47 protein-coding genes, 2 tRNA genes and 1 pseudogene are annotated in these 51,648 nt (G+C 64.6%); 23 read left to right on the forward strand and 27 right to left on the reverse strand.

Annotation, left to right across the window (positions count from 1 at the left end; genetic code table 11):
• Positions 1–37: 37 nt before the first annotated feature.
• Entirely contained in the window at positions 38–316 is a 279-nt protein-coding gene (locus IEX78_RS18090) for an FmdB family zinc ribbon protein (RefSeq protein WP_188830143.1), read from the forward strand.
• Between the two features lie 19 nt (positions 317–335).
• Positions 336–1,589, forward strand: a complete 1,254-nt coding sequence (gene fmdA, locus IEX78_RS18095) for a formamidase (protein ID WP_188830144.1) — start codon at positions 336–338, stop codon at positions 1,587–1,589.
• 45 nt (positions 1,590–1,634) lie between these two features.
• Here fmdA and IEX78_RS18100 read toward each other — a convergent pair.
• From IEX78_RS18100 to IEX78_RS18115, 4 genes are all read right to left on the reverse strand, one after another.
• Positions 1,635–1,707: transfer RNA gene (locus IEX78_RS18100), tRNA-Thr, on the reverse strand.
• A 59-nt stretch (positions 1,708–1,766) separates the two neighbouring features.
• Positions 1,767–2,960, reverse strand: a complete 1,194-nt coding sequence (locus IEX78_RS18105) for a DNA polymerase III subunit delta' (RefSeq protein ID WP_188830145.1) — start codon at positions 2,958–2,960, stop codon at positions 1,767–1,769.
• A 483-nt stretch (positions 2,961–3,443) separates the two neighbouring features.
• Positions 3,444–6,371: a type I DNA topoisomerase gene (topA, locus tag IEX78_RS18110; protein WP_444543791.1), complete on the reverse strand. Its 2,928-nt coding sequence runs from the start codon at positions 6,369–6,371 to the stop codon at positions 3,444–3,446.
• A gap of 189 nt (positions 6,372–6,560) precedes the next feature.
• Entirely contained in the window at positions 6,561–6,767 is a 207-nt protein-coding gene (locus tag IEX78_RS18115; protein WP_011206895.1) for a cold-shock protein, read from the reverse strand.
• Positions 6,768–7,205: 438 nt separating this feature from the next.
• Between IEX78_RS18115 and sftH the strand changes: the two genes are divergently transcribed.
• The gene (gene sftH / locus IEX78_RS18120) at positions 7,206–9,578 is read left to right on the forward strand and encodes a DEAD/DEAH box helicase (RefSeq protein WP_188830146.1); all 2,373 of its coding nucleotides are present in this window, start codon (positions 7,206–7,208) and stop codon (positions 9,576–9,578) included.
• A gap of 281 nt (positions 9,579–9,859) precedes the next feature.
• On the opposite strand, the gene IEX78_RS18125 is transcribed toward sftH, so the two are convergent.
• From IEX78_RS18125 to ssd, 7 genes are all read right to left on the reverse strand, one after another.
• Positions 9,860–10,222, reverse strand: a complete 363-nt coding sequence (locus IEX78_RS18125; RefSeq protein WP_229684075.1) for an Rv3654c family TadE-like protein — start codon at positions 10,220–10,222, stop codon at positions 9,860–9,862.
• Positions 10,219–10,497: a TadE family type IV pilus minor pilin gene (locus tag IEX78_RS18130; RefSeq protein WP_229684076.1), complete on the reverse strand. Its 279-nt coding sequence runs from the start codon at positions 10,495–10,497 to the stop codon at positions 10,219–10,221. The genes IEX78_RS18125 and IEX78_RS18130 overlap by 4 nt, the downstream gene beginning before the upstream one ends.
• Positions 10,498–10,550: 53 nt before the next feature.
• Complete coding sequence (locus IEX78_RS18135; RefSeq protein WP_188830147.1) at positions 10,551–10,736, reverse strand: DUF4244 domain-containing protein; 186 nt, start codon at positions 10,734–10,736, stop codon at positions 10,551–10,553.
• 51 nt (positions 10,737–10,787) lie between these two features.
• Positions 10,788–11,414 carry a type II secretion system F family protein gene (locus IEX78_RS18140; protein WP_188830148.1) on the reverse strand — a complete coding sequence of 209 codons (627 nt, stop codon included), beginning with the start codon at positions 11,412–11,414 and terminating at the stop codon, positions 10,788–10,790.
• A complete protein-coding gene (locus tag IEX78_RS24345; protein ID WP_229684077.1) occupies positions 11,411–12,229 on the reverse strand; it encodes a type II secretion system F family protein in 819 nt (272 codons plus the stop codon). The genes IEX78_RS18140 and IEX78_RS24345 overlap by 4 nt, the downstream gene beginning before the upstream one ends.
• 91 nt (positions 12,230–12,320) lie before the next feature.
• Positions 12,321–13,502, reverse strand: a complete 1,182-nt coding sequence (locus IEX78_RS18150) for a TadA family conjugal transfer-associated ATPase (protein WP_188830149.1) — start codon at positions 13,500–13,502, stop codon at positions 12,321–12,323.
• The gene (ssd, locus tag IEX78_RS18155; protein WP_188830150.1) at positions 13,499–14,605 is read right to left on the reverse strand and encodes a septum site-determining protein Ssd; all 1,107 of its coding nucleotides are present in this window, start codon (positions 14,603–14,605) and stop codon (positions 13,499–13,501) included. Before ssd ends, IEX78_RS18150 begins: the two co-directional genes overlap by 4 nt.
• Positions 14,606–14,990: 385 nt before the next feature.
• Here ssd and IEX78_RS18160 point away from each other — a divergent pair, with 385 nt between their 5' ends.
• Positions 14,991–15,824, forward strand: coding sequence for an HAD family hydrolase (locus tag IEX78_RS18160; protein ID WP_188830290.1), 834 nt, complete (start codon positions 14,991–14,993; stop codon positions 15,822–15,824).
• Positions 15,825–16,255: 431 nt separating this feature from the next.
• Here the strand turns inward: IEX78_RS18160 and IEX78_RS18165 are convergent, their stop codons facing one another.
• Entirely contained in the window at positions 16,256–17,002 is a 747-nt protein-coding gene (locus IEX78_RS18165; RefSeq protein ID WP_188830151.1) for a Fic family protein, read from the reverse strand.
• Between the two features lie 369 nt (positions 17,003–17,371).
• Here IEX78_RS18165 and acs point away from each other — a divergent pair, with 369 nt between their 5' ends.
• The 4 genes from acs to IEX78_RS18185 all read left to right on the forward strand — a co-directional run bounded on the left by acs (position 17,372) and on the right by IEX78_RS18185 (position 22,215).
• The gene (gene acs / locus IEX78_RS18170; RefSeq protein WP_188830152.1) at positions 17,372–19,315 is read left to right on the forward strand and encodes an acetate--CoA ligase; all 1,944 of its coding nucleotides are present in this window, start codon (positions 17,372–17,374) and stop codon (positions 19,313–19,315) included.
• A gap of 113 nt (positions 19,316–19,428) precedes the next feature.
• Positions 19,429–20,664, forward strand: a complete 1,236-nt coding sequence (gene nhaA / locus IEX78_RS18175; protein WP_188830153.1) for a Na+/H+ antiporter NhaA — start codon at positions 19,429–19,431, stop codon at positions 20,662–20,664.
• Positions 20,661–21,170 carry a phage holin family protein gene (locus IEX78_RS18180; protein ID WP_188830154.1) on the forward strand — a complete coding sequence of 170 codons (510 nt, stop codon included), beginning with the start codon at positions 20,661–20,663 and terminating at the stop codon, positions 21,168–21,170. The genes nhaA and IEX78_RS18180 overlap by 4 nt, the downstream gene beginning before the upstream one ends.
• A 55-nt stretch (positions 21,171–21,225) precedes the next feature.
• Positions 21,226–22,215 carry an alpha/beta fold hydrolase gene (locus tag IEX78_RS18185; RefSeq protein ID WP_188830155.1) on the forward strand — a complete coding sequence of 330 codons (990 nt, stop codon included), beginning with the start codon at positions 21,226–21,228 and terminating at the stop codon, positions 22,213–22,215.
• Positions 22,216–22,228: 13 nt separating this feature from the next.
• Here the strand turns inward: IEX78_RS18185 and IEX78_RS18190 are convergent, their stop codons facing one another.
• From IEX78_RS18190 to nth, 4 genes are read right to left on the reverse strand one after another with little or no spacing between them, the layout of a single operon-like run.
• Entirely contained in the window at positions 22,229–23,422 is a 1,194-nt protein-coding gene (locus IEX78_RS18190; RefSeq protein WP_188830156.1) for a MarP family serine protease, read from the reverse strand.
• A 40-nt stretch (positions 23,423–23,462) separates the two neighbouring features.
• Positions 23,463–24,179, reverse strand: coding sequence for an NUDIX hydrolase (locus IEX78_RS18195; protein ID WP_229684078.1), 717 nt, complete (start codon positions 24,177–24,179; stop codon positions 23,463–23,465).
• Complete coding sequence (locus tag IEX78_RS18200) at positions 24,176–24,811, reverse strand: TlpA family protein disulfide reductase (protein WP_188830157.1); 636 nt, start codon at positions 24,809–24,811, stop codon at positions 24,176–24,178. Before IEX78_RS18200 ends, IEX78_RS18195 begins: the two co-directional genes overlap by 4 nt.
• A complete protein-coding gene (nth, locus tag IEX78_RS18205; protein ID WP_373291617.1) occupies positions 24,808–25,488 on the reverse strand; it encodes an endonuclease III in 681 nt (226 codons plus the stop codon). Before nth ends, IEX78_RS18200 begins: the two co-directional genes overlap by 4 nt.
• Before the next feature lie 248 nt (positions 25,489–25,736).
• On the opposite strand from nth, the gene IEX78_RS18210 reads away from it, so the two are divergent.
• Both IEX78_RS18210 and IEX78_RS18215 read left to right on the forward strand, forming a co-directional pair.
• Positions 25,737–25,970 (forward strand): hypothetical protein, encoded by a 234-nt coding sequence (locus IEX78_RS18210; RefSeq protein ID WP_188830159.1) that lies wholly within the window; start codon positions 25,737–25,739, stop codon positions 25,968–25,970.
• Between the two features lie 133 nt (positions 25,971–26,103).
• Positions 26,104–26,778, forward strand: a complete 675-nt coding sequence (locus tag IEX78_RS18215) for a Crp/Fnr family transcriptional regulator (RefSeq protein WP_019044571.1) — start codon at positions 26,104–26,106, stop codon at positions 26,776–26,778.
• An 87-nt stretch (positions 26,779–26,865) separates the two neighbouring features.
• Here IEX78_RS18215 and IEX78_RS18220 read toward each other — a convergent pair whose 3' ends face one another.
• From IEX78_RS18220 to sp36, 3 genes are read right to left on the reverse strand one after another with little or no spacing between them, the layout of a single operon-like run.
• Complete coding sequence (locus IEX78_RS18220) at positions 26,866–27,657, reverse strand: MBL fold metallo-hydrolase (RefSeq protein WP_188830160.1); 792 nt, start codon at positions 27,655–27,657, stop codon at positions 26,866–26,868.
• An 8-nt stretch (positions 27,658–27,665) separates the two neighbouring features.
• Positions 27,666–28,133, reverse strand: a complete 468-nt coding sequence (locus IEX78_RS18225) for a RidA family protein (protein WP_188830161.1) — start codon at positions 28,131–28,133, stop codon at positions 27,666–27,668.
• A complete protein-coding gene (gene sp36 / locus IEX78_RS18230) occupies positions 28,130–28,291 on the reverse strand; it encodes a Sp36 family protein (RefSeq protein WP_188830162.1) in 162 nt (53 codons plus the stop codon). The genes IEX78_RS18225 and sp36 overlap by 4 nt, the downstream gene beginning before the upstream one ends.
• Positions 28,292–28,350: 59 nt before the next feature.
• Between sp36 and bagA the strand changes: the two genes are divergently transcribed.
• Both bagA and bagB read left to right on the forward strand, forming a co-directional pair.
• Entirely contained in the window at positions 28,351–29,352 is a 1,002-nt protein-coding gene (gene bagA, locus IEX78_RS18235; RefSeq protein WP_188830163.1) for an ATPase BagA, read from the forward strand.
• On the forward strand, positions 29,349–30,467 hold the full coding sequence (gene bagB, locus IEX78_RS18240; protein ID WP_188830164.1) for an ATPase BagB: 1,119 nt from the start codon (positions 29,349–29,351) through the stop codon (positions 30,465–30,467). The genes bagA and bagB overlap by 4 nt, the downstream gene beginning before the upstream one ends.
• An 89-nt stretch (positions 30,468–30,556) precedes the next feature.
• Here the strand turns inward: bagB and IEX78_RS18245 are convergent, their stop codons facing one another.
• Positions 30,557–30,880, reverse strand: coding sequence for a WhiB family transcriptional regulator (locus IEX78_RS18245; protein WP_188830165.1), 324 nt, complete (start codon positions 30,878–30,880; stop codon positions 30,557–30,559).
• Positions 30,881–31,277: 397 nt separating this feature from the next.
• Between IEX78_RS18245 and IEX78_RS18250 the strand changes: the two genes are divergently transcribed.
• Positions 31,278–33,647 (forward strand): penicillin-binding protein, encoded by a 2,370-nt coding sequence (locus tag IEX78_RS18250; RefSeq protein ID WP_188830166.1) that lies wholly within the window; start codon positions 31,278–31,280, stop codon positions 33,645–33,647.
• A gap of 177 nt (positions 33,648–33,824) precedes the next feature.
• Here IEX78_RS18250 and IEX78_RS18255 read toward each other — a convergent pair whose 3' ends face one another.
• The gene (locus IEX78_RS18255; protein ID WP_188830167.1) at positions 33,825–34,289 is read right to left on the reverse strand and encodes a GatB/YqeY domain-containing protein; all 465 of its coding nucleotides are present in this window, start codon (positions 34,287–34,289) and stop codon (positions 33,825–33,827) included.
• A 124-nt stretch (positions 34,290–34,413) separates the two neighbouring features.
• On the opposite strand from IEX78_RS18255, the gene IEX78_RS18260 reads away from it, so the two are divergent.
• The 7 genes and pseudogenes from IEX78_RS18260 (at position 34,414) to IEX78_RS18290 (ending at position 41,682) form a co-directional block, all read left to right on the forward strand.
• A complete protein-coding gene (locus IEX78_RS18260; RefSeq protein ID WP_188830168.1) occupies positions 34,414–35,376 on the forward strand; it encodes a metallophosphoesterase in 963 nt (320 codons plus the stop codon).
• A gap of 65 nt (positions 35,377–35,441) precedes the next feature.
• Positions 35,442–35,515: transfer RNA gene (locus IEX78_RS18265), tRNA-Pro, on the forward strand.
• 155 nt (positions 35,516–35,670) lie between these two features.
• On the forward strand, positions 35,671–36,351 hold the full coding sequence (locus tag IEX78_RS18270) for a GntR family transcriptional regulator (RefSeq protein WP_188830169.1): 681 nt from the start codon (positions 35,671–35,673) through the stop codon (positions 36,349–36,351).
• A 17-nt stretch (positions 36,352–36,368) separates the two neighbouring features.
• Positions 36,369–38,056 (forward strand): annotated as a pseudogene (atzF, locus tag IEX78_RS18275) (allophanate hydrolase).
• 418 nt (positions 38,057–38,474) lie between these two features.
• Positions 38,475–38,825 carry a hypothetical protein gene (locus tag IEX78_RS18280; RefSeq protein WP_188830170.1) on the forward strand — a complete coding sequence of 117 codons (351 nt, stop codon included), beginning with the start codon at positions 38,475–38,477 and terminating at the stop codon, positions 38,823–38,825.
• Between the two features lie 291 nt (positions 38,826–39,116).
• On the forward strand, positions 39,117–40,286 hold the full coding sequence (locus IEX78_RS18285) for an APC family permease (protein WP_229684096.1): 1,170 nt from the start codon (positions 39,117–39,119) through the stop codon (positions 40,284–40,286).
• 52 nt (positions 40,287–40,338) lie between these two features.
• On the forward strand, positions 40,339–41,682 hold the full coding sequence (locus tag IEX78_RS18290) for a serine hydrolase domain-containing protein (protein ID WP_188830171.1): 1,344 nt from the start codon (positions 40,339–40,341) through the stop codon (positions 41,680–41,682).
• 44 nt (positions 41,683–41,726) lie between these two features.
• On the opposite strand, the gene IEX78_RS18295 is transcribed toward IEX78_RS18290, so the two are convergent.
• The 3 genes from IEX78_RS18295 to IEX78_RS18305 form a co-directional block, all read right to left on the reverse strand.
• The gene (locus IEX78_RS18295) at positions 41,727–42,761 is read right to left on the reverse strand and encodes an aspartate-semialdehyde dehydrogenase (RefSeq protein WP_188830172.1); all 1,035 of its coding nucleotides are present in this window, start codon (positions 42,759–42,761) and stop codon (positions 41,727–41,729) included.
• Between the two features lie 3 nt (positions 42,762–42,764).
• The gene (locus IEX78_RS18300; RefSeq protein ID WP_188830173.1) at positions 42,765–44,030 is read right to left on the reverse strand and encodes an aspartate kinase; all 1,266 of its coding nucleotides are present in this window, start codon (positions 44,028–44,030) and stop codon (positions 42,765–42,767) included.
• A 136-nt stretch (positions 44,031–44,166) separates the two neighbouring features.
• Positions 44,167–44,532 (reverse strand): dihydrofolate reductase family protein, encoded by a 366-nt coding sequence (locus IEX78_RS18305; RefSeq protein WP_188830174.1) that lies wholly within the window; start codon positions 44,530–44,532, stop codon positions 44,167–44,169.
• A gap of 67 nt (positions 44,533–44,599) precedes the next feature.
• Between IEX78_RS18305 and IEX78_RS18310 the strand changes: the two genes are divergently transcribed.
• Together IEX78_RS18310 and IEX78_RS18315 are read left to right on the forward strand one after the other, a co-directional pair.
• Entirely contained in the window at positions 44,600–45,061 is a 462-nt protein-coding gene (locus IEX78_RS18310; RefSeq protein WP_188830175.1) for an SRPBCC family protein, read from the forward strand.
• A 19-nt stretch (positions 45,062–45,080) separates the two neighbouring features.
• On the forward strand, positions 45,081–46,286 hold the full coding sequence (locus IEX78_RS18315; RefSeq protein ID WP_188830176.1) for a low temperature requirement protein A: 1,206 nt from the start codon (positions 45,081–45,083) through the stop codon (positions 46,284–46,286).
• Here the strand turns inward: IEX78_RS18315 and IEX78_RS18320 are convergent, their stop codons facing one another.
• Genes IEX78_RS18320 through IEX78_RS18330 form a run of 3 tightly spaced genes read right to left on the reverse strand, consistent with a single transcriptional unit; the run spans position 46,287 to position 49,586 of the window.
• Positions 46,287–47,126, reverse strand: coding sequence for an ion transporter (locus tag IEX78_RS18320; protein ID WP_188830177.1), 840 nt, complete (start codon positions 47,124–47,126; stop codon positions 46,287–46,289). It abuts the gene before it with no gap.
• A 25-nt stretch (positions 47,127–47,151) separates the two neighbouring features.
• Positions 47,152–48,762 carry a GMC oxidoreductase gene (locus IEX78_RS18325; RefSeq protein WP_188830178.1) on the reverse strand — a complete coding sequence of 537 codons (1,611 nt, stop codon included), beginning with the start codon at positions 48,760–48,762 and terminating at the stop codon, positions 47,152–47,154.
• Positions 48,763–48,818: 56 nt separating this feature from the next.
• Positions 48,819–49,586: a sulfite exporter TauE/SafE family protein gene (locus IEX78_RS18330; protein ID WP_188830179.1), complete on the reverse strand. Its 768-nt coding sequence runs from the start codon at positions 49,584–49,586 to the stop codon at positions 48,819–48,821.
• Positions 49,587–49,859: 273 nt separating this feature from the next.
• Between IEX78_RS18330 and leuA the strand changes: the two genes are divergently transcribed.
• Positions 49,860–51,648 (forward strand): 2-isopropylmalate synthase (gene leuA / locus IEX78_RS18335; protein WP_188830180.1); only part of this gene is annotated, 1,789 nt, incomplete at its 3' end.

A 51,648-nucleotide genomic window follows, 5' to 3' on the forward strand; every position in this document is an offset into this window, starting at 1 on the left:
CAGACGGAATATGTTCAACTGAAAGCAATTGGTGCCCATGCCTCTCTACCGATTCAGCTGCGTCGACTGCGGTGGCTTCGACCAGAGCTTCTCGATGAGCACGGTCCCCGCCGCAGTGGAATGCCCCGCGTGCGAAGCACCGAGTAGGCGCGGATTCGCCGTCGCCGGACTGCTCAACACCGGTTCGCAAGCAGCTCGCCTGATCGAAGCGACAACGCGCACCGCGAGCGAACCCGCCGTCGTCGGCGCACCAATCGGGCGAGGTGGCGCACCCGTCACGCGAAACCCGTTGCACCGCAAGCTTCCCCGCCCCTGACCACGAAGGAATCGCGACGATGCCAGAACTGCTCTTCCCCCTCGACTCGACGAAGAAATTCACCGAGCAAACCCATGTCGGCCACAATCGCTGGCACCCCGACATCCCCGCCCCGGTCACCGTGCGGCCTGGCGACGAATTCCGCGTCCACGTGCGCGAGTGGTTCGACGGCGCGATCGTGAACGACGACTCAGCCGAAGACGTCCTCAACGCCCCGCTCAGCACCGTGCACTGTCTGTCGGGCCCCTTCGCCGTTGCAGGCGCGCAACCCGGCGACCTGCTGATCGTCGACATCCTCGACATCGGTCCGATCCCGCAGGAAGACTCGGGCCCGCTCGCAGGCCAGGGCTGGGGTTACACCGGCATCTTCGCCACCGACAACGGCGGCGGCTTCCTCACCGAGCACTTCCCTGACGCGTACAAGGCCATCTGGGATTTCTCCGGCCACACCACCACGTCGCGCCATATCCCCGGTGTGAAGTTCACCGGCATCATGCACCCTGGCTTGATGGGCACCGCCCCGTCTGCCGCGCTGCTGTCGAAGTGGAACGCTCGTGAAGGCGCGCTCATCGCGACCGATCCGCACCGCGTCCCCCCGCTTGCGCTTCCCCCTGAACCGACCGATGCGATCCTCGGTTCGCTCACCGGTGCCGCGTTCGACAAGGCAGCAGCCGAGGCCGCCCGCACCGCCCCACCACGCGAAAACGGCGGCAACCAGGACATTAAGAACCTCACGCGAGGAAGTCGCGTCTTCTACCCGGTTTTCGTTGACGGTGCCAAACTGTCGGTCGGCGACCTGCACTTCTCCCAGGGCGACGGCGAGATCACCTTCTGCGGCGCCATCGAGATGGGCGGCTTCATCGACCTGCGCGTTGACCTGATCAAGAACGGCATGGAACTCTACGGCGTCTCCGAAAACGCGATCTTCATGCCAGGCAACGAGGGCCCGAATTACACGGAGTACCTTGCCTTTTCGGGCACGTCGGTCACGTTGTCGGGCGAGCAGCGCTACCTGGATTCACAGCTGTCATTCGAACGCGCGTGCTTGCACGCCATCGACTACCTGACGAAGTTCGGCTACAGCCCGGAACAGGCGTACCTGCTGCTTGGCGCGGCCCCAATAGAAGGCCGCTTCTCGGGTGTTGTCGACATCCCGAACTCGTGCGCGACGGTGTACTTACCGACGGCGATTTTCGACTTCCCGATAGTGCCGACGGGCGCGGGCCCCGTCCAAATCGACCCGGGCCCGGGCGCCCCACGCGCTAGCCGTTAGGTCGTTAAGCCCGTCACCTGGCATCCCAGGTGACGGGCTTTTCTGAGCCGCCTGCGAGAATCGAACTCGCGACCTTTTCATTACGAGTGAAGCGCTCTACCGACTGAGCTAAGGCGGCGTGCCTTTTCAGGCGACGCGAGTCTATCGCGTGTATGGGGGATTTGTGAAAACGGGTGGTCAGAGGGTGCGGGCGGCGATCATTTCGGCGACCATCGCGGCCACCGCGAAGCGGGGTTTGACGTTGCGATCGAGGGCGTCGCGGCACGCGAGGACGGCATCGATGCTGCGGAGTAGGCCCTCGGGGCGCACCTCCTTGGCCAGCGTTGCGATCTCGGTCGCCATGTCGGGGTGCGTCAAGGCGACTTGCCTACCTGCGAAGCGGACGGCGAGCGCGTCGCGGTACATCCCGGCAACGTCGATGAGGGCACGGTCGAGCGAGTCGCGGCCGGTGCGTGTCGCGCGGGACTTTTGGCGCTTTTCCAAGTCCTTCAACACGCCAGCCGAACCGCGCGTCGCCGACGCGGCGCCCTTGCCCGTGCCGCCCGCGCCGAGGGCGGTGGCCAGCTCGTCGCGTTCGCGGTCGTCGCGTTCGGCGCTCATCGACTTGGCTTCGTCGTCGGCCGACTTCACCAACTCGTCAGCGGCGGCGTACGCAGCGCCGGGATTGGCGGTCGCCGCGACAAGCGCGAGTGCCCGCTTTCGGCGCGTGCGCGCGTCCTCGTCGGTGGCCAACCGCCGCGCCCGACCCACGTGGCCGCCACTGATCGACGCCGCCCAGTCGGCGGTTTTTGCGTCGAGATGATCGTGCTCGCGCAACACCTGCGCGATCGCGGGCACCGACGGCGTGACGAGGTGGACGTGGCGACAGCGCGAACGCAGCGTGACGGAGATGTCCTCGGGGTCAACCGACGGCGCGCAGAGCAGAAAAACCGTGCGATCCGGCGGCTCTTCGACGACCTTGAGTAGTACGTTGCCCGCTGCTTCGGTGAGTCGGTCGGCGTCTTCGACAACGACAACCTGCCAACGCCCGGTGCTCGGCCGACGCGAAGCGACCTGGACGATCGCGCGCATTTCCTTGGTGCTGATACTTAGCCCCTCGGGCACAACGCGTCGCACGTCGCCATGCGTACCCGCCAAAGTTGTTGTGCAAGCATGACATTCGCCGCACCCGACAATGTCAGGGTGCGTGCACTGCAATGCTGCGGCAAACGCGAGCGCGGCGGTGGAACGCCCCGATCCGGGCGGCCCGGTGAAGAGCCACGAATGCGTCATCGCCCCGGTGACGTCGCCCGCGCGCGCCGCGGTGGCGGCAGCGGTGAGCTCGGTCTCGACCACTTCCTGGCCGACGAGTTGGTCAAAGACACCTGGCACGGGATACACCCTAGTCGCGGGCACCGACACGGTCGGCGAGCCGCTGATCATCAGGCTCTCGCGACCGCCTGATGGGTGCTCGTCCAGCGCGACAACGGCGAGTCACACCCGGCGTGTGGAAATCCATTGTGCGACTTGACGTTTCGTCATAGGGCTCAGCTATGCTGACCATACCTCCAGCTCAGGGGCAGTGCGGGACCTGGTCGCCGTACTGCGCCGAGAAGGGAGGTGATGGACATGGCGAAACACCGCCGGAGCAAAAGAAATGCCCCGGTCGATTTCGGAATGCTGTTAGGAGCAGCAACCATGATCGCCGGGGCGTTGTTCCTGGTCAGCCGAGTTCGACGGGCTAGCTAGGTGTCCATCAGGGTTGGGCGTCGTGTCCGCGGCGTCCAACCCGCTCAGCAAGGCCCATCGTACCGGAAGAACAACCGGCTCGGGAAGGATTTGATACGGAATCCGCATCAGGCCCGAGTGATGCGATCACTCAGCGTCCGGCGCGGCTTTCTTCGCAGGAGCCTTCTTGGCAGGCGCTTTCTTCGCGGCCGTCTTCTTCGCCGCAGCCTTCTTCGCGGGCGCCTTCTTCGCAGCAGCGGTCTTGGTCGCCGCAGCCTTAGCCGTCTTCTTCGCAGGCGCCTTCTTCGCCGCCGACTTCTTGGCCGCCTTCTTCACCGGACCGCGCGCGCGACGGTCCGCGAGCAACTCCGAAGCTCGCTCGTCGGTGATCGTTTCGACCTCGTCGCCCTTGCGGAGGCTCGCGTTGGTCTCGCCATCGGTGACGTACGGCCCAAATCGACCGTCCTTGATCACCATTGGCTTATCCGTCGCACTGTCGTTGCCGAGCTCGCGCAGCGGAGCGGTGGCCGCGGCCTGACGTCCACGCCGCTTCGGTTCGGCGTAAATCTTGAGCGCTTCCTCAAGCGTGACCGTGAACAGTTGGTCTTCGTTGAGCAGCGACCGCGAGTCGGTGCCCTTCTTCAAATACGGCCCGTACCTGCCATTTTGGGCGGTGATCTCGTCGCCCGACGTGGGGTCGGTACCGACAACGCGCGGCAGCGAAAGCAGCAACAACGCGTCGTCGAGCGTGATCGAAGCCAGGTCCATCGACTTGAAAAGCGAACCCGTTCGCGGCTTCGGCTCGTCGGCCTTCTTCACCTTCTTCGCAGGCGCGGCGCCAGCCTCAGGCTCGGGCGGCGCGGGCAGAATCTCGGTGACGTACGGGCCGAAACGTCCTTCCTTAGCGACGATTTCGTGGCCGCTGACCGGATCGATACCAAGCACGCGACCCTCTTGCGGCGTGGAGAACAGCTTCTCCGCGACCTCGGGGGTGAGCTCATCGGGCGGTAGATCGTCAGGCAAGTTCGCGCGCTGCGAAACCAGATCGCCTTCTGGATCATCAGGATTGACGACCATGCGCTCCAAATAAGGACCGAAGCGGCCAACGCGAACCACGACGTCGCGACCTTCGTCGTCGACGAACATCTTGATCGAGTTCACTTCGCGCGCGTCGATGTCGTCGAGTTGCAGCGACACCATCTTCTTGAGTCCGCCCGACCGCGCGACCGACCCCTCTGCGCCGTGATCGCCACCAAAGTAGAAGGAGGACAGCCAGTTTCCGCGTTGTTCGCGACCACCAGCGATCGCGTCGAGGTCGTCTTCCATCGCGGCGGTGAAGTCGAAATCGACGAGTCGACCGAAGTACGCCTCAAGCAACCCTACGACCGCGAACGCGACCCACGCGGGCGCGAGCGCACTGCCGCGCTTGTAGACGTAGCCGCGATCGAGGATGGTCTTGATGATCGACGCGTACGTCGACGGGCGACCAATTCCCAAGTCTTCCAACGTCTTAATCAGCGACGCTTCGGTGTATCGGGCGGGCGGATTGGTGCTGTGGCCGTCGGGATTGAGCTCGACAGCGGTGACGCGCTGACCCTCTTCCAACGCGGGCAGACGCGATTCGGCGTCGTCGGACTGACCGCCCGCCTCCTCGTCGACACTCTCGACATACGCCTTGAGGAAGCCGGGGAAGGTGAGCGTGCGACCTGACGACGAGAAAACGCACTCCTCACCCGAGGTGGCCGTGCCGGTGATGCGCAGCGTGAGGGTGGTTCCGCGCGCGTCGACCATCTGCGACGCGACCGTGCGCTGCCAGATCATCTCGTATAGGCGGAACTCGTCCTGGTCGACCTTGGACGCGAGCTGGCCGGGAGTCATGAACGTGTCACCCGACGGGCGGATAGCCTCGTGTGCCTCCTGCGCGTTCTTGACCTTGCGGTTGTACTGACGCGGCGTCGGCGAAACGTATTCCGCTCCGTAAAGCTGCGTTGCCTGCGCACGCGCGGCGGCGATGGCCGACTCCGACAACGTGGTCGAGTCGGTTCGCATGTAGGTGATGTGGCCGTTTTCGTAGAGCCGCTGCGCGACGCGCATCGTGCGCTCGGAGCTAAACCGCAGCTTGCGGCCCGCTTCCTGCTGCAACGACGACGTCATAAACGGCGGATACGGCTTGCGCGTGTAGGGCTTAGCTTCGGCCGAGGTGACCTCAAGCGCGGCGTTTTCGAGCGCCATCGCGAGCGAACGCGCGTAGGTCTCGTCGAGCACGACAACGCCGGTTGCCGTCTTGAGCTGGCCGTCGGAACCGAAATCACGACCAGATGCCACCCGATTGCCCGCGACCTGCACCAATCGCGCGCCGAACGTGCGCGGGTTGCCCGTGTCGTCGCCTTCGGCAATGCCCGCGTCGAGCTTGGCGGCAATGTCCCAGTACTCGGCCGACCGGAACGCCATGCGCTCGCGTTCGCGCTGGACGATGACGCGCGTCGCGACTGACTGCACGCGACCAGCCGACAGCCGCGGCATGACTTTCTTCCACAGCACCGGGCTGACCTCGTAGCCGTAAAGGCGATCGAGGATGCGACGAGTTTCCTGCGCGTCGACTAGATCGGTGTCGAGTTCACGAGTGTCGATCGCGGCGGCGCGAATCGCGGCCTCGGTGATTTCGTGAAAAACCATGCGCCGCACCGGAACCTTGGGCTTGAGCGTCTCAAGCAGGTGCCATGCGATGGCCTCGCCCTCGCGGTCGGGGTCGGTGGCGAGCAGAAGTTCGTCGGCGTCGGCCAACAAGCTCTTGAGCTCGGAAACCTTGGCCTTCTTATCGGGGCTGATGACATAGATCGGCTCGAAGTCATGATCGACATCGACGCCGAGCCGCGCCCACGGCTGACCCTTGTACTTGGCTGGCACGTCGGCAGCGCCGCGCGGAAGGTCGCGGATATGACCAACGGATGCCTCAACGGTGTAATCGCGACCGAGCATTGGGCCGATCTTGCGGGCCTTTGTCGGAGATTCGACGATCACGAGACGACGCAGGGGTCGGCCCTGGTCGGCTGAACTGCGGTCTCGTGTTGCCACTGGCGAACACCTTCCTTCTTGCGGGACTTCGCCACCAGTGACGTTTATACCCTGACGACCTGGGTAGGTGTCTGCGCGGCAGTTGGCGTCGCGGTTTTATCCCCCAGCCAGACCGCGCATTCTACCCACAAACGGCTCGTCCCCCACCTCCAGCGGAGGTGAGGGACGGGCGTTGATTCGTTTCGCAGCTCAGGAGAGCGCGCGAACGCCGGTGGCCTGCGGGCCCTTGGTGCCCTGGCCGACCTCGAACTCGACCTTCTGGTTCTCTTCGAGAGTACGGAAGCCCGAACCCTGGATCTCGGAGTAGTGGACGAAGACGTCAGCGGAGCCATCTTCGGGAGCAATGAACCCAAAGCCCTTTTCCGCGTTGAACCACTTCACAGTTCCCTGTGCCATTCTCGTTCCTTCTCTTTCTACCGGAACGGCGGACAACTGGGTTCGTCCACCGGGTCCGTTCCGAGCGCTGTAGTGTTGGTTCCTCCCCCTGCGAGGAAAGCACCGGCACAGCGTTCGCAACATCGATCCTGCTGATGGTTTGGACTTTGAATCCGTCCCTCGAACACAGAAGCTTGCGACCGAGACCAAGTGAACCATGTCCACGAGCAATTCAACAGTCGAGTTACCGAGTATTTGCAAAATTCGTGATCTTGCGAATGCGCAGGTAAGGGACACAATGGGCAAATCCAGACTTTCAGTCTGTTTGCTTCAAAATAACCTGGTGAGCATCCAGCAAACCTGCTGTGACCCAGATCGCCATGGGGGAACGAAAACCCAGGTAGCGCCTGGGACACACACACATTTCACACTTTTCGTGTCGCGAGAGGGCACCGACGGATGAATCCGACAGACCGGACGACTGCGGCAGCGGCTGTGGGCGGCCTCAGCTACGGGCGATCGTTGCTGAATCGTGTCCTCGCTGATACGGCCGCTGGCGGCAGGTCACTGACGCATGTCGTCGACCTGCCAGCGCAGGCCGCGCAGTCGACTCAGTGGCCGTCGTGGGTGCCATTTGAGCTGGTCAGCGCGTTGCAAGCCGAGGGGATCGCGCAACCGTGGAGCCATCAGACCGAGACGGCTGAGCGCGCGGCAAGCGGCGAACACGTGGTCGTGAGCACCGGAACCGCGTCCGGCAAGTCACTTGGCTACCTCATGCCTGCCCTTGCCGCGCTGCACGACGACCCACGCGCGACCGCGCTTTACCTCTCGCCGACCAAAGCGCTCGGCGCCGACCAATTACGTACCGTGAGCAGGCTGATTCACGACACCACGCTGCGCGACGCCCACCCAGCGAGCTACGACGGCGACACTCCTGCCGAGGTCAGGCAGTGGGTGCGTGCGAACGCGCGATGGGTTTTCACCAACCCCGACATGCTGCATTTGGGCATCCTTGGCTCCCACGCGCGCTGGGCACGCGTGCTGCGTGGGCTTCGGTACGTGATCGTCGACGAATGCCACTCCTACCGGGGCGTCTTCGGTTCGCACGTCGCGCTCGTTTTGCGAAGATTGCGGCGATTAGCGGCGTTTTACGGGGCTGATCCGGTGTTCATCTTCTGCTCGGCGACCAACGCCGACCCGGGCGCGGCGGCGAGTCGACTGATCGGGGCGCCGGTGTACGCGGTCACGCACGACGGCGCGCCACGCGGGGCACGCACCGTCGCGCTGTGGGAACCGCCCCTAACTACGGCGGCGTCTGGCATCCCGGTTCGACGTACCGCGACAAGCGAGGCGAGCAAGATCATGGCGTCGCTTGTCGACGAGGGCGCGCGCACGCTCACGTTCGTGCGGTCACGCCGTGGTGCCGAGCTGATCGCGCTCGAATCCCGTCGTTTGCTCGCCGAAACAAGCCCTGACCAGGTCGAAAAGGTCGCCGCCTATCGCGCGGGGTACCTCGCCGAAGACCGTCGCGAGCTGGAATCGGCGCTGTCGGACGGCAGCCTGCTCGGCGTCGCGAGCACGAACGCGCTCGAACTCGGCGTCGACATCGCCGGGCTCGACGCGGTAGTGATCGCCGGTTTCCCGGGCACGGTCGCTTCGTTTTGGCAGCAGGCGGGCCGGGCCGGACGACGCCGTCAAGGCTCGCTTGTTGTCCTCGTCGCCACCGACGATCCACTCGACTCCTACCTGGTCAACCACCCCGAAGCTCTGCTCGACCGACCCGTCGAAGCCACGATCACCGACCCGCACAACCCGTACGTCCTCGGTCCTCAACTGCTGTGCGCAGCGGCCGAACTACCGCTCACTGAGGCCGAGGTAGCCGCGCTACGAGCCGAGGAAGTGCTCGCTGACCTGGCCAAAGAAGGTTTGGTGCGGCGTAGAGGCGGCGCGAACGGACGGACGGCTCGCTGGTACTACACCGACCACACCCACCCGCACGGCGGCGTCGACGTTCGAGGCGGCATCGGTGCGCCCGTCGCGATTGTCGACGCCCAAACTGGCCGTCTGCTCGGCACCGCCGACGCTGGCCGGGCACCGGCAACCCTGCACGACGGTGCCGTTCACCTGCACCGAGGCGAGACGTACCTAGTTGAGGAACTCGACATCGAAGGCGGGGTCGCATTCGTGACCGCGGTCGATCCTGGGTTCACCACTTCCGCTCGAAGCATCACCTCCATTCAAGTCACCGCGCCCATCGAAGAGCGCGATCACGGGCACGTTTCCGTCGCATTCGCCCAGGTCGCAGTCACGAACCAGGTGATCGGGTACCTGCGCACGCTGGTGACGGGCGAGGTGCTCGACCAGGTCGAACTCGACCTGCCCGCCCACACGCTGCATACAAAGGCCGTCCTTTATACGGTGACGCCCACGCTGCTGGACGCCGCCAACATCACCGAAGAGCAGCTGCCGGGCGCGCTACACGCCGCTGAACACGCGGCAATCGGCATTTTGCCGCTGGTCGCGGGCTGCGACCGATGGGATATCGGCGGCGTCTCCATCGCCGAGCACCCCGACACCGGGCTGCCGACCGTGTTCGTCTACGACGGTCAACCGGGCGGCGCTGGCTTCGCCGAGCGCGGATACGCCCAGCTCACCACCTGGTTATCGGCAACGTTGAGCGTGATCGACTCGTGCGCGTGTGTCGATGGGTGCCCGTCGTGCGTGCAGTCGCCCAAGTGCGGCAACGGCAACAACCCGCTAGACAAGCTCGCTGCCGTCCGACTGCTGACGGCCGTGCTTGCTGAGCTATCGCGTGCAAGTGATCGCGGGTAGGTTGCCTGAAGGGTTGCGCGAGCGAATTCCTGGTCACTTGTCCGAATTAACTCTGAGCAGGACTAACTCCATCGGGCGCACCGTCTCGATTGAATAAAAAGGACAGAACCTTCTGTTAACTATTGCGTTTCAGTTGGCTATTACCACCCGCTTTCTATTGACGTTTGCTATTTCGTCGGCATTGCTAAATACGCGCATTAATTAGTCAATAAACACCGCCTATTGAATTCGGAATACTGTTCGGTTTGAAACTAACCCGCTCCAGTGTTAGTTCTTCCGTGTCACGCTGTCTCATCAACTGGTCCAGCCCGTGCGGCCGCCGCTATTAGCCGCGCGCCAAATACCCCCAGAGTTACGTTGGCAGTCACGTTGATTCGCACATCCCAGTCAGCGACAACGCATTCCACGACACGGGCACCAGCTTCCCGCGCGATGGCCTCGGCCTTGGCGCACGCGGCGTCGGCCCCGTCGACGAGCACGGCCGCCGCGCTGAGTGCGGCGAGGTCGGCGGCACTTTGGGCGCGATGCCGAGCGACTACGCCTGCCCCAACCTGCGAGACAAGCAAGGTCAGCGCGATGAGCGCCGCGAGAGCAAGGCAGGCGAAGACGGTCGCGGACCCGGTGTCGTTGTCCCAGCGCGTCACGATCCAACCCCCGGCTCAAGCACCGCCGACGCCGTCGCGCGGAGACGCAGGCCCGGGAGCAGCGCGGTGGTGGCCGTGACCGTTGCCCGAGCGCTGTCGCCAACCACGCCGACCTCGATCATCGCTCCCGGCGGCGCGACTCCCTTCGCCGCTGACACCGCGCGAGCGTTGTCGCCACGTGCGGTGAGACGCGCGGCTTCGCGGGCCGCGTCGACGCAGCGCACCTGAGTCGACGCGGCGAGCAACGCCCCAATACACAGCGCGATCGCGATCACGAGCGCGGTGAGTGCGATGGCTGCCTCGACCGTGACCGCGCCAACGTCGCTGGTCAGACGCTGGTATTGAGCGCCTTGTCGATGATCTGCGTGAGCGCGTTGACGATGCTGTCGCCAGTAACGACGCCATAGAGCACCGCGCCAAAGGCAGCCGCGGCGATCGTGCCGATCGCGTACTCGGCTGTCGACATCCCGTCGTCGTCGGCCAGAAATCGCTGAATCTTGAATGCGCTGAACATGATTGGTTTCCCCTCTTCTCTGGTTCGACGCGGTGGTCCCACGTCGCGTTTTCACAGCAGACCTCCGTCGCCAAGGACGTGGTCGGCCAAGCCGATGACAACTGGGACGATGCCCAGACACACGAACGCGGGTAGAAAGCAGAGGCCGAGTGGGCCGCCGATCAGCACGCCCGCGCGCTCCGCACGCGCGACGGCGGCGTCTTCGACCGCATCACGCCTGGTCGCGGCAAGCTCGGCGACCGCTTCGGCGAGCGAAGCGCCCGACCGCGCCGACCTACGTGCCATCCGCGCGAGCGCCTCGATCTCATCGGCACCGGCCCCACCGACCGCGCCCGCCGCCGCGCTGTCCCACGCATCGACGCCATCCGCGCCGAGCGCAAGCAGGTCGGCTGCTCTGGTTAGCGCGACACTCAACGGCCCAGGCGCCGAAGCCGCACACGCGTTCGCGGCCGATGCCATCGGGAGGCCCGCCCGTAGACAGGCGGCGAGCAGGTCGAACGTTGACGCGGCGGCAAGCGGGTCGACACGCTCATCCGCGTCGGTTCGCGCGGCAGTGTCGGTTCGCGCGAACAGTCGCATCCGTCTGCGCAGCTCAACCCGAGCAGGGAACAGCAGGAGCGCTGCGACAAGCAACGCCACGGTGAGCGGGGTGAGACTGTCGAGCGACGGCGGCTTCATGCGGTGACCCGACGGGTGATGACATCCGTCCACAGCAGTCCACAGCACGCCAGCGTCGCACCGATTGGTAGCAACAGCTGGCCTGCACCAGACGCGAACAGCACCGCGAGCGGCGCCGCGCCCATCAGCTGACCGAGTCCGATGCCGATGAGCGGCAAGATCGCGAGCACGGTCGCCGAGGCGCGCGGGCCAGCGAGCGCGGCCTCAGTGCGGTCGCGGAATCGAATGCGGCCCAGGAGATCAATGCGCGCCGCCGAGAGTAGTTCGGCAAGGGCGAGGCCGTGCCGCTCCGCAACTCGCCATGCTGCCGCGATGCGCGAAAGTTCTTCGCTCACAACGGAATCCGGTAGCTCGATACCGTCAGCGCCCGATCCACCAAGTCGACTACGCGCCGCGCTTACCGCGAGCGCGTGCGCGGCATCGCCATCGGCCTCCCGCGCGGCGACTTCGGCGGCGGCGCTCGGGTGCGCGCCAACCCGCAACTCCCCGACGACCACGTCGAGCCCGGTCATGAGCTGCCCGCACGCGCGCTTCCGCTCCCGGTCAGCGCGACCGCGCCGATGCCGGACCAGGACGGTCGCACCGAGCACAACTGCGGCGATGCCCGTGCCTATCCCCAACACTAGGGCGGTGACCAGCACCGCGAGCCCGCCGCCGACGGCGAGCGGCCGCACCCCGACAGCCGCACTCTGACCGCTGGGTCGAAAGATCTTGATGAAGCGACGTCGCGCGACCGAAACCGGCAAAAGCAACGCGGCAACAGCAGCGCAGATAAGTCCGAAAACCACAATCCCACCCCATTTTCGTTGTCGCACTTATGAATTCGATCGAAAAGCAATGTGCGCGAACGCACCGGCCCAATCGCCGTCCTGGTTACCGCGCAACGGTTCACAATCGGTGACCGAATCAACCAGAACGATTTCGCAGCACCCGCGCCAATTCCATTGCGGCAGGAGCGACTTCGCCATCCGCGCGCCAGGCAGCCACGATTTGGATACCAGTCTCCGATCGCTGCAACACCCCGATCTCACACAGCCCTCGCGAGCCGTCTGCCCGACGATGCACGTGCAGCACCACTTGCACCGCCGCCGCCAGCTGACTGTGCAGTGCGGCCCGGTCCATGCCGCCGAGCGCGGCAAGCGCTTCGAGACGAGCGGGTACTTCCTGAGGTGAATTGGCGTGCACGGTGCCCGCACCACCGTCGTGTCCGGTGTTGAGAGCGGTGAGCAGGTCAACGACTTCTGCCCCGCGAACCTCGCCGACGACGATGCGGTCGGGGCGCATGCGCAGTGACTGTCGCACCAGGTCGCGCACGGTGACCTCACCAACGCCCTCAACATTGGCGGGCCGAGCGACCAACCGAACGACGTGCGGATGTACCGGAGCGAGCTCGGCCGCGTCTTCGACGCACACGATGCGTTCGGCTGGGTCGACCGCCGCGAGTAGCGCGGAAAGCAGGGTGGTTTTTCCGGTGCCCGTGCCGCCGACCACAAGAAAGGCGAGACGCGCGCGAACGATGTCCGCGAGCAGCCGCCGCGCGCTCGGCGTTAATGACCCGACAGCGGTGAGCGCGTCCAATCCCTGTGTGGCTGGGCGCAATACGCGAAGCGACAGGCACGTCCCGTCGTGCGCGACAGGTGCGAGAACCGCGTGCAGTCGAACCCCAAACGACGCGCCCAACGCGGCTTCGGTGCCGGTGAGCTTGCCGTCGACCCACGGCTGCGCGTCGTCGAGGCGGCGGCCAGCCGCTAATGCGAGCCGCTGAGCCAACCGTCGCACTGCGGCCTCGTCGGCAAATTCGACGTCGGTGCGTTCCAACCCGTGACCTCGATCGACCCACACGGAATCCGGCGCGGTGACCAGCACATCCGCGACATTCGGATCGTGCAGAAGCGGTTCCAAAATCCCCGCCCCGGTCATCTCAGTTTGCAGCGTGCGCAGGGCTCGCAGCAGGTCGGTGTCGGCGAGGACACCTCCCGCTTCCGCCCGAATCGCGTCGGCCAGTTGCGCTGGGTCGGGCTCGCCCGCCTGGTTCGCGAGTCGTTCGCGTACCCGGTCGAGCAAGTCGGGAGTAAGGAGCAAAGTCATGCTGATTCCCCTCCGATCATCGTGAGAACGGCGTCGGCGGCATCACGCAACGGGCCACCGCGCCGGACACTGACACCGCCGCGTTCAAGGCGCGCGGCCAACCCGGCCTGACCACGCACCGCGGCGAGCAACGGCAGCCCTAAGACAGCGGCGACCTCGGTACCTTTCAACCCACCCGGCGCAGGCCCGCGAACTATCAAGCCACGGTTAGGGTTTCGCGCACCCAAGTGCGCCGCGCAAAGTTCGGCAGCCGCGATGGAACGTAGGCGGGCGGGCACAACGAGCACGACGAGGTCTGCCAAGTCGAGCATGACGTCGGCCGCTGGCGTTCGTTCCGCTGACACGTCGCAGACGACGAGATCGCCTGCGGTTCTTCCTGATTCGATAACGGCACGAACGGCGGCAGGCGACAGCTCCCCCACCTTCGAACTTGGCGCATCCCGACCAGGCGCTTCGCTGGAACTCAACCTCCCACAGGACAGCACCGACAACCCCTCCCCTACCGCAGGCAATGCCTTATGTAGCGAAGCTGCCGAAACCCGCCCGTCTTGAATCACCAAGTCCGGCCATCGCAACCCCGCAACACCTTCCGCACCGAGCACCAGGTCGATCCCGCCGCTCATCGGTGCCCCATCAACAAGCAACGTCTCCGGCCGACACCGCAACGCCGCGCCGCGCAACGCGGTAGCCGCAGCCAACGTGGACGCGCCGGCCCCGCCGCCCGCACTCGCGATCGCGATAACCGCACCATCGCCACGCCGCGCTTCCGCGTGCACCGCGAACTGCTCGATGAGCGCGACAGCGTGGGCTGGCAACGCGACAACCCGCTCAGCGCCAACGGCCGTTGCCGCCTGCCAAGCGTCGACCGTCGGTTCGCCTTCGGTAACCAACACGACCCCGGCCCTGCGCGGTAGCCCGCCAGCGGCGACGGCGAGCGCGGCCGATTGGTCGAGCACAACCAACCCGGCCGAGGCCCACGCGTGCCGACCAACCGGCGCGACACGTTCATCGGGGATGCGCTCGGCAGCGGCTGCGACGCGACGCACTTCGGCGCGCAGCCGTTCGTCGCTGATGAGCACTAGCACCACCGCAGATGGGTTCATGCCAACTAGCGTGACCGAGATTCGCGCTGGTCAACGGACCAACTTCGCGAATGTGGATAACTTTCGCAACTGTGGATATCTCGTGTTCCAGAACCAGACCTGGCTGGAAATAGAGGACGGCCCCAGCCGGGGGGGAGGAGGCTGGGGCCGTCGGGCTCAGCCCCGGGGGGTCGGGCTGAGCGCGCCTGGAACAAGTCCAGGTGCCAGCAATACTACACCCATTGCCTATTACTGGCGCAAGGCCCGAATCACTAGATTTCGACTGAAATCGAGCTTGCGGAGCGCTGCGGCAAACTCATTGCAACGTGTGCAACACGTGACTACTGCGCGCGGTGGTTCGCATGCCTATTCTGTTGTCGTGACCGCTGATCGTGACCAGACTCCCTTGCCGGACACAAGTCTCGCGGCCGGTGGTGCGCGACGGCCTCGCGGCGGACGCGTGGCCGCCTTCTTCGATCTGGACAAGACCGTGATCGCGAAGTCGAGCGCGTTCGTGTTCAGCAAACCCTTCTACGCCCAGGGTCTGCTCAATCGCCGCGCCGTGCTCGAAAGCAGTTACGCGCACTTCCTTTTCCTGCTGCAAGGTGCCGACCACGACCAGATGGAACGCATGCGCGCCAACCTCGCGAACATGTGCGCGGGCTGGGATGTGGAGCAGATCAGGGCGATTGTGGCTGAGACCTTGCACGAACTGGTCGACCCGCTCATCTACGCCGAAGCGGCGGATCTGATCGCCGACCACAAGATTCGCGGCCACGACGTGGTGATCGTTTCCGCTTCCGGCGAAGAGGTTGTCGGCCCGATCGCCGCCGCGCTTGGCGCGTCGCACACCGCGGCGACCCGGATGGTGGTCGCCGATGGCAAGTACACCGGCGAGATCGAGTTCTATTGCTACGGCGAGGGGAAAGTAGCCGCGATCGAGAAGCTCGCGGCCGAGCATGGCTACGACCTGGCTTCCTGTTACGCCTACTCCGATTCGGTCACCGACCTGCCAATGCTTGAGGCCGTCGGGCACCCAACGGCGGTGAATCCCGATCGCGGGCTTCGCAAAGAAGCGGCTAGCCACGGGTGGCCGGTGCTCACGTTCTCCAATCCGGTTTCGCTGTGGTCGCGGTTCCAGACGCCGTCGACGACGACTGTCGCGGCAACCGCCGCCGTCGGCCTCAGTGCGATCGCGGCGGGCGCACTCACCTACCGACTGCTGCGTAAACACCGCTGACCACAGTAAATAGCAAATTAGCCCTTGCTGTGAGCGCAGTCACAATGTAAGAATGTAGGCACGGAAGGCAGGAAGGCAAAGACGGCGCCGGAAGAGAAGACGTCGCCCCCCATCCACCCTTCCTAGTACGGAAGCCGGGCACCCACGCGGAGCGCGCCGCGACAAGGGCAGCAGAGTTGTGGGCCTGCGAAATCACTATCTCCGTCAGCGATAGCCCCGCACAGGTTGAGGGGATGAACTGGCGAGATTGCGATCAGCGCCGAGGCCACCCAACACAACCCACTTCAGCACGCTTGGTAACCCGGCGTTCCGTGCTCGTGCGCGGTGCGGCAGTCACTATGCCGATGTTGGCATGCCGCCCGCGCCGCTTCACCCGCGCAATTTGTAACTGCTCTGCCTCAGTCAACCAACCCAACTATCCCGTATGTGTCCTATCCGCCTGCGGTGTCCGCGATTGAATTAGCCTCGCGGGCACCGTCTTCCAGTGCCGCGGCCGTGAACAGCACCCAACCGCCGACGCCCTCGGCGGTTCCTTTGCTGAACCCTTCGGCCGCATCCGCATACATCTGCTTGCGTCGCAGCCAAAACACTTCTGGCACACCAAGACTGTGCGGGTCGAGTCCGCTCGCCACCGCGACCAGTCGCGATGCCCCGCGCGCAACCACCCCGTCCGCGGTGCCGAACGGACGCAACGCGAGCAGTTCGCCATGCACGATGGCCGCGATCACCGGCGCAGGCGCCTTGCTTGTCTGCACGGTCTGCACAAGCAGGTCGAGCCGCCGCGCGATGCCGGGCGCGTTGCGGGGCCTGCCAAGTTCGAGCTCGTCGGTCACCAGGTCGGCCGCAGCGAGCAGGTGCAGGCGAGCCAGCGCCTGCAATGGCGCGCGGCGCCAGGTGGCGACGAGGTTGGTGAGCGCGTCGCCGTCGAGTGCCTGACCGACGCGCAGCGCACCAAGCAGCACCGGGTCGGTGATGTCGCCTTCGGCGGGCAGCTCGGTTGACGCGCCCTCAAGCGCTGCCGAAGATCGCGCGGCACGCACCGCCGCCTCTGCTGCCGTGACCGCCCAGCCACGCCGGTTGGCGCGATGCCGATGTACTGCGGCGAGCGCGTCGCGCGCCTTGTCGGCGGCTTCGCGCACGCCAGGCAGGTCGACGAGGGGCTGTAGCGGATCAGTCACGACTTAGCAGGCTACCGTTGCCCGATCGTCGGACTCACGACCACTTCCATCCCATTGCGACGCGGCCAGCATCGGTCCGGCCATAAGACTTCAGCTAGGCGTTTCGCGGCGGGCGTGCGAGCCCGTCGACGTCGCGCTTCCAATTCAGCCTGTCGTTGCGCTTCAATCCGGTCGAGTGCCATCGGCCTCTCCTAGCTGCGCTAGCTCCCACCCAACGGTCGACTCGACAATACGCTGCTGACCAGCAAGTTCACTCGATATTCGGCACCCAATTCACAAGTGGTTCACCGGCAATCGGATTCGATGTGTCAGACCCATTGGCTAATGTCGCAGTGAACCAGACCACACTCGGCTTGTGAGGCACCCGCGATGACGCACCCCGACACCTTCCCGCCCGCTGCGGAATTCGCCGCGAACGCCAACGCGAACGCGGCGTTTTACGAGCGCGCAACCGCCGACCGCGACGGTTTCTGGGCCGAGCAGGCCAACCGCCTTCACTGGCATAAGCCCTTCACCGAGGTGCTCGATTGGTCGGATGCGCCGGTGGCGCGCTGGTTCGGCGACGGGGAGCTCAACGTCTCGTACAACTGCGTCGACCGCCACGTCCTCGCTGGCAACGGCGAACGAGTCGCGATCCATTGGGAAGGTGAGCCGGGCGATTCGCGCGACATCACCTATGCCGAGCTGCTCGCCGAGGTCTCGCGCGCGGCCAATTACTTCACCGAGCTCGGGCTTGAGGCAGGCGACCGCGTCGCGATCTACCTCCCGATGGTGCCCGAGGCGATTGTCGCGATGCTCGCCTGCGCGCGCTTGGGGCTCACCCATTCGGTGGTTTTCGCGGGCTTCTCGCCTTCGGCCTTGCGGCAACGTGTCGACGACGCCGAAGCTCGCCTGGTCATCACGGCCGACGGCCAATGGCGTCGCGGCAAGCCAGCACCGTTGAAGGAGGCCGTCGACGAGGCGCTTGCCGCCAACGGCGACGTGCCGTCGTCGGTTGAGCACGTTCTTGTCGTTCGTCGCGTCGGCACCGAGGTGCCGTGGACCGACGGACGCGACCTGTGGTGGCACGAGACCGTCGGCGCAGCGTCGGAAACCCATGAGGCACAAGCATTTCCGGCCGAGCATCCGCTGTTCATCCTCTACACCTCCGGCACAACGGGCAAGCCGAAGGGCATCCTGCACACCACCGGCGGCTACCTGACCCAGGCCGCCTACACCCACCACAACGTGTTCGACCACAAGGCCGAAACCGACGTGTACTGGTGCACCGCCGACATCGGCTGGGTCACCGGGCACAGCTACATCGTTTACGGCCCACTCGCCAACGGCGCGACACAGGTGGTCTACGAGGGCACGCCCAACTCGCCGAACGAACACCGTCACTTCGAGATCATCGAAAAGTACGGCGTCACCATCTATTACACGGCGCCGACGTTGATTCGCACGTTCATGAAGTGGGGTCGCGAGATCCCCGACGCGCACGACCTGTCGAGCCTGCGTCTGCTCGGTTCGGTTGGTGAGCCGATCAATCCGGAAGCGTGGCGCTGGTACCGCGACGTATTCGGCGCGAACAAAACCCCCGTGGTGGATACCTGGTGGCAGACCGAAACCGGCGCGATCATGATCTCGCCGCTGCCCGGCGTCACGGCCGCGAAGCCCGGTGCTGCCATGCGCGCACTGCCGGGCATCTCCGCGACAGTTGTTGACGAGGAAGGCAATCCGGTCGAGCTCGGCGAGTCCGAGGCGAACGGGTACCTGGTACTCGATCAGCCGTGGCCGTCGATGCTGCGTGGCATCTGGGGCGACATGGACCGCTACCGCGCCACCTACTGGGAGCGGTATGCCGAGCAGGGTTGGTACTTCGCGGGCGACGGCGCGAAGCTCGACGTCGACGGCGACCTCTGGGTCCTGGGCCGCGTTGACGACGTGATGAACGTGTCGGGGCACCGCATTTCGACCGCCGAGGTGGAGTCGGCCTTGGTCGGGCACCCGGCGGTCGCCGAGTCGGCGGTGGTCGGCGCGACCGACGAAACCACCGGCCAAGGGATCGTCGCGTTCGTCATCTTGACGGCCGAGTCGGCGGCCCAGGCAGGCGACGACCTCGTCAAAGAACTAAAGGCGCAGGTGTCGAAGGAAATCAGCCCAATCGCCCGACCACGCGAGATCCACGTCGTGCCCGAGCTGCCGAAGACGCGAAGCGGCAAAATCATGCGCCGACTGCTGCGCGACGTGGCCGAAGGCCGCGAGCTGGGCGACACGTCGACCCTGGTCGACCCCGCCGTTTTCGAGGCGATTCGCGCTTCGAATAGCTAACGGCAAGCCGGGCCGCCGCATCGAAAAGCGGTGGCCCGGTAGCCTAAGAAACCTTGGTGTGCCGGGAAGTCTGGTCGGCGTGTGTTTACCCGTTCTCGACGAAGGGCTGCGGCGTGATCAAACGCGTTCAATCCGAACTTTCCCGGTATCTACGGACCGAAACCGTCGGCGGCGCACTGCTGCTTATCGCTGCGGCTGCCGCCCTAGTTTGGGCCAATTCGCCCTGGTCAGCGAGCTATCACACGCTCGTTGAGACCCATCTCAATATCTCAGCCCTGCACCTGGACCTCACCGTTGCCCAATGGTCGGCCGACGGCCTGCTCGCCGTTTTCTTCTTCGTCGCTGGCCTTGAACTCAAGCGCGAATTCGTCGTGGGTGAACTAGCCGACCCGCGACGCGCGATCCTGCCGGTCGCCGCCGCGTTGGGCGGAGTCGTCGCGCCCGCACTCATTGCGATGGTCGTCGGCGGCGATGCGCCCGGCATGGATTCCGGCTGGGCGATCCCGGTCGCGACCGACATCGCCTTCGCCCTCGCTGTCCTCGCGATCACCGGTTCGCGACTGCCGCTCGGCGCGCGCGTTTTCCTGCTTAGCCTCGCTGTCGTTGACGACCTCGTCGCGATCCTGCTGATCGCGATCCTGTTCACCGCGTCGATGTCATTCGCGTGGCTCGGCGTCGCGATCGCCTGTTGTGTCGCTTGGGCACTTGCCCAGAAGGCCCGCTTGCACACCGTTTTCTTCTATCTGCCGATCGCGCTTGTGTGTTGGTACGCGTTGCATGAGGCAGGGGTGCACCCGACGCTCGCTGGCGTGGCACTTGGTCTGCTCACCCGCGTTCGGCGCGATCCAGACGAGAAGACCGCGCCCGCCACGCATCTCGAACACGTTGTGCAACCGATATCCGCGGGCATCTGTGTGCCACTTTTCGCGCTCTTCGCCTCCGGTGTCCCGCTCAACGGATCGGTGTTCGGTTCGCTGTTCACCGACCGGCTCGCCCTCGCGATCATCTTCGGTCTCCTGATCGGCAAGACGGTAGGGATCTTCGGAACCAGTTGGGTCCTAATCCGATTCGGCCTGGCGAAACGCCCGACCGGCCTCGGCTATGGCGACATGTTCGCCCTCTCGGTGCTCGGTGCGATCGGCTTCACCGTTAGCCTGCTTATAGCGGAACTGGCGCTAGCCGACGTTGGTCAAACCAGCATCGATTTGGCAAAGGCGGCGGTCCTGGTGACGTCTGTGGCAGCATCGCTGATCGGATCGGCGCTACTGTTGCGCCGGGGCCGTGTGCATCACGCGCGCCACGACGCCGATGAGCCAGCGCCAGCACAGGGAGAAGGGTCGACGAAGTGAGCTACACCCAAGGCGGAGAAGACGGTCGCACGGTTACGTCCATCCCGTTGACCGATGCCAACCCGCCCGGATCGGCGAGTATCGGCAGCCTCGTTCGCGATGCGACCGAGCAGCTGTCAACGCTGGTGCGTGCCGAGGTCGCCCTAGCCAAGGCTGAGGTCACCGGCGAGATCCGCAAGGGCCTCACCGGCAGCGTGTTTTTCATCCTCGCGCTTGTCGTTCTGCTTTACAGCTCGTTCTTCTTCTTCTTTTTCCTCGCCGAGCTGCTTGATACCTGGCTGTGGCGTTGGCTTGGCTTCCTCATCGTTTTCTTGCTGATGGTCGCGGCCACGGTCACGTTCGCGTTCCTCGGTTGGCTCAAGGTCAGGAAGGTGCGCGCACCCGAGAAGACCATTGGCTCGCTGAAGGCGTCGGCGGACGTGTTCCCGCAGGCGCTGGGCAAGCTCGAAGGCGAATACGGCATTTCGGATAAGTCGGGCACCGCGCCGAAGTCGTTGGACCGATGACGCGCGGGGCGGGCCCAGTCGCGACACACAGACCCGCCCACTAGGCTCGATCGGCGTGTCGGCCAATTCTTTTCCTGATCCGTCCAGCGTCCGGTTCGACGGACCCTGGACGCACCGCGACGTGCGTGCCAACGGCATCCGTTTCCACGTCGTCGAAGCCGATGGCACTGACCAACCCGACGCGCCACTTGTGCTGCTCTTGCACGGTTTCGCCGACTTTTGGTGGACCTGGCGACACCAGCTAACCGGCCTCGCCGACCACGGTTATCGCACCGTCGCGGTCGACCTGCGCGGCTACGGCGACTCCGACAAACCGCCGCGCGGCTACGACGGGTGGACGCTCGCTGGCGACATCGCGGGCCTCATCCGCGCGCTCGGGCACACCGAAGCGATCCTCGTCGGCCATGCCGAGGGCGGCCTTGTCTGCTGGGCGACGGCCGTGCTGCACCCGCGACTCGTTCGCTCGATCGCGCTCATCGGCTCGCCGCATCCCGCCGCGCTTAAGAGCGCGGTCTTGCGCGACTCCGCGCAGCGCTCGGCGTGGCTTCCCGAATTCTTGCGCGACCAGTTGCCGCGCTATCCCGAATCGCGACTTACCCGCAATGACGGGAGCGAGGTCGAACGACTTTTCGGTGCGCGTGTGAGCGAATCGTGGTCACGGACAACCGAATTCGCTGACGCCGCTGGCCGCATGCGCGCGGCGATTCGCATTCCCGGCGCCGCGCACAGCGCATTGGAATACCAGCGTTGGGCCTTCCGCAGTCAGTGGCGACCCGACGGTAAGCGCTTCATGGCGACCATGCGCGCGCCGATCGACCCCGACATCGACGTGATCTCGATGCGCGGTTCACAAGACCGCTACATCCTCGCCAAGACCTACCAGCGTGGCTCGCGCCTGCGGATGGACCGCAGCCTGATCACCATCCCCGACGCGGGTCACTATGCGCACCAAGAGAATCCGACGAAGGTGAACACGGTGCTGCTCTCGCGCTGGCGAGAACCCAACGGCGCCAACGAGTCCCGCGACGGACTCGTGTCGCCGTAGGGCAACAGCGACCTCAGCTCAACACGCAAGCACCCGTGTCCACCGGTGTCGACCGGTGTGGTGCCGCTGCCACCTCCGGCGCGACCTCCTTCAACGTGAGCACGTACCCGGTGTCATCGTCGGTGACCGCGGCGCCGAACACCACCCCAAGCACCTCACCCTGAGAATCGACGAGCGGTCCGCCCGAGTTACCCGCGCGCACCTGACCACGAACGGTGTACACCTCACGCTCGACTTCACCGTCGCGGTGAATGGTCGGGCCGGTGAGGTCAAGCGTCTGGCGCACTCGCGCGGCCGACGCGGTGTACGGCCCGCCGCCAGGGTAGCCGAGCACGATCGCGCTCTGCCCCGAATGGGCGGGCGACGGCGCCTGCGGCACGGGCGCGGCGGCGAGACCGGGGACCGCGAGCACCGCGATGTCCTTCGACGGATCGAAGAGCACGACGGTCGCGGGCAGGGCACCGCGCGAGGTGTCGACTGAGACGCCAGCGGTGCCAGCGAGGACGTGCGCGTTGGTCATCACCCGTTCGGGCGCGACGATGAAACCTGAACCCTCAAGTGCACGTTGGCAACTCGGGGCGGTGCCACGAATTCGCAAGACACTCTGTTGAAGTGACGCCGCGACGGGACTGGCCAGCACGCTCGGGTCGGGCGGTTCGACCGCGACGATCGGAGCGCGACCGAACGGTCCGATGACGTCGGGTAGCCCAGAAGTGTTGAGCAGCTTCGAGAATTCGTTGGGCAGCTGACGCAACCACACCGGCGCGATGCTGTTGACGTCGGCGAGCACCCGCGACCCGTTAATCGCGGCAGCGACATTGGGCTGCGACGCCGTTGCCAGCGGCAGCGCGAGCAGCCACGCGGCGACCAGCACCGTCGCGGCCTGCAATACCGCGCCGATGACGCTGTCGATGTTGCGCGCGATCGGATGACGCATCCCGCCGCGCGCCGCGCGACCAAGGACCATGCCAGCGACCTCGCCAACGATCACCAGCAGCACGATCAGCAGGATGCCGCCGAGTACGCGACTTCGCCCTTCGCTGAGGTGTTTCAAGATGTGCGGGGCGATCAGAATGCCAGCGACCGCACCGAGCGCGACGCCGAAAAACGCGAGCGCCGACGCGACAGCGCCTTGCCGCCACCCGGTCGACGCGGCGACGAGCGCGATCAAAACCACCGCGATATCGAGCCAAACCGACGCCGTCACGCGACCACCTCGCTGGCGCTCAACTCCAGCACGTGCCCGCTCACAGGGTCATTCCGACCGCAGCAAGCGAGCTCTCTAGATCACGCACGTCGCCCCGATCCCACTCTCGTTCCCACCCTGCCGTTTTGATGATCCCGGCGAGGATACCGCCGGTGAGACCCCAGACCAGCATGCCGTCGACTTGGAAGGCGGGACTCTGGTATCCGAGACTGCCACGCACCATGAATCGGTGTGCGGGATCGAGCAATTCGGCTAACGGAACGCGAACGACGCGCTCGGTTTCGGCGGTATCGACGACCCCAACGGGGCTTGGTGCTTCCCAGTACGCGACCACGGGCGTGACGTCGAACTTCGACGGCGGGACGAACATCGTTGGCAGCGTGGCGAACGGGCGAACCCCTTCGGGTGCGAGGCCGGTTTCCTCGATGGCCTCGCGCAGCGCGGTGCCGATGGGACCGCCGTCGCCGGGGTCGGCGGCACCGCCGGGAAACGCGACTTGGCCGCGATGCTGTCGCATTGTCGACGCCCGTTGGGTGAGCAACACGTCCGCGTCGGCAGGCAACAACGCACCCTGTTCGGGCTCGGCAGAACCGCCGAAAAGCACTAAAACCGCAGCTTGACGCGGTTTCCCGGTGACCGACATCGCGCGACGCAGTATGCGGGAGCGCGAGAGCGTGTCTTCGGCTTCGGGACCCGACACCTCGCCCGCGCGAGCAAGCCAGGCGGGGACGCCATCGAGGGAAAGCGATTCTGTCACGCCCGAACTCCAAGTTTGTTGGCGACGGTGTCGGCGATATCGGCGACGTCGCGGAACGCGCGCACCTCAACCGACGCGATGGTGCCGTCCGCGCGGACGAGCACTGAGACGGGAAGAACGGCGGGTGCGCCGACAGCAGTGCGGACACTGGCGTTCGGGTCTTCGACGCCAGGCAGCGTGATACCCAAACCAGCAAGGCGCGCAAGGGCTTTCGCCTCGTCGGGGTCACTGTGCACGGTGAGCACGGTGAGTTGCGGGCCGACTTGGGCCGCGTATTCCTGCAACATCGGCAACTCGACCGCGCACGGCCCACACCAGTAAGCCCAGAGGTTCAACAGCGCGGGGCGACCGGCGATCATCGCGCCAAGGGCACCAGGTTTGCCGTCAGCGAGGCAGCCCACGGTGAGGTTGGCGAGCGGGCCCGTGGCGCCCGGCGATGCCGGCGGACACGGCACGAGATGCGCTTCGGCACGGGCCGAGTCGGCGACGGTCGGCGCGGTATAGGGCGCGTTGGCGACCTCGGTACTCGAACGCGGCCACAGCGCGAGCACTCCAACAAGCACAAGGATGACCGCGAGCAGTGCCCAACGCAACGCCGGTCGACGCCACCACGGCGACGAAACTTCGCTCACAGATCGACCATTTCCAACAAGTGCTCGCGTTCAGGACCCTTGACAAGAGCTGCTGCGGCGACAGGATCGGTTGGCCCTTCACCGAACGACGGGCAGTCGGCGGCAAGCACACACGCACCGCACGCCGGTTTGCGCGCATGGCACACCCGGCGGCCGTGAAAGATCACCCGATGCGAAAGCAAGGTCCACTCCTTGCGCGGGATCAGCTCGCCGATCGCGTGCTCGACCTTGACCGGATCTTCTTCCTTCGTCCAACCCCAGCGCCGCACTAACCGGCCAAAATGCGTGTCGACGGTGATGCCAGGTTCGTCGAACGCGTTGCCGAGGATGACGTTCGCAGTTTTGCGTCCGATGCCCGGCAGTTTGACCAATTCTTCCATCGTGTGAGGCAACTCACCGTCATAGTTCGCGACGAGGGCCTCACCGAGGCCGATGAGCGAGTTGGCCTTGTTGCGGTAGAAGCCGGTTGCCCTGATGTATTCCTCCAGCTCCGCGCGATTGGCTTCGGCATACGCGCGGGCGTCCGGATACTTCGCGAACAGGGCGGGAGTGGTGAGGTTCACGCGAACATCGGTGCACTGGGCCGACAGGATCGTCGCGACTGCGAGTTCCAGCGGATTCGTGAAATCGAGCTCGCAATGCGCGTCGGGAAACGCCTCAGCCAACTTGCGGTTCATCCGACGGGCCCGACGGGTGCGACCCAACTCCGTTTCACCTGCACGCGAACGCTTTTTGGGCTTGCGGACAGCGGACGCTGACACGGCCGATGCGGCGTGTTCTGCGCCCGAATCGGCGGCGGTTGGGGTAGCTGCGGCCATTCGTTCACCATACGGAACCACTACGACAACATTGGGTGCCCAGTTGAGCGCTTGTGTTCCATCTGAGACCTCAACCGTGTTTACTGCCTCTCATGCAAGGACTCGCTGTGGTGCTCTTCCCAGTGCTGTTGATGCTGTTCGCGCTGGGGATGGAGCGGGTCGAGAACCGGCTCCGAAAGCTTCTCGAACCCGACGAAGAGGTTCAGCAGTACCTGGACAAAGCAAACGCAAGCAACGCTGAAGTTAAAGAATTGTCGAAGCTCGGCCTGCCCGCCGCTGTCGCGCGCATGCGCAAAAAGCGTGCTCGCGACCCCGAACTGGACGTAGCCCGCGCAAGTTGAGAGCGCAATCTATCTTTTACGTGGTGTCTGTCACTACCGACGCATGACGCCGCGTAGACTGCGCTGTTGGTCGATTCGGTCGGCCTTCTTCACTAGCGCTTTCGCTAGCCAGGTCCAATAAAGGAGCACATTCGTGGACGAGGCCCTCGCCAGAGCAGGCATCTTCCAAGGCGTCGAGCCCACTGCGGTGGCCGCGCTCGCCAAGCAGCTGCAGCCGGTGGATTTTCCGCGCGGCCACGTCATCTTCAATGAGGGCGAACCCGGAGATCGGCTCTACATCATCACCTCGGGCAAGGTGAAGATCGGTCGTCGTTCCCCCGACGGTCGCGAGAACCTGCTCACGATCATGGGCCCGTCCGACATGTTCGGCGAGCTGTCGATCTTCGACCCGGGCCCGCGTACTTCGACCGCTACCACGGTCACCGAGGTTCGCGCGGTCACGATGGATCGCGACGCGCTCAAGGCGTGGATCGACCAGCGTCCCGAGATCGCCGAACAGCTGCTGCGGGTGCTCGCGCGTCGTCTTCGCCGCACCAACAACAACCTCGCCGACCTGATCTTCACCGACGTGCCTGGTCGCGTCGCGAAGGCGCTGTTGCAGCTCGCGCAGCGGTTCGGCACCCAGGAAGCGGGCGCGCTTCGCGTGACCCACGACCTCACCCAGGAAGAGATCGCCCAGCTCGTCGGCGCTTCTCGCGAGACCGTCAACAAGGCGCTCGCCGACTTCGCGCATCGCGGTTGGCTGCGCCTTGAGGGCAAGAGCGTGTTGATTTCCGATTCCGAGCGCTTGGCCCGTCGCGCGCGGTAATCACGTCACAAACGCATCCGATCGCTTCACTCGCGGCGGCTCTAGGAATGAGGGCCTCGTCCGCGGCGAGTGGGGCGATCGTTGTGTTTAGTGGCCTGCGCGCAGGTATTCCAACTGTGCCTGCACGGAACTGCGTGCGGCAGGCCAGAGTCGCTTGTCGACGTCGGCGTATACCTTGCGGACCACCGCGAACGCGCCAGCGTCGTTGCCTAACTCGTCAAGCGCGGCCTTGACCTGGGCCAGCCGTTCGCGTCGATGGTTGAGGTAGTACTCGAACACCGGAACGGCTTCGGGATGATCGGGCCCATGCGCGGGCAGCAGCGCTTTACCAGCGCCGACCTTAATCAGGGTTTCGAGCGAGTCGAGGAAGTTCTTCAGCGCGTTCGGCCCGTTTTCCAGCACTGTTGTGCCGCGACCGAGCACGGTGTCGCCCGACAGGATCGCGTCGTCGAGGAGGAAGCTCACCGAATCGCCGGTGTGGCCGGGGGTGGCGAGCACGGTAATTCGCACGCCCGCTGCTTCGATCACCTCGCCGTCGACGAGCGGCGCGACGTCGCCATGCAGGTACTTGCGCTCGACCGCGCGAACCGGCGTTCCGGTCGCGCGGACGAGCGCTTTGATGCCGTCGGTGTGGTCGAAGTGGTGGTGGGTGATGAGCGTGAGCGCGACCCGACCACCGGTCGCTTCGACGATCGCCGCGGTATGGGCCTTATCTTTCGGCCCAGGATCGACGACGATGAACTCGTCGCTGTCGGGCCCACGCAGCAACCAGGTGTTGGTGCCGTCGAGGGTCATCTGTCCTGGGTTGTCGGCCAGCAACACCGATGCGGTCGGAGTTACTGGCCGAACCCGGCCATACGCGGGATGTGCGAGCGTCATGACAGGTATTAGCCGTCAACCTCGACGATCAATTCCACCTCAACCGGCGTGTTCTTCGGCAATTCGGAAACGCCGACTGCCGAACGCGCGTGCACGCCAGCTTCGCCGAACACCTCGCCGAGGAATTCCGACGCACCGTTGATCACGATCGGCTGGTCGGTGAAGCCGGGAGCGGAGTTCACGAACCCAACTACCTTGACAATCCGCACAACTCGATCGAGGCCGACCAAATCATGAACGGCGGCAAGGGCATTCAGTGCGCAGAGACGGGCGGCTTCGACCGCGGTCGGCACGTCGACATCGGCGCCGACCTTGCCTTCCGCCGACAGTTCGCCGTCAACGAAGGGCAGCTGACCGGAGGTGTAAACGAGCGAACCCGTTTGCACCGCGGGTACATACGCTGCGACCGGCGGTGCGACGGGTGGCAAAACGACGCCCAGTCGATCGAGCGCGTCCTTCCATTCGGTCTTGCTCACTTTTGCCGCTTCAGGTAGGCGACATGCTGCTCGCCGGTCGGGCCAGCAAGCACCGAGACCAGTTCCCAGCCATCGGCGCCCCACTGGTCGAGGATCTGCTTGGTCGCGTGCGTCAACAGCGGCACGGTCGCGTACTCCCACACGGTGGTTTCACTCATGCCGAGAGTTTAGGACCTGTGCACCGAAGGACGCCTTAACGGGCTATAGGCTCAGCGACGTGGGAGCACCAACAGATCCATGGCCACCGCGCGCGGCAGCTGCCCGCTTGCATTACGTAACTGGCAAGGGGGGCACGGGTAAGTCGACCGTCTCGGCGGCATTGGCGTTGGCACTTGCCTCCGGGGGGCGTCGAGTGCTTCTTGTTGAAGTCGAAAGTCGACAGTCCATCGCGCAACTGTTCGACCGGCCGCCGTTGCCACCCACCGAGACTCGCATCGCGACCGCTGACGGTGGCGGCGAGGTGGTCGCGCTCGCGCTCGACACCGAATACGCGTTCCTCGAATACCTCGACATGTTCTACAACCTTGGCTTCGCCGGTCGCGCGATGCGGCGGATGGGCGCGATCGAGTTCGTGACGACCATCGCGCCCGGCCTGCGTGACGTGATCCTCACCGGCAAGATCAAAGAATGCGCGGTCCGCACTGAGGACGGCAAGTTCGCCTACGACGACATCGTCGTTGACGCGCCACCGACCGGCCGCATCGGCACGTTCCTTGACGTGACGAAGGCGATGGCCGAAATCGCCAAGGGCGGCCCGATCGCGAGTCAGGCTGAAAGCGTGTCGAAGCTGCTGCATTCGGATCAGACGATGATCCATCTGGTGACGCTGCTCGAAGCGCTGCCGGTGCAGGAGACCGCCGACGCCGTCGCCGAACTCACCGACGCTGGCCTGCACGTTGGGACGGTGATCGTGAATCGCGCGGCGACCGGCGAACTGTCGCCGACCGACCGCGCCGCCGCCGTCGCTGGCGAGCTCGATCCGGCAGCGATCGCGACGAGCCTTGCCGAAGCCGGGATCAAACTGCCCGACGCTGAGTTGGCCGGTTTGCTGACCGAGACCGTCGACCACGCCGTCATGCTCACCGCCCAGGACGAAAGCGCGGCTGAGCTGAGCAAAGTCGACGTTCCGCAACTGCGGCTACCCGCCCTGACCGATGGCATGGACCTCGGCGGGCTTTATGACCTAGCCGAACAGCTAACCGCGCAGGGAGTGCGATGAGCGAGCATGTGACCACCCCTCCGCCGCTAGAGATCTCGCGCATCATCGACGACCCGAGTTCGCGTGTGATCGTGTGCTGCGGTTCCGGTGGTGTCGGCAAAACGACGACGGCCGCCGCTATCGCATTGAAGGCCGCAGAGGCCGGGCGCAAGGTTGTCGTTTTGACGATCGACCCGGCCCGACGGCTCGCACAGTCGCTTGGCGTCGCCGATCTCGACAACAGCCCGCAGCGCGTTGAGCTTGGTCCGGAAGTGCCCGGCGAGCTATTCGCGATGATGCTCAACATGCGCCGCACGTTCGACGACATGGTTTTAGAGCACACCACCGCCGACAAAGCCGAGCAGATTTTCGCGAATCCGATCTATCAAACGGTCGCGTCGTCGTTTGGTGGCACGCAGGAATACATGGCGATGGAGAAGCTCGGCCAACTCGCCGCGCGCAAAGAGTGGGACCTGATCGTGGTCGACACTCCCCCGTCACGCAACGCGCTCGACTTCCTTGACGCGCCGAAGCGGCTGGGCACGTTCCTCAACGGGAAGATGATTCGCCTGATCATGGCACCGGGTCGCGGTGTCGGCCGACTCGTGACCGGCGCGATGAGCCTGGCGATGCGTGGCGTTTCGACGGTTGTCGGCGGCCAGATGCTCAAGGACGCTTCGGTGTTCTTGCAGTCGCTTGAGTCGCTGTTCGGCGGGTTCCAGGATCGCGCGGAGAAGACGTTCGCGATGCTGGCTAAGCCGGGCACGCACTTCGTCGTTGTCGCTGCCGCCGAACCCGATGCCCTGCGTGAGGCTTCGTTTTTCGTCGACCGACTGTCGACCGAGCAGATGCCGCTTGCCGGGCTGGTGCTCAACCGCACGCATCCGGCGTTGGCGCCCGCGTTGTCGGCCGACCACGCACTGACCGCTGCCGACCAACTCGCCGACACCGACGCGCTGACCGCTGGCATCTTGCGTATTCACGCCCAGCGGGAACAGACCGCTAAGCGCGAGCAACGCCTGCTGCACCGGTTCACCGGCGCGCACCCGCATGTACCGGTTGGCGCGGTGACCGCGCTGCCCTTCGACGTGTCTGATGTCGAAGCATTGCGCGCTGTTGGTAGTCAGTTGCTATAACTACCGCGTCCGCTATGTCCCACAACGGCGCCGATGTCCGCTTTCTCCGCGGACTCGGCGCCGTTGTGATAACGGTCCGGTATCGCCTGCTAGATCGCGACCTTCTGATTGCGTTGGGCCTGGAAGAATTCGCCCCACGACGTCACATCGGGATGCTGCTTGAGCAGTGCTCGCCGCTGCCGCTCGGTCATCCCGCCCCACACGCCGAACTCAACTCGGTTGTCCAGGGCGTCGGCGCCACACTGCATCAGCACTGGGCAGTGTCGGCAAATCGTCGCCGCTTTGCGCTGTGCCGCTCCACGAACGAACAGCTGGTCAGGATCAACTTCCTTGCATCGCGCCTGGGCAACCCAAGCGATCCTTGCCTCGGCCTGCTCTACATCCAGTCGAGCGATGGGGGTTGTGATGTTCATTTGATGTGCCCCTTTGCAGTCCCAACACCGCACTACACGGCGCTCGAAGAATCGCGAGTACAAACCGCGGCAACCTACTACCGCTGCGGTCTGCACCACATTCCACTTTGAGTGTTAGCTCTATCACACTGGGTTCTCAATCTAGGTAAAGGTATGGGGTCAGCGCAAGACCGGCCCCGATTTTTTGGTACGTCCGTCCCTCCAAAATCAGGACAGAACCGGGCAGTCGTGCTGTTCACCGGCGTGTAGAGCCGCGACACGCCGAAGTGATCATTTTGTTGACACGCCCGGGCAACCCCCCTGGCATCCGCTGGACATTCGAACGGCAACCAACCCGAAGCCAACCGTCAATGAGCACAGCCGCGAAGACCGCCGCACCACCCTTTAGGCTGGGGCCGTGCCGATCACTCAAACGCTCGCGAGGCTGGCCGGCAGCTGCGCGCTGGCCGCCGTGCTAGTCGCCGGGCTGTTGTTCCCCCTGGCCGGTGGATTCGGGTTTATTTCCAACCGAGCCGCCGACGCCGTCGACAATGTGTCCGCCGAACTGGTCGAGGGCACCGTCCCCGCCGTTTCGACGATGGTCGACGTCAACGGGGCGCCCATCGCGTGGCTGTACGAGCAACGGCGATTCGAGGTGCCGAGCGATCGCATCTCCAACAACATGAAGCTCGCGATCGTGTCGATCGAAGACAAGCGCTTCGCCGACCACGAGGGCGTCGACTGGCAGGGCACGCTGCGCGCGTTCATGACCAACACGTCGTCGGGCAACGTCCAGCAGGGCGCGTCCACGCTCGACCAGCAGTACGTGAAGAACTTCAACCTGCTTGTCGTCGCCAAGACCGACGCCGAACGTCGCGCCGCGATCGAGACCACGCCCGCGCGCAAGTTGCGTGAGATTCGCATGGCGCTGACGCTCGACCGTGAGCTGAGCAAGGACGAGATCCTCACTCGCTACCTGAACCTCGTCCCGTTCGGCAACGGCTCCTACGGCATCCAGGACGCCGCGCAGACCTACTTCGGTGTCGACGCCGCCGACCTCAACGTCACGCAGTCGGCGATGCTCGCCGGCATGGTGCAGTCGAGCTCCAAGCTCAACCCGTACAACAACGTCGCCGGCGTCACCGATCGACGCAACACCGTGCTCGACACGCTGATGCAGAACATCCCCAACCGCGCCGAGGAATTCCGCAAGGCGAAGGCCGAGCCGCTTGGCGTGCTGCCCCAGCCGAAGAGCCTGCCGCGCGGCTGCATCTCGGCCAACGACAAGGGCTTCTTCTGCGACTACGCGTTGCAGTACCTCGCCGAGGCTGGCATCAGCCGCGAGCAGGTCGAAAAGGGCGGCTACACGATCAAGACCACGCTCGACCCCGCGTTGCAGGAGTCGGTGAAGCGCTCGGTGACCGAGGCGGCCAACCCGAACCTCGACAACATCGCCGAGGTGATGTCGGTTGTCGCGCCCGGTCAAGACGCGCATCCGGTGCTTGCGATGGCCTCATCGCGCACGTACGGCCTCAACCGCGACGCCAACGAGACTTTGCTCGGCCAGCCCTACACGATGGCTGGCGACGGCGCTGGCTCGATTTTCAAGGTCTTCACCACCGCCGCCGCGATGGAAAAGGGACTTGGCACAAGCGCCCAACTCGAAGTGCCCGGCGTCTACGCCGCGCGCGGCATGGGTTACTCGAACGCGCCCGGCTGCCCCGCCGACGCCTGGTGTGTGAAGAACGCGGGCGCGTACCCGGGATCGATGTCGGTCACCGACGCGCTCGCAACGTCGCCTAACACCACCTTCGTCAAGATGATTCAAGACGTTGGCGTCCCTGCTGCCGTCGATATGGCCGTTCGCCTCGGCATGCGGTCCTACACGCAGCCCGGCACCTCCGGCCACGGCAACTCAAGCCTCGCCGACCACATCAAAGACAACAACATGGGTTCGTTCACCCTCGGCCCGTTCGCGATCAACCCGCTCGAACTGTCGAACGTGGCGGCGACGCTCGCGTCGAGTGGAAAGTGGTGCCCGCCAACGCCGATTCGTGAGGTCATCGACCGGCACGGCAAGGTTGTTCCGCTCACGCAACAGGCGTGCGAACAGGTTGTCGACCCCGGTCTGGCCAACACCCTCGCCAACGCGATGAGCAAGGACGACATCTCCGGCACGGCAGCGGGTGCCGCCCGCGCCGCAGGGTGGGCCGCGCCGATGTCGGGCAAGACGGGTACCACCGAAACGCACCGGTCGTCGGCGTTCCTCGGCTTCACCAACAGCCTCGCCGCCGCCTCCTACGTCTACGGCGACAGCCCGACGCCCGGCGAGATCTGCTCGTCCCCGCTGCGCAACTGCGGTGGCGGCGATCTCTACGGTGGCAACGAGCCAGCGCGCACCTGGTTCAACGCGATTAAGCCACAGCTCGACCGCTACAGCCCGCCCGCGCTACCCCCGCTCGACGACCGGTACGTGCGTGGCGCTGGCAATTCGCAGGTGCCCGATGTCGCTGGTAAGTCCCAGGGTGAGGCGACCTCGATGCTGAGCGGTGCCGGATTCCAGGTTTCGGCGACGACGAGCGCGGGCTCGCAACCGAAGGGGACCGTGATGGGGTCATCACCGAATGGGTCGGCGGTGCCGGGATCGGTGATCACGATTTACGTGAGCGACGGGTCGGTGCGCGTGCCGACGCCGACACAGGCGCCGCCTGCGCCGTCCGCACCGACGGTGCCGGGTTTGCCGCAGATCCCGCGTCTGCCACCCATCCCCATCCCCGTGCCCAGATAAGGGTCGCGCTCCGCGCTCCGAGTCGGGACCCCTGGGAGTCCCGCTCTTCCCTCCCGCCGGGCACTCCTTCGTCGCACCCTCTGGTCAGTCCATCGCGGGACGGGGTCCCTCCGGTCGCGTGGTAAACGCGAAAGGCGCTCAATCCGAATTGGATTGAGCGCCTTCGTTTTTCGCTACTCAGAGCCGCGCGCGTACCGCAGCCGACAAGCGCGATCCATCGGCCTTGCCGTTCGCCAACGCGGTCGCGATCTTCATGACCTGACCCATCTGCTTCATCCCAGGCCGCTCGCCGTTTTCCTGCGCGACCTGGGCGATCGCGGTGTCGGCTACTTCGGCGACCTCAGCGTCGTCGAGTGGGGTCGGCAAGTAGCTTTCGATCACCGCTTCCTCGGCGTGCTCGTTGGCGGCGAGTTCGCCACGTCCGGCCTGCTCGTAATACACGGCGGCCTCATTGCGTTTTTTCGCTTCCTTTTGCAGCAGCGAGATCACTTGGGCATCGGTGAGATCGTGCGCCTCCGTGCCCGAGGTTTCCGCGGTTTGGATCGCGGCGAGCACCATTCGCAGCGTCGCCAACACCAGCGTGTCCTTGGATTTCATCGCGGCGGTCATATCCGCGCGCAGGCGTGCTTTCAGTTCCGACATGCCCGTCACGCTAGCCGCTTGATGCGAATGCGCCCACCACATTTAGTGGCAGGTACCGAGATTTCTCACCACTTGTGCCCAAACACATACGCCCTTCCGACGGGTGGTCGCCTATGCTGGGCAAATGCCCGTTATCTCGACGTCAGCAGTCCGCCGAACCGCGTTGGGAGCGGCAAGTGCCGCTGCCGTGGGAATTACCTACGCCACGTTGATCGAGCGGAACGCGTTTGTCCTGCGTGAAGCGACAATGCCGGTGCTCGCGCCCGGTTCGCCCACGCTGCGCATTCTGCATGTCAGCGACTTGCACATGATGCCGGGCCAGCAACTCAAACAGCAGTGGTTACGCGAACTCGATCGGCTCGAACCCGATCTTGTTGTCAATACTGGCGACAATCTTTCGCACCCGAAAGCGGTGCCAGCGGTAGTGCAATCACTTGGCGGTTTGCTTGGCCGTCCTGGTCTTTTCGTTTTCGGTTCGAATGATTATTTCGCACCGGTACCGAAGAATCCGCTGAAGTATTTCAAGAAAGACCACCGTCGCGTGTACGGCGACCCGTTGCCGTGGCAAGACCTGCGCGCCGCCTTCACTGAGCGCGGTTGGCTCGACCTCACGCACGTGCGTCGCGACCTTGAGGTGTCGGGGATTCGCATCGCGAGCGCCGGTGTCGACGACCCGCACCTGCAGCGCGACCGTTACGACACCGTCGCCGGTGCGCCAAACCAGTTGGCGCAGTTGAGCATTGGCGTCACGCATTCGCCGGAGCCGCGCGTGCTCGACCGCTTCGCCGAAGACGGTTACGACCTGGTTTTGGCGGGCCACACCCACGGCGGCCAGCTCGTCGTCCCCGGTTACGGCGCGTTGGTCACCAACTGCGGCATCGACAAGTCGCGGGTCAAGGGCGCGTCGCGCTGGGGCGAGCACACGCAGTTGCACGTTTCGGCGGGCGTCGGCACGTCGCCGTGGGCCCCGTACCGCTTCTGCTGCCGCCCCGAAGCCACGTTGCTCACCCTGGTCGGCGCTCCCCCGAAGCGCCCGTCCGAAGACGCTGGTTACGGCATCACAACCACGGAAGCGATCGCCAACTAGGCCGTCTGACCAGCCGATTTAACGTTTCGCACCCGGTCGTTGTAAGCTACTTCAGGTTCACATCACGGGGTGTGGCGCAGCTTGGTAGCGCGCTTCGTTCGGGACGAAGAGGTCGCAGGTTCAAATCCTGTCACCCCGACGTGTTGGTTGAGACACAGAAAAGCCCCTGACCGGGTTACTCGGTCAGGGGCTTTTCGCATTCCTGGGGTTGGGTGGGTGGCGGTGAGGTTCCGCTAACGTGGCGCTTACTTTCTGTCACTTGATAGAAATTGCGGCTGGCTAACGTATACACGCATGTCGACACGGGTGGAGACGCTGCGGGACGTGGTCTATTCCACGCTTCGCGACGAGCTCATGAATGGGGAAATTCGGTTTGGCGACCGGCTTACCGAGCCCCGCCTTTCCACGCGGTTCGGGATGTCGCGCACGCCGGTGCGGGAAGCGCTCACCATGCTGTGCGCCGACGGGCTGCTGCAACGCGAGGAGTACGGGTTCAGTCCCGTCCGGCCGAGCATCGCGCGCATTCGCGACCTCTACGAGCTGCGGCTCACGCTTGAACTCGGCGGGATCACGCAGGTCGCTGCCGACCCCGATCGCACCTACGACCGGGACCTGCTCGAAGCGGAACGACAACGCTGGCTCGCGCTCAAAGCTGACCCGCCCGCGAAGGAACCCGGCTTCGTCGTGATCGACGAGCAGTTCCACGTCGCGCTGCTGACCGCCGCAGGCAACCGGGAAATGGTGCGTGCGCTGATCGGCGTGAACTCCCGCATTCGGCACGTTCGCCGCTACGACTTCATGCTCAACAACCGCGTAGAAACCACCATCGTCGAGCATCTGAGCATCATCGACGCCGTGCTCGCTGGCGAATACGCGACCGCCCAGGCCCGCCTTCATGCCCACATCGGCGACTCACTCGACGTCGTGCTCGACCGCATTTCCCGCGCAGTGGCAGCAATGTCGCTTAGCGATTAAGGAGTTAGCAAGTGTCAATCAGCCCCACCGCACGGGTCGCCGCCGCTTACGCACGCATCGCCGAGGTTGACCGGCCCGAAGTGTGGGTCACCTTGCGCGACAAGGACATTCTTGAAGCCGAAGCGCGTGAAGTTGAGCGTCAGCTCGCCGACGGCGCGAACCTTCCACTGGCCGGGTTGATCGTCGCGGTCAAGGACAATGTCGACGTTGAAGGACTGCCGACGACGGCCGCATGTCCCGAATTCGCCTATCCCGCAATCGAAACCGCGACGGCCGTGCAGCGACTACGCGACGCTGGCGCGCTCATCATCGGCAAAACCAACCTCGACCAATTCGCAACCGGCCTAGTCGGGACACGCAGCCCGTACGGCGCGGTCCGCAACGCGTTCCATCCCGAATTAGTGTCTGGCGGTTCAAGTTCCGGCTCAGCGGTGGCGGTCGCGTTAGGCATTGCCGACATCGGCATCGGCACCGATACCGCCGGATCAGGCCGTGTCCCAGCGGCTTTCAATAATCTCGTCGGCGTCAAAGCCACACTCGGCGTGATCCCCACGCACGGCGTGGTCCCCGCCTGCATCGACTACGACGCGGTCACCGTCTTCGCGCGAGACCTTGACCTCGCGGTTAGGGCGGCGAGGACCATGTCGGGTCCCGACGAAAAGACCCGCGTAGTCGCGCCTGGCCAGCCGACGTTCCGTTGGCCGCGCGACCGAAGCCGCACGTCGCGATCCCGCGCGCGGAAGACTTAGCCGCCCTGAGCCCGTCGTATCGAAAAGCGTTTGCGGACACGGTGTCTCGACTCAACGACGTCGACATCACCGAAATCGATATCTCACCCCTGCTCGACGCCGCGCGCCTCCTCTACGACGGCGCGATCGTCGCCGAACGCTACGCCGCCGTCGGCGACTTCGTCGTGAAGCAACCGCAGGGTCTCGACCCCACAGTTGCCGAAATCATCAGCAAGGCAACCGAACTCGACGCGGTTGCCTTCGCCAACGACGTCAGTACTCTGACCAATGCGAAGGCCGAAGCAACCAAACTGCTCGCCCCCTACGACGCCCTGCTGCTCCCAACAACCACCGAGCACCCAAACATCGAAGCAGTCGCCGCCGAGCCGCTAGCGATCAACCGCCGACTGGGCACCTACACCAACTTCTGCAACCTGTTAGACCTCGCCGCCGTCGCCGTCCCTGGCAACAAAACCGACGATGACCTCCCCTTCGGCGTGATGTTCATCGTCGATACCTTCGCCGACCAACGCGCCATCGACCTCGCCGCCCGACTACTCAACGTCGAATCCCCCGCCTTTGTAACCGACTCGGTACCCCTCGCCGTCTTCGGCGCCCACCTGCGCGGCCAGCCCTTGAACTGGCAACTCGACGGCGCGCGCTTCGCGGGAGAAATCCGGACAACCGACGCCTACCGTCTCACCGCACTGCAAACAACACCGCCGAAACCGGGGTTGGTCCGCCACGGTGACGGGCAAGGCGCCGAGATTTACGGCGAACTGTTCGAACTTTCCCCAGCGCACCTCGGCCGCTTCCTCGCCGACCTGCCCGCCCCCATGGCCCTGACCAGCGTCGAGCTCGCCGACGGCCGCACGGTCACCGGCTTCGCCTGCACCTACGATGCAGCCCTGGCCGCCGACGACATCACCCACCACGGCAGTTGGCTCACCTATTTAGCAGCTGCTCGGTCGCGCTAACCCAGACCGACCAGCACCTCCACACACCCGGAACTGCCCGTAATCGAACGTGGTTACCCTCAGCGTCGTTTGCCTGCTCTGCGTCCGGAAGAGCCAGTTGTCACGCCACCGGCTCGGCGACCGTTCACCCCTCGAGACCGGTCGCCGAGCCGGGTGTTCCGGCGTCGGTGACAACAATGCGGTCGCGCTCTCGAGAGGTTCTTATCAAGAACTTGTCGCATCACGCGCTTAGCGCGCGATGATGGAGGTATGGAAACTGTCATCGTCTGGATATTGGCCAGCCTGCTGTATTGGTTCTCGAACTTCTAGGAATCCGCAGCAGCTTTTCCGTACAAAAAATTCGCGGAAAGTTTGCTGAGACTGTCGCTGTCATCGCGTATCCCCCTCCCGCAGCATGGATGGGAGGGAGGAAACGCCAATGGCAATCATCGAGCTCGCGCCCTGGTATTTCGCAAGCGATGTGGTTCACGAGGCAGCGTTTCGCATCGACCTTCCTGGCCCAGATCGGGGGTATTGGCTCCTTTCGTACTTGCCAGGATTCACCTTCACCGCCCACCAGGCCCGAATTGGGCTGGCACTCGCGGAAATGATCCTGCTCGACACCGAGTTCTCAACCGCGGGCTTCGACCGCGACCTCGCCGAACTCCAAGCCGAAGAACTCGGCCTCACCTACACCGGCGTAATGCTCGCCCTCGCCGCCCGAGTGATCGACGAACGCGACACCCACAGCTGGCTACTTTTCGGCGACAACACCGACCTTCAGCTTTGAGCAAACGAACAGTAACCACCGTCACAGTTAGAAGCGGAATCAACTTAACTGGTCGGTCGTTATACCCCTTGTCGACGTCCGTACAGCCCCGGGCCTCACCCCTTTTGTCGCTTCGAGCGACCACTCGCCGAGAGGCGCTTGTGGGGCGTCGGCCTTTGTGAACGCCGTCAGGGAGTCCTGGCGGCGTTTTCCATATCGCGAGCAAGGCCCGGATGGTCGAGGATTAGCCGCGTGAATGAGTTAGGTAGGCGGTTAGGGCTCGCTGACGCGGTGGTCGTCGGATTAGGCGCGATGGTCGGCGCTGGGATTTTCGCCGCGTTCGGACCGGCTGCGGCCGCAGCTGGCAGTTGGTTGTTGCTCGCACTCGCGCTTGCCGCGCTGCTCGCCTACTGCAACGCGATCTCGTCGGCGCGACTCGCCGCGCTCTACCCGGTCTCGGGCGGCACCTACGTTTACGGGCGCGAACGGCTCGGCGCGTTTTGGGGGTACATCGCGGGCTGGGGATTTGTTGTCGGGAAGACGGCGTCGTGTGCGGCGATGGCGCTGACGGTCGGCGCATACGCGTGGCCGGGACACGAGCGGCTGATCGCGGTTGCCGTTGTCGTGGCCGTCACGCTGGTCAACTACCTCGGCGTTGAAAAGTCGGCGCTCGCGAGTCGGGTGATCGTCGGCATCGTGCTCGCGGTCCTGCTCGTCGTCGCGGTGACCGGCCTCACCGGCGACCACGCTAACGCGAGCACAGCGACATCAACCGGCCCCTACGGCGTTCTTCAAGCCGCTGGCCTGCTGTTCTTCGCCTTCGCGGGCTATGCGCGCATCGCGACGCTCGGCGAAGAAGTTCGCGAACCGGCGCGCACGATCCCCCGCGCGATCATGGTCGCTCTCGTGATCGCGCTCGGCGTCTACACGCTTGTCGCGGTTGCCGCGCTGCTCACGCTCGGCGCTGGTGGGCTCGCGAACGCGACCGACCCGCTCGCGCGCGTTGTCGAAGCGGCAGGGTTCCCTGGCCTTACGCCGGTTGTCCGCGTTGGAGCCGCCCTCGCCGCGACCGGTTCACTTCTCGCCCTCGTCCTCGGTGTCTCCCGAACCACGCTGGCCATGTCGCGCGACGGTCACCTCCCGAAAACCCTTGCCGCGATCCACCCGCGCTACCGCGTCCCGCATCACGCCGAACTCGCGGTCGGCGTGATCGTCGCGATCGCGGCGGCCACGGTCGACCTGCGCGGCGCGATCGGCTTCTCCTCCTTCGCCGTGCTGACCTACTACCTCGTCGCGAACCTGTCGGCGGCCACGCTCACGCAAGCCGAAAACCGGCCGCCCCGTTGGGTTCCCGTTGTTGGCGCGATCGGCTGCGTCGTCGTCGGGTTCGCATTGCCGTTAACTTCGGTGCTCGCGGGACTTGCCGTCCTCGGGGTCGGGGCGGTCGCGTACTTCGTTCGCCAACATCGATTAGGGGATTAACCTGGCCCTGCTTTACGGGCTACGGTTGCGGCGAGGGACTACCCTCGGCGGCATGCGGCTGCTGGGAGGCGTTCTCGCGGGTGTGATCACAGCTACTTTGGTGTCGGCGAGTTTGGTCGGCGCGCACGCGCAGGCGAGTCCGAGCCAGCACTGCGCGGTCACTTCGGAGCGTGAATTAGCCAAGGCCGAACCGGAACAAGTTGGGCTGGATTCCGCGAAACTTAAGTCCGCGTTGGAATTCGCGTCAACGCGAAACCGCTTGAATGTCCAGATCTTTCGCCACAACTGTCTCGTCGGTGAAGGGCTGCGTAATCACGAGACCGGCAATACCGCCTGGAACATTTGGAGCGTCACGAAGTCGGTGGTTTCGCTCCTCGCCGGAATGGCCGCTGACCACGGCAAACTCGACATCAGCGCGCCCATCGACCGCTACCTGCCGGCTGGCCTTGGCGACCAAACACACCGGTCGATTACCGTCGAAAACCTGCTCACCGAAACGTCGGGCATGAAGACCGGCGTGCTTTCCGAGGGCGTCACCGCCGTGATTCCGGTCGACCCCAACAGCGCGGTGCAGGCGTTGGCCGTCGAGCTCATCAACCCGCCGGGGACGACGTTCAGCTACAGCCAACGCAATGTCGACTTGCTTTCGTGGGTTGTCGAATTGGCGGTCGGCGAGCCGTTGCAAGACTTCGCGCAACGCGAGTTGTTCGACCCGCTCGGCATCGAACGCGGCGACTATTACTGGGCGCGCGACCGGTCGGGTCACACCTACGGCTACGCGCACCTGATGCTGCCGCCCAACAACCTCGCCAAGCTCGGCTTGCTCGTCTCCAACAACGGACAGTGGGGCGCGCAACGCATCGTTTCGGCCGACTACCTGCGCAAAGCAACGTCGCCGTCACCGCAAAACCCCTGCTACGGCTACCTTTTCTGGGTTGGCACCGGATGTGGTGAGTCGCCGGATTATCTGCCCGCCGACACCTATTTCATGTCCGGGTTGGCGCTGCAAAACGTGTTCGTTATCCCCAGCCTCGACCTGATGGTCATGTGGACGGGCACCTTCGGCAACGTGAGCGCCTATGGCCCCGAGGGCATTCTCGCCCACCCCGAAGAACTACCGCACGAATTCTTCCGTCGCCTTTTCGCCGCGTTCACCGACACCCCAACGCCGACGGCGAAACCGTACGTTGAACCGCCGCTGCAATTCGACGCGAGCCGCCTCGTCGACGCCAACATCTTGCTCGCGGTGTTCGGCATCGGCCCAGGTGCCTACCCCGGTTGCACGATCTTCAGCTGCTTGAATCAGCCACTGGCGACGCCCTTTTCGAGTATCCCGCCCGGTTGCGCGATCCTCGCGTGCGTCGGCAACGATCCGCGAACACCAGCGATCAGATAACGAAAAAGGCCGGGCCACAACGTGACCCGGCCTTTTTCGAATAATCAGCGGTTCTGCAGCAGCACTTCCGCGATCTGAATCGTGTTGAGCGCCGCGCCCTTTCGCAGGTTGTCACCCGAGATGAACAGCGCGAGACCGCGGCCACCGGGCACGCCCGGATCTTGGCGGATACGACCGACGAGCGAGTCGTCCTGACCGGCCGCCGCGAGCGGGGTCGGCACGTCAACAAGACGTACGCCGGGAGCCTTCGCAAGCAATTCTTGCGCCTGCTCAACCGAAATCGGCTCGGCGAATTCGGCGTTGATCGACAGCGAGTGACCGGTGAAAACCGGGACGCGCACACAGGTGCCGCTCACGAGCAGCTCGGGCAGACCGAGGATCTTGCGGCTCTCGTTGCGCAGCTTCTGGTCTTCGTCGGTTTCGAACGAGCCGTCGTCAACGAGCGCGCCGGCGAGCGGGATCACGTCGAACGCGATCGGCGCGACGTACTTGTTCGGCGCGGGGAAATCGACAGCGGAACCGTCGTGGACGAGCTTCTCAGCGTCGTCGGCGACCGCGCGAATCTGCGAAGCAAGCTCCTCGACACCAGCCAGGCCCGAACCCGAAACCGCCTGGTACGACGAAACGATCAGGCGCTGCAAACCGGCAACATCGTGCAGCGGCTTGAGCACGGGCATCGCGGCCATCGTGGTGCAGTTCGGGTTCGCGATGATGCCCTTGACCAGGTTCTGCGTCGCCTCCGGGTTCACCTCGGAAACGACGAGCGGCACGTCGGGGTCCTTGCGCCATGCCGACGAGTTGTCGATCACGGTCACACCGGCAGCCGCGAAACGCGGTGCCTGCACGCGCGACATGGTCGCGCCAGCCGAGAACAACGCGATGTCGAGACCCGACGGATCGGCGGTCTCGGTGTCTTCAACGACGATTTCGCCGCCGCGCCACGGCAGCTTCTTGCCCGCCGAACGTGCCGACGCGAAGAAACGCACCTCGTCGGCGGGGAAGTTGCGCTCTTCGAGCAGCTTGCGCATGACCGCGCCGACCTGACCGGTCGCGCCGACAACACCTACACGTACACCCATTGCTTAACGCCCCGTTCCGCCGTGAACGACAGCGGCTTCGTCGCCGCCCAGATCGAATGCCTTGTGCAACACCTGAACTGCCTCGTCTAGTTCGGTGTCGCGAACCAGCACCGAGATGCGGATTTCCGAGGTGGAGATGAGGTCGATGTTGACGCCAGCGTTGGCGAGCGCCTCACAGAACGTCGCGGTGACGCCCGGGTGCGACTTCATGCCGGCACCGACAAGCGAAACCTTGCCGATTTCGCTGTCGGAAAGGATTTCGGCGAAGCCAATCTCGTCCTGACGCGCGGTGAGGATCTCAACGGCGCGCGCGAGGTCGGTCTTGGGGCAGGTGAAGGTGATGTCGGTCTTGCCGGTGTCGACCTTCGAGATGTTCTGCAACACCATGTCGATGTTGATTTCGGCGTCGGCAACCGCACGGAAAACCTTCGCCGCGTAGCCGGGCTCGTCGGGCAGGGCGACAACGGTCACCTTGGCTTCGCTGCGATCGTGCGCGACGCCGGTCAGGATTGCCTGCTCCACAGGGATGTCCTCCATCGATCCGAAAACAGTGGTGCCGATCTTGTCGGTGTACGACGAACGCACGTGCACGGGCACGTTGTAGCGGCGCGCGTACTCGACGCAGCGCAGCATCAGCACCTTCGAGCCGCAAGCGGCCATTTCCAGCATCTCCTCGTAGGAGATCTGGTCGAGTTTTTGGGCATCGCTGACGATGCGCGGGTCGGCGCTGAAGATGCCGTCGACGTCGGTGTAGATCTCGCAGACGTCGGCCTTGAGTGCGGCGGCGAGCGCGACGGCGGTGGTGTCGGACCCACCGCGACCGAGCGTGGTGACATCTTTGCTGTCCTGGCTGACGCCCTGGAAGCCAGCGACGAGCACGATCGTGCCTTCGTCGAGCGCTTCGCGAAGGCGGCCCGGGGTGACGTCGATGATCTTGGCCGTGCCGTGCGCGCCGGTGGTGATGATGCCCGCCTGCGAACCCGAGAACGAGCGAGCTTCTTCACCGAGGGCGTGAATTGCCATGGCTACCAACGCGTTTGAGATGCGCTCACCGGAAGTAAGGAGCATGTCCATCTCACGCGCGGGCGGCGCGTCGGTGACCTGTTCTGCCAGATCGAGCAGTTCGTCGGTGGTGTCGCCCATTGCCGAGCAAACGACAACAACATCGTGGCCCTGCTTCTTGGTCTCTACGATCCGTTCAGCGACGCGCCGGATCCGCTCGGCGGTAGCCACCGAGGATCCTCCGTACTTCTGAACAACGAGAGCCACGGCTAGGTCCTTACACATTCGACAATCAAGCTTCTATCAGCGCCCAAGAGTACCGGGACAGGTGCGGCGGTTTTGCCGCTACCTCCCCCGATGATGGAAACGACACACCCTCGTCACCTGTGGATAACCGCGTTCGCTACTTCCGTTCGAACCAGGTGACCTGGGTTCCGCTGTCGAAATCCTTGCGCGACTTCACCGCGAATTGTGTCGGGTTGAAGACACCGGCGAACGCCGAAATACCCGCACCCGCGACGACGGGGTAGGACTTGATCACCATTTCGTCGATCTCATCGACGAGTTGTCCGGCGAGATTCCCGCCGCCGCATAGCCAGATGTCGCCCCCATCGGCCCGTTTGAGTTCGCGAACGAACTCGGCCGCGTCGCCAGTGACCCGCTCGACCTGCGGGTCATCGATAGTGAGCGTGGCGGCGAAGACGTATCGAAACGCTCGTTGAACGTGCCATTTCCGCCTGAGCTGGTCGTTTGTCCAGGCAGGGGCCATGTTGACGATAGCCGGTACTACTGTGCAGAATCGGGCGGCAACGTGGCTGTCGCTGGATGAGGATGAGATGCGCTCCAAGATTGATATCCAATTCAGCGTCGATGCGGGGATCGAACAGGTGATGGACGCCCTGCTCGCCGTCGAGTCGCTCGCTGAGTGGTCGACCAACTATTCCGACGTCCGAGTCGGGCCGCGCGACGCCCAGAATCGCCCGCGCAGAGTGTTCGCGACCGCGCACTTCATGGGCAACGCCGACTCGCAGGTCCTTGAATACGCGTGGGAACCCGATGCTGTGCAGTGGCGCGTTGTCGATAGCAGCCGCGGGTCGGCGGGCGGCGGGTCCATCGAGCTGGCCGAAGGCGCCGACGGCACAACGCTGGTCGACTACCACGTCGAACTGTCGCTGCCACTGCCCATTCCGGGGTTGCTCTTGAAACGCAGCCTCCGCAAAGTCCACGACGACGTTGTCGCGAACTTCCTCGATTTCGTCGAGCAGTTCCCGCCGTCGGAGGGGTTCGTCGCGGGGTAAAACCCCATACGATTGCGTGATGATCGGTTTTCGCCGGGCCCGGTACCAACCTGTGGCCGAAGACGCGTCCGTCACTCAAATCGAATTGTTCTTCGACCTCGTCATCGTTTTCGCGTTCACGATGGTCACCGACCTCGCCGCCCACGAACTCACCTGGCTCAACATGCTGCGCGCGTTCCTCGTGCTCGGGGTGATGTGGTGGCTGTGGATCGCCTACTCGTGGCTCGGCAACGTTGTCCAAGCCGACGAAGGCATCGTGCGATTAGCGATGTTCGCCGCGATGGGTTTCGCGTTCATCGCCGCGATCGCGATCCCCGAAGCGTTCCACGACCTCCCGGGCGGCTGGAACGGCCCGCTCGTCTTCGCCCTCGCCTACCTCGGTATTCGCCTGCTGCACATGGTCATGTTTCTTGTCATCAGCGCCGACGACCCGCAACTGCGCGGTCAGGTGGTGCGGTGGGCACCGATTTCGATCGGCATCGGCACCTCGTTGCTGGTCGCGGCCGCGATGACACACGGAACGCTCCAGATTCTGCTGTGGATCGCGGCCATCGGCGGTGACGCGTTGTGGACGAAATTCGCGGGCGCTGATTGGCGCATCAACTCGGCCAAGCATTTCGCCGAACGCTATGGGCTGATCGTCATCATCGCGCTTGGCGAGTCGATCGTTTCGATCGGCATTGGCGTTGCTGGCCAACCGGTTTCGTGGCCAATCACCGTGGGTTCGATGCTCGGGCTCGCGGTGTCGGGCTTGTTGTGGTGGGCCTATTTCGACGTCACCGCGCTGTCGGTTGAGCACGCGTTCGCGCAAGCGACGGGCAAGCGGAAGATTCGCATCGCGCAAAATTCCTACACGTACTGGCATTTCCCGATGATTGTCGGCGTTATCGCGCTTTCGCTCGGTTTGAAAAAGGTGCTGAATTACGCCAGTGACGAGTCGCATTATCAACTCACCGACGCGCTTAAAGGCATTCCGCTCTACGGGCTTTACGGCGGACCCGTGCTGTTCTTAGTCGCCATTATCGGATCCAAGCACTATGCGACGGGTCAGATCACCACCGCTCGTGTCGTCGCGGTTGTCGCGTTGCTCGCGCTGATTCCGGTCGCCGCCATGCTGCCCGCGCTCGCCGCGCTTGGGCTGCTGTGCGCGGTGTTGGCGGCGCTCACCATTTGGGAAGTCGCGCGTTACGCCGCACCGCGCGACGAGATTCGGCACGGGCACTAACTACGGCAGTTCTTTCGCCTGGTTCAGCAAGTGCCGGACGCCATGTTCGGCACTTGTCGGACCACGTTGGGACGCGGGCACTTTCACGCCCTTACGCACCGCTTCGCCGATCTGGTCGAGGTTCTCGCGCAGCACGTCGGCGACGAACTCGTCGGTGCGCGGGTCGTCGAGCAGCTCGCGGACCATGCGATAAACGGTATCGGCGACGAGGCGAATGATGTCGTCGTGGAACGGAATGAACCGCACCTTGCCCGTTTTCGGGTCGTTCATGATGAGGTCGACGATCATGTCGTCGAGTTCGGTGCGGTTCTCTTCCAACGCGGCAGCGATGTTTTGCGTGTAATGGCCGGCGCGCAGCACGCCGGAGACTTCTTCCAGAATCGCGATGGTCATTGGTCGTTTGATGACGTCAACAATGGTGCCGACGAAATTGTTGACGACGCTGGCGGTCACGCGTTCGCCAAACGCTCGGTCAGCAACGCGACCAATGCGGGCCGCGACAACGATCAACCGCAGCAGGCGGAAACTACGGAACCACGGGCTCGCGATCGGAATCATGCCGACGATGTCGTACCAGTAAATGAAGGGGAATTTCCAACCCCAGCCAGCGCGATGCCACCGCCACACGAATTCGATCGCGAAGACGCCGCAAATGGCCCAGTCAGCGACGATGAGCGTGTGGTAAAGCTCAGGCCCTGGGTTGAACCACGTCACCCAGACGACGAGCACAACCGAGATGATCGCCAAAATCAGCATCACCACGTCGCCCAGGAGTGACGGCGTTTTGGGGCGCGTCGTCACGGGCAAGTCGATCGAGGTGTAGTCGGCGGCACCGGCCACGCGCACTCCTGTTAGTCAGCGCGGACTAGCCGCGCAGGATCGCTTCGATATTGCGTTCAGCCAAAGCCGTGATGGTCAACGACGGGTTCACCGTCGCTGTGCTGCCGGGGATGGCGGCACCGTCCATCACGTAAAGCCCAGGATGTCCATGCACTCGACCGTAGCCGTCGGTCGCCTTGCCGAGCACGGCCCCACCTAGTGGATGGGCCGTGAACTGGGCATTCGCGTCGTAACCGAGCACGCCGTATTCGGCGACAGCACCGGCTTTTTCGGCGATGCGATGGTCGACCGCGCGTGCGACGTCAACAACCTTGCGCTGCGCGGCCTCCGGCCATGCGAGCCCGACGCGCCCGTTCGCATAGCCGAAGCTCGCGCGTGTCGGATCCAAGACCATGCCGAGCGAAGCGAGGGCGCCCGTTTCGAATGGAATCCCGGGGATGTACCAGTTTTCCAAGGTCAGCGGGGCGATCGACTCGTCATAGATGCGACTCGCGCTAGGCACACCCTGGCCCTGACCAGCGACGGAACTCGCGCCGCGCGCCAAGACGACGTCGCCGTTGGTGCCCCACCCTTCGCCAACGTGCTCGTTGAGGTTGGGCAGCGCGCCGGTCGCCCGGGCGCGAACGAGCAGTTCAGACGTGCCCACCGAGCCCGCGCCGAGGAAGAGTTTGTCGCAGGTCAGCGTGCGGGTCGCGAGGTGCTGACCGGTCGGGTCCAGCTTCGTCACCGTCACAACGAAGCGCCCGCTCGCCTCTTGCGCGATCGAATCAACGCGGTGACCAGGGAAAATCTGGGTCTTTCCGGTGTCGGTCGCATAGCGCAGGTAATTCTGGTTGAGGTCGAACTTCGCGCCGTTGGAGTTACCCAAATTCGACCGCGCTGCCGTCGCCGACGCGCGTGACGTGCCAGCCAGCTCGGCGCGCAGGATGTCCCAGTTGAAGATCGAGTCGTTCGGCAGCGGGGTGTAGCCGGCCGCGCGGACCTGGTCGTCCCACGCGCGACTGTGCGCGAACGGCTTCGACTGATAGATGTCGCCGGGCATCGCGTCGAGACGCAGCATCTCGCGCACGCGCGGGTAGTAGACGCGCTCAAGCTCGCCGTAGTCGACAACACCGCCAAAGACCTGGTCGAACAGGTTACGCGGGGGCGCGACCATCGCGCCGGTGAACACAACCGACCCACCGCCGACCGCCGCGGCGCGCCACACGTCGATGCCCGGGTACTCGGTCACGTCGAGGACGCCGCCGAAGGAACTGAAGCTCATCGGCACCTTGGTGACGCCGGTGAAGCTGGTGCGATGCCAGAAACCGCGACCGTCAGGTAGGTCGTCGCCGGTGAAAATCTCACGCCACGGATCGTTAGGCCAGCGCGAACCGCGTTCGAGCACGGTGTTGGCGATATTGGCCTGGGCGAGCCGGAATGCCGTAACGGCAGCACCGAAACCCGAGCCAATCACGATCGCGGGCGAATGCTGCGGCGCGTCGGCGGTCTGGGCGAAGATCTCCGGTACCCACTGGCGGAAAAGCGATTCCCACACTGGATCGGCCGATGCCTTTGGCAGGTCGAATCCGACAGATCCGGCCATGCCCGCGGCAGCCGCCAAACCCGCCGCCTTGAAAAAGGCACGTCTATGCACCAGGCCACCTCCCTCATCACCAATGGCCGAAGCGGAGCTTAGTGCGTTTTGGGCGGTTAGGTTGCCAGTAATCGAACGACGGCGATGGTGCCGACCACAACGATGACCCCGCGCAACACCGTCGGCGAAAGTTTGCGGCCAACTTTCGCGCCGAGTTGGCCGCCGATGATCGAGCCAACCGCGATCAACGCGACCGCACGCCAGTCGACGTCGGCAATGACGACGAAGATCGCCGCCGACACCGCGTTCACGATCAGCGCGAGCACGTTCTTCACCGCGTTGATGCGCTGCATGTCCTCGACAAGGAAAACGCCGAGCAGCCCGACGAGCAGCACGCCCTGGGCGGCACCAAAGTAACCGCCGTAAATCCCGGTCGCGAAAACAGCCGTGAACAGGAACGGACCGCCGTTGGTCGGCGCGGTTGAGTTGTCGCCGCCGCGTCGCTCGCGCACCCACGCCGCGAGTTTCGGCTGCACAACAACAAGGACAAGCGCGACGATGATCAGGACCGGCACGATCGCGTCGAACGCCTTGGCTGGCAGCTTCAACAACAAGATCGCGCCGACGATGCCGCCGAGCAGTGACGCTGTGCCAAGCAGGCGCAGTCGAGCGGCCTGACCAGCGAGTTCGCGTCGGTAGCCGATCGCGCCGCTCACCGAACCGGGCACCAAACCGATCGTGTTCGACACGTTCGCCGTCACCGGCGGCAGCCCGAAAGCAAGGAGCGTGGGGAAGGTGATCAGCGTCCCCGACCCGACGACGGTATTGATCGCGCCCGCGCCAACTCCCGCGAGCAAAATGAGCACCTGCTGCATCACCGACATGCGTTTTCCTTACCGTCAACGTCTCGTCGAACCATGCGGGTCCGTACAAGCGTGCAATCGAGGCAAACCGTACCGCTTGCGAACGATTTTTGATTTCGCAGGCCGCTTACCGCCGACCGGTCGCACACGGTAAGCTCAGAAAATCATGCAGCGGGCACTTCTTCTCGGCCGCCGCGACGGGTTCTGATAGGACCGGCTCCCGTCGCGGGGTTCCATCGCGCCGGTCGACCCGCTCCCACCAGGGATTCCACTCACATCCACGGAGAAACTTGCATGTCCTCGGCTGACGCATTCGTATCCGCTTCGCGCACCATTTCGGCCCCGGCAAAACCCGCACCGGCCGACCAGCCCGCCTGGAACCAGCAGAAGAACTCGTCGATGCCCTCGTTCCGGTATCGCCCCTTCGCTGAAGAGGTCGAGCCCATCTCGGTGCCCGACCGCACCTGGCCCGACAAGATCATTGATCGCGCGCCCGCGTGGTGCGCTGTCGACCTGCGTGATGGCAACCAGGCACTGATCGACCCGATGAGCCCGGCGCGCAAGCGTCGCATGTTCGACCTGCTCGTCCGGATGGGTTACAAGGAGATCGAGGTCGGGTTCCCGGCCGCGAGCCAGACCGATTTCGATTTCGTTCGCGAGATCATCGAAGACGGCGCGATCCCCGACGACGTCACCATTCAGGTCCTCACCCAGTGCCGCCCCGAGCTCATCGAGCGCACGTTCGAAGCGTGCAACGGCGCGCCGAACGTCATCGTGCACTTCTACAACTCCACGTCGATCCTGCAGCGTCGCGTTGTTTTCCGCGCTGAGCGCGATGCGGTGAAGAAGATCGCGACCGACGCCGCGAAGCTGTGCCTTGAGATTGAGGCGCGCTACCCCGACACCGAGTGGCGCTACGAGTACAGCCCGGAGTCCTACACCGGTACCGAACTCGATTACGCACGTGAGGTGTGCGACGCGGTTTCGGAGATCATCGCGCCAACCCCGGCCAAGCCGCTGATCATCAACCTGCCCGCGACCGTTGAGATGGCAACGCCGAACGTGTACGCCGACTCGATCGAGTGGATGCACCGCAACCTGGCCCGTCGCGATTCGATCGTGCTGTCGCTGCACCCGCACAACGACCGTGGCACCGCCGTCGCCGCCGCCGAACTGGGTTACCAGGCTGGCGCCGACCGCATCGAAGGCTGCCTGTTCGGCAACGGCGAGCGCACCGGCAACGTCTGCCTGGTCACGCTCGGCATGAACATGTTCTCGCGTGGCATCGACCCGCAGATCAACTTCTCCGACATCGACGAGGTTCGTCGCACGGTTGAGTACTGCAACCAGCTGGCTGTCGCCGAGCGTCACCCTTACGGTGGCGACCTCGTTTACACGGCCTTCTCCGGCAGTCACCAGGACGCGATCAACAAGGGCCTCGACGCGATGAAGGCCGCTGCCGATGCCGCCGACTCCGACGTTGCCGACATCGTGTGGGAAGTTCCGTACCTGCCCATCGACCCGAAGGACGTCGGCCGCACGTACGAAGCCGTCATCCGCGTGAACTCGCAGTCGGGCAAGGGCGGCGTCGCCTACATCATGAAGACCGACCACGGTTTGGTGCTGCCGCGTCGCCTGCAAATCGAGTTCTCGCAGGCCATCCAGGCCATCACCGACGGTGAAGGTGGCGAGGTAACGCCCAAGGAAATGTGGGACGTCTTCGCGACCGAATACCTCAACCCGATCCTGCCGCTGGAACGCATGCGCCAGAAGGTCACCGCCGCGGAGACCGACGGTGGTGTCGACTCGATCGTCGCGACCGTGAAGGTCGACGGCGTTGAGCAGGAAATCACCGGCTCGGGCAACGGCCCCCTTGCCGCGTTCGTCGACGCGATCGCGACGGTCGGCTTCGACGTACGAGTACTCGACTACAGCGAGCACGCGATGTCGGCAGGCGACGACGCCCAGGCGGCGGCCTACGTCGAGGTCGCGATTGGCGACAAGGTCGTGTGGGGCGTAGGCATCGCGACGTCAATTACGACAGCGTCGCTGCGGGCGGTTGTGTCGGCAGTGAACCGGGCAG

The organism is Nocardia camponoti (genome assembly GCF_014646135.1).
GTDB classification, from domain to species: Bacteria; Actinomycetota; Actinomycetes; order Mycobacteriales; family Mycobacteriaceae; genus Nocardia; species Nocardia camponoti.

Bases quoted from the DNA above. Each gene is read 5' to 3' on its own strand.
- IEX78_RS18090 (WP_188830143.1), top strand. From the start codon at position 38: ATGCCTCTCTACCGATTCAGCTGCGTCGACTGCGGTGGCTTCGACCAG.
- fmdA (WP_188830144.1), top strand. From the start codon at position 336: ATGCCAGAACTGCTCTTCCCCCTCGACTCGACGAAGAAATTCACCGAG.
- IEX78_RS18115 (WP_011206895.1), bottom strand. From the start codon at position 6,767: ATGGCACAGGGAACTGTGAAGTGGTTCAACGCGGAAAAGGGCTTTGGG.
- sftH (WP_188830146.1), top strand. From the start codon at position 7,206: ATGAATCCGACAGACCGGACGACTGCGGCAGCGGCTGTGGGCGGCCTC.
- IEX78_RS18135 (WP_188830147.1), bottom strand. From the start codon at position 10,736: ATGTTCAGCGCATTCAAGATTCAGCGATTTCTGGCCGACGACGACGGG.
- IEX78_RS18140 (WP_188830148.1), bottom strand. From the start codon at position 11,414: ATGAAGCCGCCGTCGCTCGACAGTCTCACCCCGCTCACCGTGGCGTTG.
- IEX78_RS18150 (WP_188830149.1), bottom strand. From the start codon at position 13,502: ATGACTTTGCTCCTTACTCCCGACTTGCTCGACCGGGTACGCGAACGA.
- ssd (WP_188830150.1), bottom strand. From the start codon at position 14,605: ATGAACCCATCTGCGGTGGTGCTAGTGCTCATCAGCGACGAACGGCTG.
- acs (WP_188830152.1), top strand. From the start codon at position 17,372: ATGACGCACCCCGACACCTTCCCGCCCGCTGCGGAATTCGCCGCGAAC.
- nth (WP_373291617.1), bottom strand. From the start codon at position 25,488: ATGAACCGCAAGTTGGCTGAGGCGTTTCCCGACGCGCATTGCGAGCTC.
- IEX78_RS18220 (WP_188830160.1), bottom strand. From the start codon at position 27,657: ATGACGCTCGCACATCCCGCGTATGGCCGGGTTCGGCCAGTAACTCCG.
- sp36 (WP_188830162.1), bottom strand. From the start codon at position 28,291: ATGAGTGAAACCACCGTGTGGGAGTACGCGACCGTGCCGCTGTTGACG.
- bagB (WP_188830164.1), top strand. From the start codon at position 29,349: ATGAGCGAGCATGTGACCACCCCTCCGCCGCTAGAGATCTCGCGCATC.
- IEX78_RS18245 (WP_188830165.1), bottom strand. From the start codon at position 30,880: ATGAACATCACAACCCCCATCGCTCGACTGGATGTAGAGCAGGCCGAG.
- IEX78_RS18255 (WP_188830167.1), bottom strand. From the start codon at position 34,289: ATGTCGGAACTGAAAGCACGCCTGCGCGCGGATATGACCGCCGCGATG.
- IEX78_RS18260 (WP_188830168.1), top strand. From the start codon at position 34,414: ATGCCCGTTATCTCGACGTCAGCAGTCCGCCGAACCGCGTTGGGAGCG.
- IEX78_RS18270 (WP_188830169.1), top strand. From the start codon at position 35,671: ATGTCGACACGGGTGGAGACGCTGCGGGACGTGGTCTATTCCACGCTT.
- IEX78_RS18280 (WP_188830170.1), top strand. From the start codon at position 38,475: ATGGCAATCATCGAGCTCGCGCCCTGGTATTTCGCAAGCGATGTGGTT.
- IEX78_RS18285 (WP_229684096.1), top strand. From the start codon at position 39,117: ATGGTCGGCGCTGGGATTTTCGCCGCGTTCGGACCGGCTGCGGCCGCA.
- IEX78_RS18290 (WP_188830171.1), top strand. From the start codon at position 40,339: ATGCGGCTGCTGGGAGGCGTTCTCGCGGGTGTGATCACAGCTACTTTG.
- IEX78_RS18295 (WP_188830172.1), bottom strand. From the start codon at position 42,761: ATGGGTGTACGTGTAGGTGTTGTCGGCGCGACCGGTCAGGTCGGCGCG.
- IEX78_RS18305 (WP_188830174.1), bottom strand. From the start codon at position 44,532: ATGGCCCCTGCCTGGACAAACGACCAGCTCAGGCGGAAATGGCACGTT.
- IEX78_RS18310 (WP_188830175.1), top strand. From the start codon at position 44,600: ATGCGCTCCAAGATTGATATCCAATTCAGCGTCGATGCGGGGATCGAA.
- IEX78_RS18315 (WP_188830176.1), top strand. From the start codon at position 45,081: ATGATCGGTTTTCGCCGGGCCCGGTACCAACCTGTGGCCGAAGACGCG.
- IEX78_RS18330 (WP_188830179.1), bottom strand. From the start codon at position 49,586: ATGTCGGTGATGCAGCAGGTGCTCATTTTGCTCGCGGGAGTTGGCGCG.